35 protein-coding genes are annotated in these 48,647 nt (G+C 72.7%); 18 read left to right on the forward strand and 17 right to left on the reverse strand.

Going from position 1 to position 48,647, the window contains the following annotated elements; translation table 11 throughout:
• Nucleotides 1-72 precede the first annotated feature (72 nt).
• Both ACFW1A_RS06045 and ACFW1A_RS06050 read right to left on the reverse strand, forming a co-directional pair.
• Nucleotides 73-702, reverse strand: coding sequence for a hypothetical protein (locus ACFW1A_RS06045; protein WP_380404891.1), 630 nt, complete (start codon nucleotides 700-702; stop codon nucleotides 73-75).
• 128 nt (nucleotides 703-830) lie between these two features.
• On the reverse strand, nucleotides 831-2,399 hold the full coding sequence (locus ACFW1A_RS06050; protein WP_380404894.1) for an oleate hydratase: 1,569 nt from the start codon (nucleotides 2,397-2,399) through the stop codon (nucleotides 831-833).
• A gap of 370 nt (nucleotides 2,400-2,769) precedes the next feature.
• On the opposite strand from ACFW1A_RS06050, the gene ACFW1A_RS06055 reads away from it, so the two are divergent.
• From ACFW1A_RS06055 to ACFW1A_RS06070, 4 genes are all read left to right on the forward strand, one after another.
• Nucleotides 2,770-3,216, forward strand: a complete 447-nt coding sequence (locus ACFW1A_RS06055; RefSeq protein ID WP_380404897.1) for a universal stress protein — start codon at nucleotides 2,770-2,772, stop codon at nucleotides 3,214-3,216.
• Between the two features lie 125 nt (nucleotides 3,217-3,341).
• On the forward strand, nucleotides 3,342-4,016 hold the full coding sequence (locus ACFW1A_RS06060; RefSeq protein ID WP_380404900.1) for a CBS domain-containing protein: 675 nt from the start codon (nucleotides 3,342-3,344) through the stop codon (nucleotides 4,014-4,016).
• A 591-nt stretch (nucleotides 4,017-4,607) separates the two neighbouring features.
• Nucleotides 4,608-6,956, forward strand: coding sequence for an alpha-L-fucosidase (locus ACFW1A_RS06065; RefSeq protein WP_380404902.1), 2,349 nt, complete (start codon nucleotides 4,608-4,610; stop codon nucleotides 6,954-6,956).
• Nucleotides 6,957-7,283: 327 nt separating this feature from the next.
• Nucleotides 7,284-8,534, forward strand: a complete 1,251-nt coding sequence (locus ACFW1A_RS06070) for an FAD-binding protein (protein ID WP_380404905.1) — start codon at nucleotides 7,284-7,286, stop codon at nucleotides 8,532-8,534.
• Nucleotides 8,535-8,752: 218 nt separating this feature from the next.
• Here the strand turns inward: ACFW1A_RS06070 and ACFW1A_RS06075 are convergent, their stop codons facing one another.
• From ACFW1A_RS06075 to ACFW1A_RS06095, 5 genes are all read right to left on the reverse strand, one after another.
• Entirely contained in the window at nucleotides 8,753-9,889 is a 1,137-nt protein-coding gene (locus ACFW1A_RS06075; RefSeq protein WP_380404908.1) for an FUSC family protein, read from the reverse strand.
• 329 nt (nucleotides 9,890-10,218) lie between these two features.
• Complete coding sequence (locus ACFW1A_RS06080) at nucleotides 10,219-12,612, reverse strand: glycoside hydrolase N-terminal domain-containing protein (protein WP_380404911.1); 2,394 nt, start codon at nucleotides 12,610-12,612, stop codon at nucleotides 10,219-10,221.
• Between the two features lie 22 nt (nucleotides 12,613-12,634).
• A complete protein-coding gene (locus tag ACFW1A_RS06085; protein WP_380404914.1) occupies nucleotides 12,635-13,078 on the reverse strand; it encodes a lactate racemase domain-containing protein in 444 nt (147 codons plus the stop codon).
• Nucleotides 13,075-13,938: an amidohydrolase family protein gene (locus tag ACFW1A_RS06090; RefSeq protein WP_380404917.1), complete on the reverse strand. Its 864-nt coding sequence runs from the start codon at nucleotides 13,936-13,938 to the stop codon at nucleotides 13,075-13,077. The genes ACFW1A_RS06085 and ACFW1A_RS06090 overlap by 4 nt, the downstream gene beginning before the upstream one ends.
• A gap of 6 nt (nucleotides 13,939-13,944) precedes the next feature.
• Nucleotides 13,945-14,715, reverse strand: coding sequence for a FadR/GntR family transcriptional regulator (locus ACFW1A_RS06095; RefSeq protein ID WP_380404919.1), 771 nt, complete (start codon nucleotides 14,713-14,715; stop codon nucleotides 13,945-13,947).
• A gap of 290 nt (nucleotides 14,716-15,005) precedes the next feature.
• Here ACFW1A_RS06095 and ACFW1A_RS06100 point away from each other — a divergent pair, with 290 nt between their 5' ends.
• On the forward strand, nucleotides 15,006-15,677 hold the full coding sequence (locus ACFW1A_RS06100) for an SDR family NAD(P)-dependent oxidoreductase (RefSeq protein WP_380404922.1): 672 nt from the start codon (nucleotides 15,006-15,008) through the stop codon (nucleotides 15,675-15,677).
• Between the two features lie 41 nt (nucleotides 15,678-15,718).
• Nucleotides 15,719-17,716 (forward strand): alpha-L-fucosidase, encoded by a 1,998-nt coding sequence (locus ACFW1A_RS06105; RefSeq protein WP_380404924.1) that lies wholly within the window; start codon nucleotides 15,719-15,721, stop codon nucleotides 17,714-17,716.
• Between the two features lie 11 nt (nucleotides 17,717-17,727).
• Here the strand turns inward: ACFW1A_RS06105 and ACFW1A_RS06110 are convergent, their stop codons facing one another.
• Together ACFW1A_RS06110 and ACFW1A_RS06115 are read right to left on the reverse strand one after the other, a co-directional pair.
• Complete coding sequence (locus ACFW1A_RS06110; protein WP_380404927.1) at nucleotides 17,728-17,997, reverse strand: hypothetical protein; 270 nt, start codon at nucleotides 17,995-17,997, stop codon at nucleotides 17,728-17,730.
• Between the two features lie 16 nt (nucleotides 17,998-18,013).
• On the reverse strand, nucleotides 18,014-18,418 hold the full coding sequence (locus ACFW1A_RS06115; protein WP_380404929.1) for a hypothetical protein: 405 nt from the start codon (nucleotides 18,416-18,418) through the stop codon (nucleotides 18,014-18,016).
• Nucleotides 18,419-18,601: 183 nt separating this feature from the next.
• Between ACFW1A_RS06115 and ACFW1A_RS06120 the strand changes: the two genes are divergently transcribed.
• Nucleotides 18,602-20,536, forward strand: coding sequence for an NACHT domain-containing protein (locus ACFW1A_RS06120; protein WP_380404932.1), 1,935 nt, complete (start codon nucleotides 18,602-18,604; stop codon nucleotides 20,534-20,536).
• A 68-nt stretch (nucleotides 20,537-20,604) separates the two neighbouring features.
• On the opposite strand, the gene ACFW1A_RS06125 is transcribed toward ACFW1A_RS06120, so the two are convergent.
• From ACFW1A_RS06125 to ACFW1A_RS06145, 5 genes are all read right to left on the reverse strand, one after another.
• Nucleotides 20,605-21,105, reverse strand: coding sequence for a Rieske (2Fe-2S) protein (locus ACFW1A_RS06125; protein WP_380404934.1), 501 nt, complete (start codon nucleotides 21,103-21,105; stop codon nucleotides 20,605-20,607).
• Nucleotides 21,106-21,330: 225 nt separating this feature from the next.
• Nucleotides 21,331-23,613, reverse strand: a complete 2,283-nt coding sequence (yicI, locus tag ACFW1A_RS06130) for an alpha-xylosidase (RefSeq protein WP_380404937.1) — start codon at nucleotides 23,611-23,613, stop codon at nucleotides 21,331-21,333.
• Nucleotides 23,610-23,819 carry a hypothetical protein gene (locus tag ACFW1A_RS06135; RefSeq protein WP_380404940.1) on the reverse strand — a complete coding sequence of 70 codons (210 nt, stop codon included), beginning with the start codon at nucleotides 23,817-23,819 and terminating at the stop codon, nucleotides 23,610-23,612. Before ACFW1A_RS06135 ends, yicI begins: the two co-directional genes overlap by 4 nt.
• Before the next feature lie 46 nt (nucleotides 23,820-23,865).
• Nucleotides 23,866-24,849 carry an acetylxylan esterase gene (locus ACFW1A_RS06140; protein ID WP_380404943.1) on the reverse strand — a complete coding sequence of 328 codons (984 nt, stop codon included), beginning with the start codon at nucleotides 24,847-24,849 and terminating at the stop codon, nucleotides 23,866-23,868.
• A gap of 120 nt (nucleotides 24,850-24,969) precedes the next feature.
• On the reverse strand, nucleotides 24,970-27,825 hold the full coding sequence (locus tag ACFW1A_RS06145) for a glycoside hydrolase family 3 C-terminal domain-containing protein (RefSeq protein ID WP_380404946.1): 2,856 nt from the start codon (nucleotides 27,823-27,825) through the stop codon (nucleotides 24,970-24,972).
• 200 nt (nucleotides 27,826-28,025) lie between these two features.
• Between ACFW1A_RS06145 and ACFW1A_RS06150 the strand changes: the two genes are divergently transcribed.
• The 11 genes from ACFW1A_RS06150 to ACFW1A_RS06200 all read left to right on the forward strand — a co-directional run bounded on the left by ACFW1A_RS06150 (nucleotide 28,026) and on the right by ACFW1A_RS06200 (nucleotide 46,492).
• Nucleotides 28,026-29,702 (forward strand): Tat pathway signal sequence domain protein, encoded by a 1,677-nt coding sequence (locus ACFW1A_RS06150; RefSeq protein WP_380404951.1) that lies wholly within the window; start codon nucleotides 28,026-28,028, stop codon nucleotides 29,700-29,702.
• Nucleotides 29,699-30,646 carry an ABC transporter permease gene (locus ACFW1A_RS06155; protein WP_380404954.1) on the forward strand — a complete coding sequence of 316 codons (948 nt, stop codon included), beginning with the start codon at nucleotides 29,699-29,701 and terminating at the stop codon, nucleotides 30,644-30,646. The genes ACFW1A_RS06150 and ACFW1A_RS06155 overlap by 4 nt, the downstream gene beginning before the upstream one ends.
• Complete coding sequence (locus ACFW1A_RS06160; RefSeq protein ID WP_380404957.1) at nucleotides 30,643-31,623, forward strand: carbohydrate ABC transporter permease; 981 nt, start codon at nucleotides 30,643-30,645, stop codon at nucleotides 31,621-31,623. The genes ACFW1A_RS06155 and ACFW1A_RS06160 overlap by 4 nt, the downstream gene beginning before the upstream one ends.
• A 98-nt stretch (nucleotides 31,624-31,721) precedes the next feature.
• Nucleotides 31,722-32,768 (forward strand): LacI family DNA-binding transcriptional regulator, encoded by a 1,047-nt coding sequence (locus ACFW1A_RS06165; protein WP_380404960.1) that lies wholly within the window; start codon nucleotides 31,722-31,724, stop codon nucleotides 32,766-32,768.
• 2 nt (nucleotides 32,769-32,770) lie between these two features.
• Complete coding sequence (locus ACFW1A_RS06170; RefSeq protein ID WP_380404963.1) at nucleotides 32,771-34,756, forward strand: beta-galactosidase; 1,986 nt, start codon at nucleotides 32,771-32,773, stop codon at nucleotides 34,754-34,756.
• 40 nt (nucleotides 34,757-34,796) lie between these two features.
• Nucleotides 34,797-36,935, forward strand: a complete 2,139-nt coding sequence (locus tag ACFW1A_RS06175) for an alpha-galactosidase (RefSeq protein WP_380404966.1) — start codon at nucleotides 34,797-34,799, stop codon at nucleotides 36,933-36,935.
• Between the two features lie 159 nt (nucleotides 36,936-37,094).
• On the forward strand, nucleotides 37,095-38,861 hold the full coding sequence (locus tag ACFW1A_RS06180; protein ID WP_380404969.1) for a cellulose binding domain-containing protein: 1,767 nt from the start codon (nucleotides 37,095-37,097) through the stop codon (nucleotides 38,859-38,861).
• A gap of 84 nt (nucleotides 38,862-38,945) precedes the next feature.
• Nucleotides 38,946-40,457, forward strand: coding sequence for a glycoside hydrolase family 43 protein (locus ACFW1A_RS06185; RefSeq protein ID WP_380404971.1), 1,512 nt, complete (start codon nucleotides 38,946-38,948; stop codon nucleotides 40,455-40,457).
• 53 nt (nucleotides 40,458-40,510) lie between these two features.
• The gene (locus tag ACFW1A_RS06190; RefSeq protein WP_380404974.1) at nucleotides 40,511-42,250 is read left to right on the forward strand and encodes a cellulase family glycosylhydrolase; all 1,740 of its coding nucleotides are present in this window, start codon (nucleotides 40,511-40,513) and stop codon (nucleotides 42,248-42,250) included.
• A 71-nt stretch (nucleotides 42,251-42,321) separates the two neighbouring features.
• Nucleotides 42,322-44,439, forward strand: coding sequence for a beta-galactosidase (locus ACFW1A_RS06195; RefSeq protein ID WP_380404977.1), 2,118 nt, complete (start codon nucleotides 42,322-42,324; stop codon nucleotides 44,437-44,439).
• Nucleotides 44,440-44,695: 256 nt separating this feature from the next.
• The gene (locus ACFW1A_RS06200; RefSeq protein ID WP_380404980.1) at nucleotides 44,696-46,492 is read left to right on the forward strand and encodes an alpha-L-fucosidase; all 1,797 of its coding nucleotides are present in this window, start codon (nucleotides 44,696-44,698) and stop codon (nucleotides 46,490-46,492) included.
• 69 nt (nucleotides 46,493-46,561) lie between these two features.
• On the opposite strand, the gene ACFW1A_RS06205 is transcribed toward ACFW1A_RS06200, so the two are convergent.
• From ACFW1A_RS06205 to ACFW1A_RS06215, 3 genes are all read right to left on the reverse strand, one after another.
• On the reverse strand, nucleotides 46,562-47,338 hold the full coding sequence (locus ACFW1A_RS06205; protein ID WP_380404983.1) for a hypothetical protein: 777 nt from the start codon (nucleotides 47,336-47,338) through the stop codon (nucleotides 46,562-46,564).
• Nucleotides 47,335-47,865 carry a SigE family RNA polymerase sigma factor gene (locus tag ACFW1A_RS06210; RefSeq protein WP_380404986.1) on the reverse strand — a complete coding sequence of 177 codons (531 nt, stop codon included), beginning with the start codon at nucleotides 47,863-47,865 and terminating at the stop codon, nucleotides 47,335-47,337. The genes ACFW1A_RS06205 and ACFW1A_RS06210 overlap by 4 nt, the downstream gene beginning before the upstream one ends.
• Nucleotides 47,866-47,993: 128 nt before the next feature.
• The coding region (locus ACFW1A_RS06215) for an expansin EXLX1 family cellulose-binding protein (protein ID WP_380404989.1) at nucleotides 47,994-48,647 on the reverse strand (654 nt) is incomplete at its 5' end.

Genomic DNA, 48,647 nt, shown 5'->3' on the forward strand with positions numbered 1-48,647 from the left:
GGCCGGCCGCGACTGTCTCGCGGCCGGCCACTGCGCTGCGGTGCGGGTGCTGGTGCGGGTGCGGGTGCGGGGTCAGCGCAGCCAGGGGTGGTCCCGCACGACCGGGAGGGCGGCCCAGCGGCGGCCCAGCCCCCAGCTGTCGCCGGCGGTGGTGACGGCCAGCACGATCAGCAACAGGGCGTACAGAAGGTGGTAGTCGGCAACGGGATTGCTGGAGCCGCTGGCGGCGCCGTTCGCCAGGTGGCGGGCCGGCGGCCACTCCGCGGCCCACATCATGGCCAGCAGCAGGGTCCCGCTCGCCGCGGCGATCCGCAGGCCGATCCCGCCGATGAGCGCGAGGCCGATGCCGAGCAGGCCGAGCATGAACAGCCAGTCGGCCCAGACCTGCCCGGCCCACTGGTGGAAGGCGGACTGCAGCGGGCCGGCCGAGACATGGCTGAGGAAGCCCTTGGTGGGCGAGCCGCCGTTGACCCAGGCGGCGGCGCTCGTGGTGGCGTAGCCGAGGCCGAACGCCTTGTCGAGGAAGGCCCACAGGAACACGAAGCCGAGGCTGACCCGGGCGGCGGCCAAGGCGACGGCCGTGGTGGTGGTGGCGGTGGCCGTGCCGGCGGCTGCTCGGTCGACCGGCTGTGCGGTGCGGCGGTGGATCCTGGCCGCGAGGCGGCGGGGCATCCCGGGGGTGTGGGTGTGGTGGACGGCCATGACGGGCTCCTCTGCTGGTTCTGTTGCGGGAAGGGCGAGTTGGTGAGGTGCGGGGGCGCACCGCGGTGGGCGCGCGCGGTCGCGGGTGACGGCACGGGGGCCGGGCCCGGAGCCCGGCCCTCCCACCGTCACGTGCGGTGCATGGTGTGCAGGGCCTGCACCAGGACGTGCGGGTCGTGGTGGCCCTTGTGGACGGCCGGGGGCTGCTTGTCGAGGCCGAGGAGCTGCGCCACTGCGGTCCAGGCGGTGCGCACGGAGTACTCGACGGTGAAGACGACGTCGTCCGGCACCTCGGCGAACTGGCCGATGAAGGCGAGGTTGGTGGAGCCGTTCGGGACGACCTGCGGGCGGTCGCCGTGGCTACGGACCAGGAACTGGCTGGTGATGTAGGGCATCAGGCAGGGGATGACGGTGGACGCGTCGGCGACGCGCGCTGCGGTGGCGGGGTCCACGGCCAGGTGGTGCAGGACCTCCTGCAGGATCTCTTCCCCGCTGCACTCCCGCATGGGCTTGTGGACGTGGCTGCCGGGCTTGTCGGGGAAGAGGCCGTAGCCCCACCAGACGGACACGTCCTCGGGCTGCTGCTGGTAGACGGGCTGGCGGTTGACCACGACGGTGAGCAGCCAGGGGGAATCGGTGAGGGTGAGCAGGCCGCCGCGGCCGGTGGCCCGGCCGGTGAACGTCTCCATCCAGTCCAGGAAGGCCGGGTCCTTGGCGGTGACGGTGAAGGACTCCCAAGTGGAGTCGGCGACACTGCGGTCGAACACCTCCGGGCGGCCGAAGTCCTTGCGGCCACGGGCGATGCGGCGCCAGAGCAGGAAGGAGGAGGGGCTGCGCGAGGTGTGCGGGCCTTCCGGCGGGGCGGTGTGCGAGCCGAGGGTGGAGTCGGCGGTCATCGAACCGTTGGTGACGAACACCAGGTCGTCCGGGGCGATGGGCAGGTCGGCGTGGGCGCCCGCGAAGTGGATGCGCTCGACGCTCGTGCCCGGCTCCGCCCGGAAGGACAGGTCGGCCACCCGGCGGCCGGTGTGGATCCGCACCCCCTGCTCCAGCAGCCAGGCGGTCAGCGGGCGGACGATCGAGTCGTACTGGTTGTACCGGGTGCGGTAGATCCCGGACATGGTCTCGAACTCGGGGAACAGGTGCACGAAGCGGAGCAGGTAGCGGCGGAACTCGATCGCGCTGTGCCAGGGCTCGAAGGCGAAGGTGGTGCACCACATGTACCAGAAGTCGGTGGTGAAGAAGTCCTCGCGGAAGCAATCGGTGATCCGCTTGCCGTCCAGCATCCGCTCCGGTGTCGCCAGGCACTTGACCAGCTGGAGGCGGTGGCGCTCGGAGAAGCCCATGGCGTGGCCGTCGCGGATCGCTCCTCCCCTGCCCACCAGCCGGGTGGCGTCGTCCCACGGGGACTCCTGGTGGGAGTCGTAGACGTCCTGGGTGGCGGAGATCGACGGGTCGTCCAGCGACGGGATGCCCGACAGCAGGTCGTAGGTGCAGCGGAACTCGGCCTCGAACATCCGCCCGCCGCGCATCGTGTAGCCCGCGACCGGGTTCCCGCCCGCATCCAGGCTGCCACCGACCTCCTCCTGCTCCTCGAAGACGTGGATGTCGCTGCCGGCGAAGCCGCCGTCGCGGATCAGGAACGCCGCGGCGGACAGGGCTGCTATGCCGCTGCCGACCAGGTAGGCCTTTGCCATCGGAGGGCTCCTCAACTCTGCGGTGCGAACAGGGGTGTTCGTGTCCGACCGGCCGGTCCGACCGGGTTGCTCGATCGGGGTGTGGATGCCAGCTTGCCCACAGCCGACCGCCCGGGCCTTGGGCCATTGGTCGCGGACCGGGGAACAACGGTCCCGGCCACATGGCCTCCGGGGCCCGGCGCAGATCCCGGGCGTGCTGGTCGCGGATCCCGGGCGTACTCGGCCCGGCCGGTGATCGCGCGGGTCCCCGGGACGACAGTCGTGCCGCACCGGGGCTGAAGGTCCCGGCCCTGCTGCCCCCTCGACCCTTCGCCCTCAGGTGCCGGCAGGCCGATGGTGGAGACCACCACGGCCGACAAGGAGAAGGACCATGACTGAGCAGGATGAACCCCAGCGGCGGATCGTCGTCGGCGTGGACGGATCGCCGTCCTCGATCGACGCGCTGCGCTGGGCCGTCGACCAGGCCCGCTCCAGCGGCGCCTCGATCGAGGCGATCACCGCCTGGCAGTACCCGGTGTCCACCGGATGGAGCGTGCCGATCGCGGCCGACGAGGACCTCGCCGGCATGGCCCTCAAGGTCCTCGACGACGTCGTCGCACGAGCGACCGACCCGGACCGTCCGGTCGAGATCCACCCCCGGGTGGTGCAGGGCGACACCGTGGCCTGCCTGCTGGAGGCCGCCCGGAGCGCCGATCTCCTGGTCGTCGGCAGCCGGGGCCACGGCGGCTTCGTCGGCGCGCTGCTGGGTTCCGTCAGCGGCCACTGCGTGCAGCACGCGCCGTGCCCCGTCGTCGTGGTCCGCCACTCGACGGGCTGACCACCGCCCGGGACACCGCCCGGGACGCCGCCCGTCCCGGACCTCGGCCGGACGCACCACCACACCCAGCACACCCGACCGCGCGGCCCCGGGGCCGCCGGCACCAGAGAAGGAGTGACCCGACCGTGCGACACCGCATCGTGGGAGAGCTGATGACCCGGTCCGTCGTGCCCGTCCGGCCCGACACCGGCTTCAAGGAGATCGCCCGGCTGCTCGCCGAGCACGACATCACCTCCGTGCCCGTCCTGGACCGCGAGGACCGGCCGATCGGCCTGGTCTCCGAGGCCGACCTACTGCTCAACGAGGCCGCCCAGGAGGACCCCGCCGGGCTGCTGCTCGCCCCGCGGCTGTCACCCCGCGAGCACACGCGCAGTCACGCCGCCACCGCCGAGGGCCTCATGACCAGCCCGGCGGTGTGCGCGCGGCCCGAGTGGACCGTGGTCGAGGCCGCTCGCGTGATGCAGCGCGATCACCTCAAGCGCCTGCCCGTCGTCGACGAGGCCGGACGTCTGGTCGGCATCGTCAGCCGAAGCGACCTGCTGCGCGTGTTCCTCCGCCAGGACCGGGCCATCAACGAGGAGATCACCCACGAGATCCTGGACCGCACCCTGGGAATCGCTCCGGGCTGCGTCGACGTCCGGGTCGACGAGGGCCGGGTCACCCTGACCGGCAGGGTCGAGCACCGTTCCCTGGTGTCGGTGGTGGAACGGCTGTGCCGGAGCGTGGACGGTGTCGTCGACGTGACCAGCCGCCTGGACTACCGCACGGACGAGACCGCCGCCCTGCACCCGGCCCGCTGACCGGTGTCGACGAATGTCGCCTGCCGCCGACGGACCCAGGTCCCCGCGAACGTCGGCGGCAGGCACTCTCCGTTCCGCTGACTCACCCTCAAAGCGCGGAACGGGACCGCCGGGTGGGGCGGACCGAACGGGGGCTGGTCCTGCCCCGGCCGGCGGAGCGGCGGGGATCGCCCGTGCGCGGCTGCGGTTCACCGTCTTGGTGGGAGCCCGCTGCCGTGTGAGCGCTCACCAAATTGTTAACGCTCACAACATTTGCTGTCAAGAGCTTGGCCCGGGCTCCGGAGCACCACCACTCCAGCTCGACTCGACCGGACGTCGCACCCCTGACATTCCTTCGATTCATCCCATGTCAGCCCCCAGGCTCAGCAGCGGGCTTCCAACATCCACGTGGCACTTTGCAAGAAAATGCGTCAGAAGCCTAGACAGAGACCCTGCGGACATCCGTTAATCCATCCGATGTCTCTCGGCGGTACGGGGCCGAGGAACCAGGGACGCTCCTGGCCTCCACCCCTCCCGACCGAGCCGTGCCGCCGCCCACCCAGGAGGAACGACTCCGGGCAGGCTTCCCACGATCGAACAGGAGAGACCACGATGTCGGACTCCCCCTCACGCCGGTCGGTGCTCACCGGCCTCGCAGCCATGACGGTGGCCACCGCACTCGGCCCCGTCCCCCTGGCGGCGCGCGCCTCCGCAGCGGCAACCGCCCCCCTGCCCTTACCGCTTCCCGCGTTGCGGATCCCGAGGTCCGACCTCGGCGTCGACCAGCAGCCGGACGCCAAGCTCCAGTGGCTGCAGGACGCCAAGTTGGGCATGTTCGTCCACTGGGGCGTGTACGCGGGCCCGGCCAAGGGCGAGTGGTGGATGCACGACGCCCCGATCACCCCGGACGACTACCGGAAGTACGTGACCGACGCCACCGCCGAGCAGTTCACCGCGGACGCCTACGACCCGGCGGCCTGGGCCCAGTTGGCCAAGGACTTCGGCGCGCGGTACGTCACGCTGACGACGCGTCACCACGACGGCTTCGCCCTGTGGCCGCTCAACCACCCCAACAGCTGGAACTCCGGCCAGGCGCCGCTCGGCAGGGACTTCGTGAAGGACTACGTCGCGGCGGTTCGGGCAGCCGGGCTGAAGGTCGGCCTCTACTACTCGCCGATCGACTGGCGCTACCCCGGCTACTACGACGCCCACGGCACCGGCTGTGCCCCCAACCCCTGGCACTACACCACCGATCCGGCGCACAGGGAGAACGCGCGGATCATGAAGACCGAGGTGTACCAAGCCGTCAAGGAACTCGTCACCCAGTACGGGGCGATCGACGACCTGTGGTGGGACGGCGGCTGGCTGGCGGAGCAGGGCACGGACGCCGATGCCGCCTTCTTCTGGGAGCCCGGCCAGTACCGGGACACCGCCAACCAGTGGCCGGTGGACGCGACCTACGGCGAGACCGACGCCAGTGGCAGGCCGCTGGGCCTGATGGGCATGGTCCGCAAGCACCAGCCCGACGTCGTCGCCACCTCGCGCGCCGGCTGGGTGGGTGACTACGCCAGCGACGAGGGCGGCTCGGTACCGAGCGGGGCGGTCCGCAGCGGCCAACTCGTCGAGAAGGTCTTCACCGTCGACGGCACCTGGGGCTACAACTCCGGTGCCACCGTGATGGGCTACGGCACCGCGATGGACATCCTGGTCAACTGCTGGGTGCGGAACATGACCGCGATGGTCAACGTCGGCCCGGACCGGCACGGCACCGTCTCCGACGCCCAGGCCGCCCTGCTGCGGCAGATCGGCGCCTTCATGGCGGCCTGCGGGTCGTCGGTCTACGGGACGCGGGGCGGTCCGTGGAACCCGGTCGACGGCCAGTACGGCTTCACCTACCGGGACGACACCTTCTACGTCCACCTGCTGCCCGGCTACAGCGGCACCTCCTTCACCACCCCGCCGATCGGGGACGCCCAGGTCACCCGGGCCTTCGACGTGCGCTCCGGCGCCGCGCTGGCGTTCAGCACCGGCACCGACGGCCGGGTCACCGTCACCGGCATCGACCGCACCACCCACCCCCAGGACAGCGTCGTGGGCGTCGTCCTGGACCGGTCCGTCCAGCCGGCCGACGTCGCCGCGGGGCGGACGGCGACCGCGGACAGCGAGGAGTCGTCCAAGGGCAACACCGCGGCGAACGCGGTGGACGGGTCCACGGCCAGCCGCTGGTGCGCGAACGACGGCAGCACGGGCCACTGGCTCCAGGTCGACCTCGGCTCGACCCGCTCCCTGACCGGCGTCCGGCTCGCCTGGGAGCTGGACAAGGTCAACTACCAGTACCGGATCGACGGTTCCACCGACAGCAGCAGCTGGACCACGCTGGTCGACAACACCGCCACCACCCGCACCGACCAGGTGCAGACGGTCACGTTCCGGGCGCAGGCGCGGTACCTGCGCGTCACCGTTACCGGACTGCCGTCCGGCGTCTGGGCCTCCCTCCGCAGCCTGGAGGCCTACGACCGGCCGATCCCCGGGAGTTCGAACACCTACCGACTGGTCAACCGGAACAGCGGCAAGGTGCTGGACGTCAGCGACTCCTCGACCGCCGACGGCGCCGCGGTCATCCAGTGGCCGTGGAACGGCGGCGCGAACCAGCAGTGGACGCTGGTACCGAACGCCGACGGCTCCTCCTACCGGCTGGTCAACGGCCGCAGCGGCAAGGTGCTGGACAGTCCCGGCGGGTCCGCCCAGGGCGCCGGCCTGGACCAGTGGACCGACACCGCGAGCGACAACCAGTCGTGGCAGCTGGTCCCGTCGCCCACCAGCGGCTACTACCGGCTCGTCAACGTCCGCACCGGCTGGTGCGCCGACGTGGCGAACGCCTCCACGGCCGACGCCGCCAAGGTCGTCCAGTGGCCCACCACCGGCGGTGCCAACCAGGACTGGCAGCTCGTCGCGTTGTGATGGGTGCCGCGCACCGGGTGCCCCCCAGGCCGGTCGTCACCCTGGCGGCCCCGGTGCGCACCGGGCGCGAGGACTCGGCGTACGCCGTCGCCGATGACAACGGGATGCTGGGCGCGCCGCGCTCGGGCGGTTTCTCCGGCCAGCGACCTCGCCGGTGATCAGCGGGCGTACCCTGCAGGGAGGGTACGGCAGCATCGCCTCGGGAGCCTCCGGGTCGACGCCGGCGGCCACCGGGTGACGCCGCAAGGCCGGCACGACGGCCGCGCGGTGCGCTGACGCCCTGCTGACCCGCACCGCCGCGTCACCCGACACCGAGGAGTCACCCCCATGGCCGTGGCCGCGACCAACTGGGCCGGCACCATCGTGTTCCGTGCCGAGCGGTGCCACGAACCCCGCTCCACAGCCGAGTTGCAGCGGATCGTCGCGGGCAGCCGGTCGCTGCGCGTGCTGGGCAGCGGGCACTCGTTCAACGACATCGCCGACACCACCGGCGACCTGGTGTCCGTCGCAAGTCTGCCCCGGGCCGTCGAGCTGGACGCCCGGGCCGGTGCGGTCACGGTGAGCGCCGGGACGCGGTACGGCGAGCTCGCCCAGGTACTGGACCGGGCGGGGTTCGCACTGCACAACCTCGGGTCGCTGCCGCACATCTCGGTGGCGGGCGCGTGCGCCACCGGGACGCACGGCTCGGGGGTCGGCAACGGCTCGCTGGCCACGGCGGTGCGGGCCGTCGAGCTGGTCACGGCGGACGGCGCCCTGGTCACCGTCGACCGGGGCGCGCCGCAGTTCCCCGGTTCGGTGGTGGCGCTGGGCGCCCTCGGCGTGGTGACCCGGCTGACCCTGGACGTGGTGCCGGCCTTCGAGGTCCGGCAGTGGGTCTACGAGGGGCTGCCGACGGCCGTGCTGCGCGATCGGTTCGACGAGGTCATGGCGGCGGCGTACAGCGTCAGTCTCTTCACCACCTGGCGGACCGACCGGATCGACCAGGTCTGGCTGAAGCAGCGCGGCGGGCCCGACGCGCCCGCGGACTGGCACGGCGCGGTGCTCTCCGACGGCCCGCGCCACCCGGTGCCGGGGTGCCCGCCCGAACCGTGCACGCGGCAGCTCGGCGTCCCGGGCCGCTGGCACGACCGGCTCCCGCACTTCCGGCTGGACTTCACGCCGAGCAGCGGCGACGAGTTGCAGTCGGAGTACTTCGTCGCCCGTGCCGACGCCGTGGCCGCCTTCGATGCGCTCGACGCGGTCCGGGAGCGGATCGCACCGGCCCTGCAGATCAGCGAGATCCGCACGGTGGCGGCCGACGCGCTGTGGCTCAGCCCCGCGTACGGACGCGACAGCGTCGCCTTCCACTTCACCTGGCACCCCGACCCGGTGGCCGTGGCGGACGCGGTCGGGGCGGTGGAGCAGGCGCTGTCCGCCTTCGGCGCCCGGCCGCACTGGGGCAAGGTCTTCACCACGGCCCCCGAGACGGTCCGGGCGCGGTACCCGCGCTGGGACGACTTCCGCGCTCTGCTGGCCGAGTCCGATCCGGCGGGCACGTTCCGCAACGCGTTCGTCGCCCGCTTCTTCCCGGCCCCGTAGCGGCCGCCGGTGCGCCGCCGACGGGGTTCAGCCGAGGCCCAGGCACCCTCAGGAGAGGCTCCACAACTGGTGGGACCGGCCGTTGCAGCCCCACAGCTCGACCGGTGCACCAGTGCCCGCCGCACGGGCACCAGCTCACCGACAGCGCCGACCTGGCACTCCGTCCGTCCCCTGCGCAGCTGACGACCAGTATCCAGGTCCGGACGCCGCAGGGGACATCAGGCCGATCGTGGCGTCCGCTCGGCGGTGCGTTTGGCGAGAAGGCCCGCCAGCAGCATGACGAGCAGGCTGATGCCGGCGCCGCACACCGTCCACAGCACTCGGTAGCCCTCGGCGGCGTAGTGGGAGGGCTGCGGGAGGTCGGCCAGGACGAGCGCACCGGCGGCGATGGCGGCGGAGTAGAGGGCGTAGTTCAGGAAGCGGATTCCGACGGCATGCACGAAGAGGACGAGCGCGACGACTTCCAGTCCGCGCGTCATCGCGAACAGTCGGAAGCCGGTCTCACTGGCAGGCAGCAGGAGCAGCAGCGCGGCCGCGACGGCTCCGATGAATGCACCCGCGAGGCGCTGGGTGGAGACGAGGGTGCTCTGCTCCAGGTTCGGCTTCATCGCGATGATTGCCGCGATCGGGATCCAGTAGCCGTACGACAGGTCCAGTCCGAACGCGAGGGCGACGGTGCCGCCGATGACCAGGGCGCGGAGCACAACGAACACGATGACCGGTGGGGTCAGCTTCTTGCGCGAGGTGTCTCCGGGGATCTCGACGAACGGCTGGGGCAGGTCCGGGCGCCCGCGGACCAGCCATTCGACGAACGTCATCAGGATCCACAGCGCTGCCCCGCCCGCCCAGGCGAGCACTTGGGCCCAGGTGTGGGTGGTGAGGCGGGCGGCGTGGTGGAGGTTGAACGCGAGCCCGACGGCGACGATGAACCAGACGTTGAGCAGCATCGCATTGACGAACCTGTGCACCCCGAAGGTGAGGGTCAGGCCGGCCACCAGCGTGACCGCGAAGGCCGTGAGCGCGAGCCATCCCCAGGCCTCTCCGCCGATCCCGAACGCCAGCGCAGTGATCCCCGCGCCGATCAGTGCGAAGACGGCGCTGTGCGCCGTGCGGTGCCCGAACCCGCCGCCCGGGTCGGCCAGCGAGGTGAAGAGCAAGCCGAACAGGGCACTGAGCAGGTACTCCTCATGTCCGATTGCCCAGAAGACGATCAGTGGCACCAGCCCGACATCCAGGAACACCACCGCTCGCCGCCAGTTCACGCCCGCGTGGTTGAGCTCGAACACCTTCGACAGCCAACTCGTCGCCCTCCCCCGGTGAACGGCATGGCCGCTTCGTCCGATCGCGCTGCTCATGGCCGCCCTTGTCTGCCTGCTGCCGAGTATGTCGCCCTGATCCCGCATTGTCCGGTGCGCCGGAGAACGCCACGAGGCGACTCGCCGTGCAAGCCTCGAGGCAGAGCGCAGCCGACGTGGCCGGTTCCGTGTCACCGGTGCGGACGCGGAAGACCGCGGTGCCGGGGCCTCCTGCTGCTCGGGTTGGATTCGACACCCGGCCCGTGCAGCAGGCCCACCGCTCCTACCCGGCCGACCGGAGGACCACCCGGCCGAGGTGACGACCTCGCACGCACGCCCGCGCAGATCGACCGAGCGACAGCTGGTCAGGCCCGACCACCCGCTCGGGGCTACCCGGAGAAGGAGAGCCGGCAACCGCCGCCGGCGGGCAGGTCGAGCCGGAGGCGCCGCGGCTCGCCGGGTGCTCCGGTGGGTGCGACGGGGCGGCCCGCCGGGTCGGTGACCGTGGGGCTGACCGCGCCCGCGGGCAGCAGCAGGTCGACCGTCGAGCGGCGTGTGGCGTGCAACTCTGCCGCCACCGGTCGCCCCTGACGCCAGCTGAGGTCCACTGAGGCCCCGCCCCGGGCCCGCAGGCCCCGCACGTCGCCGTCCGGCCAGGACGGCGGCAGGGCGGGCAGCAGCCGCAGCACGCCGTTGTGGCTCTGCAGCAGCATCTCGGCGATCGCGCCGGTGATCCCGAAGTTGCCGTCGATCTGGAAGAGCCGGGGCGGGTGCAGGTCGAACAGGTTGGGCGCGACGGAGGTGGCGAGCAGGCGCTCGACGGCGTGACCGGCCAGGGCGCCGTCGCCCAGGCGGGCGGCCAGCGCGGCGACCCAGGCCAGGCTCCAGCCGGTGCCGCCGCCCCCGTGCTCCAGGCGCCGGTCCAGCGCCCGGCGGGCCGGGAGCAGCAGGGCGCTGTCGGTGAGCGGGTCGACGGCGCTGCCCGGGTAGAGCCCGTAGAGGTGGGAGAGGTGGCGGTGGCCGGCGTCCTCCTCCGGCAGGTCCTCCCACCACTCCAGCAGGCGGCCGTCGGCGCCGAGGGCCGGGCGCCGCAGCCGGTCCCGGACGCCGGTCAGTTCCGCCGCGAGCTCGTGGTCGGTGTCCAGCTCGCGGGCCGCGGTGACGGTGGTGTCGAGCAGCTCGGCGGCGAGCCAGTAGTCCATGGTGCAGCCGGCCGAGACGGCGGCCGTCGAGCCGTCGGCGAGCCGGAAGTGGTGCTCGGGCGAGGTGGACGGGCAGGTCACCAGCGTGCCGTCGGCGTCCTCGACCAGCAGGTGGGTGAGGAAGCGGGCGGCCTCGCGCATCACCGGGTAGGCGCGCTCGGCGAGGAAGGACCGGTCGCCGTGGAAGAGGTGGTGCTCCCACAGGTGGGCGGCCAGCCAGGGGCCGGCCATCGGCCAGTTGGCCCAGACCGGGTCCCAGCGGGCCGGGTGGGTGGCGCGCCAGAGGTCGACGTTGTGGTGGCAGCACCAGCCCGGGGCGTCGTAGTAGGCCCGGGCCGTGGCCCGCCCGGCCTCGGCGAGGTCGGTGACCAGGTCGAAGAGCGGTTCGTGGCACTCGGCCAGGCCCGTGGTCTCGGCGGGCCAGTAGTTCATCTGGAGGTTGATGTTGGAGGTCCAGTTGGCGTTCCAGGGCGGGGTCACCTCGTTGTTCCAGATGCCCTGGAGGTTCGCGGGCTGGGTGCCGGGCCGTGAGGAGGCGACCAGCAGGTAGCGGCCGTAGGCGAAGAGCAGGGCAGCGAGCGCGGGGTCCTGGCCGCCGGCGTTCGCGGCGGCGAGGCGCTCGTCGGTCGGGACCTCTCCCGCCTTCTCCGGGCCGTGCAGGCGCAGGCCGGCCGCCCCGAAGAGGCGCTGGTGGTCGGTCAGGTGGTCGGCGAGCAGCTCGTCGAAGCCCTTGCCCTCGGCCCGGTCCAGCCACCACCGCGCCTCGGCGAGCGCGGCCCCGGGCCCCTCGGGCCGGTCCTGCCGGCCCCGGAACCCGGTGCCGACGGCGATCAGCAGGACCGCCTCGTCGGCGGCGGTGATCTCGATCGCCTCCGCTGCCGCGGCGACCCGGCCGTTCACGGTGCGCACCCGCAGCGCGGCCGCGAAACCGGTGCCTTCGTCGGCCTGGTAGACGGCGGACTCGTCCGGCTCGTCCGGGAGCCGCACCGGCGCGCGACCGTGGATCGCCAGGCCGTCCGCGTCGGCCGCCGTCGTGCACGCGCCCTGATGGGGTGTCGTGAAGCCCGCCCGGAAGGTGAGCGCTCCGGGGGTGTCGGTGGTCAGGCGCACGACCAGCACGCCCGCCGGGGCGGAGACGAAGCTCTCCCGGAGGTGGCGGACGCCGCCCACGGTGAACGAGACGGTGTGCACGGCGCGGTCGAGGTCCAACGCCCGCCGGTAGTCTCCCGCTTGTTCCTCCTCGGCGCCCCGGAAGGCCAGCAGCAGGGTGCCCAGGGGCTGGTAGGCCTCGGTGCCGGGCCCCTGGAGGTGCTCCGTGGCGAGCGCGTCGGCGCGGGCGTAGTCCCGGTCGTCGAGCACCGCCGCCCGCACGGCGGGCAGGTGGGCGGCGGCACCCTCCCGGTCGCGCGGGCCGGGCCCGCCGGACCAGAGCGTGTCCGCGTTGACCTCGATCCGCTCGGTCTGCACGCCGCCGTAGGTCAGCGCGCCGAGCCGGCCGTTGCCGAGCGGCAGCGCCTCCAGCAGGTCGTCGGCGGGGCGCCGGTACCAGAGCTGCTCGGTGGGGGTCTGGTGGGGCTCCATCAGCACAGTGTCGTTCCGATCGTCAGGGGGTCCGGACGGCCGCGCTCGGGCGTCCGGCGCCCGCCGGTTTCTGGCGGATGCCGCGTTCGCGCCGGGCCCGGATCCCCGCTCGGAACGGGTCACCACCGGGACCAACGCCGACGACGCCGTCGGCCTGCGTCCCGGTGGCGACCAGGATCACCACGTCCTCGTCCCGGACGATCCCGTCCAGTTCGGCGAGGACGGCCGGGATCATCAGGTGGCGCGGCTGCGGCCGGGTGCCGTCGCAGGCCGAGATCGCCACGGTCCGGCCCGGGCGGACCCGGTCGCGCAGCGGCGGCCCGGCGACCGGGTGGCGCAGGGCGGCCCGCAGCACTGCGCTCTGCTCCGCGGCACCGGGGTGGTGGAGCGGCTCCACCACGGTGGTCACGGCGGGGTCGAGGTCGACGTCGAGCCCGGTGTCCCCGTAGGCGAGGCGGATCCTCATGCCGGGCTCTCCCCCGCGGCGCCGAGTCCGTAGACCCGGGCCGCCGTGCCGCCGAACACCTGCGCCCGCTCGTGCGGTTCCAGCTGGTCCGTCAACTCCTCTGCGGAGGAGACCACTTGTTCGTAGGACGCGGCCAGCAGGCAGACCGGCCAGTCGGAGCCGAACATGAGGCGCCCGGGGCCGAAGGCGTCCAGCGCGACCTCCGCGTACGGGCGCAGGTCGGCCACGGTCCAGCGGTCGTGATCGGCCTCGGTGACCAGGCCGGAGAGCTTGCAGGAGACGTTGGGCTCGGCGGCCAGCTCCCGCAGCAGACCGGCCCAGGGCTCCCGCCCGCCGGCGGCGATCGGCGGCTTGGAGAGGTGGTCCAGCACGAAGGACAGCTCCGGCAGGGCCCGCACCGTCTCGATGGCGGCGGGGAGTTGGTGCGGCAGGGTGAGCAGGTCGTAGCACAGGCCCGCGTCGGCGACCGCGCGCAGCCCGCGCCGCACCTCGGGGCGGGAGAGCCAGGCCGGGTCGGCCTCGCCCTGGACCAGGTGCCGCACGCCGACCAGCGACCCGCCGCCGGTGCCCCGCGCCAGCTCGGCGAGGGTGTCGGCGAGCCCTGCATCGGTGAGGTCCACCCAGCCGACGACTCCCGCGACCAGGGCGTCGGCGGCAGCCAGGGCGAGGAACTCCCGGGTCTCCGCCAGATCGGGCAGCACCTGCACCAGCACCGTCCGCCCGATGTCCGCTGCCCGGGCCGCGGGGGCCAGGTCGGCCAGGCCGAAGCTGCGCCTGATGGCGGTCGACTCCGGTCCGTCGAGCCAGGGCTGCGGGCGTCCGGCCAGGTCCCAGACATGGTGGTGCGCGTCGATTCTCACGCGCGATCACTCCTCGGTCGGCGGAAGCGGGTCCGCGGGGTCGGGCAGCGGACGCGGGTCCGCGGGGTCGGGTGGCCCGGCGGGACGGCGGTGCTCCCGCTCGGGCAGGTGCTCGCGCAGCCAGCGCTCGGTGGTGTGGACGTGGATCAGCGCCGCGGCCTGCGCGAGGCCCGGGTCCCGGGCGGCCAGGGCCTCGTGGATCGCCCGGTGCTCGGCGACGGTCCGGTCGGCCACCTCGTCGTCGACCAGACCGCGCCAGATCCGGGCCCGCAGGGTGCGTTCCGAGACGTGCTCCAGCAGCGTGGCCAGGGTCTCGTTGTGGGTGGCGCGGACCACCGCCCGGTGGAAGGCGGCGTCGTGCTGGTTCATCAGCTCCACGTCGTCCCGGGTCTCCTGCATGGCCGACAGGTGCCGCGCGACCTCGGCCAGCTCCTCGTCGGTGATCCGGTGCGCGGCCAGGGCGGTGGCGGCCGGCTCGAAGAGTCGGCGCGCCTCCATCAGCTCCAGGACGGTGTCGCCCTGCAGCAGTTCCACCGCACCGCCGAGGCCCTCCAGCAGGACGGCCGGCTCCAGGCTGGTCACGTAGGTGCCGTCGCCGCGCCGGATCTCCAGCACCCGGGCGACGACCAGTGCCTTGACCGCCTCGCGCATCAGGTTCCGGGAGAGCCCCAGCGAGGCGGCGAGCTGCTGTTCGGGCGGCAGCTTGGAGCCGGGCGCCAACTCACCGTCCCGGATCAGCTGGCGGATGCGGGCGATGGCCCGGTCGGTCAGTGACACGGCGCAAACCTAACAGGTGATCCGATGTCTGAGAAGAGATCGGACGGATCTTGGCGATGCGCCAGTCGAGTGCGTCGTCGAAATAGGCTTCCAAATCGTCTTTTTAGCGACTATTCCCCCGAGTGGCCTAGACGGCGGCCGTGGAGCCCTAGTTAGATCCATCCTATGTATCGAAGGCCGCGCGAAAGGAGCGCCGTGTTCGGAACTGTCCCGGCCGCCATGGCCGCCGGCACCGGCCGCCCCGCCTCGCCCCAGGTCGAACGCTCCGTCAGCGGTGAGGGGACCCGGTCGTGAACGAGCCCGGGTTCGCCGGCCTCGCCGTCGTCGTCACCGGCGGCGCCACGGGCATCGGGCTCGCCACCGCCCGGTTGCTGTCGGCCCGCGGCGCCCGTGTCGCCTGCCTCGACCTGGACCCGCGGGACGTGCCGGACCCGCTGGTCCGGGCCTACGTCGACGTCGCGGACGAGCACTCCGTCCGTGCGGGCCTCGCCTGGGCCGCCGAGTTGCTGGGCGGCATCGACGTCCTGGTGAACAGCCCCGGCATCGGCGCGCAGGGCGGGGTCGAGGACGACCCCGACCACGAGTGGCGCCGGGTCCTGGAGGTCAACGTCCTGGGCGTGGTCCGGGCGACCCGGACGGCGCTGCCGTACCTGCGCCGCTCCGCCACCCCGGCGATCGTCAACACCTGCTCCGTGGCGGCGACCACGGGCCTGCCGGGCCGCGTCCTGCACTCGGCGTCCCACGGTGCCGTGCTGGCGATGACCCGGGCCCTGGCCGCCGACCTGGTCGACGACGGCGTCCGGGTCGGCTGCGTCACCTCCGACGCCCTGGCCGCGCCCGACGACGTGGCCGCCGCCGTCGCCCACCTGGCCGGCCCCCGCTCCGGTGCCGCCACCGGTACCGAACTCACCGTCGGTGTCGACGGCGGCACGGGCGGGCCGGCGCCCCGCCCCCGCACCTGACACCACCCTGCCCTGCACCCACCCCGCTCACGAGGTGACCCATGCCGCAGCACCAGCCACCGCACCCGTCCCGCTTCCCCCGGCGCACCGTGCACCTGGACTTCCACACCGCCCCCCAGATCCCGGGCGTCGGCGCGGACTTCGACCCGGCCGCGTTCGCGCAGACCTTCCGCGACGCCCACGTCGACAGCGTGACCGTCTTCGCCAAGTGCCACCACGGCCGCCTCTACTACGACACCGACCGGCCCGAACGCCACCCCGGCCTGGCGCCCGGCCTCGACCTGCTGGCCGAGCAGGTCGACGCCCTGCACGCCGTGGGGATCCGCGCACCCGTCTACCTGTCCCTGCAGGTCGACGAGTACGCCGCCCGGGAGCACCCCGAGTGGATCGCGGTCGGCGAGGACCTCAAGCTCGCCCGCTGGTCCGCCTCGGCGTTCGACCCGGCCTGGCACGTGCTCGACCTGTCCAGTCCCTACGCGGACTACTTCGCCGACCAGTTGGACGAGGTGCTGCGCCGCTTCTCCCCGGTCGACGGCATCTTCGTCGACATGTGCTGGGACCAGCCGAGCGCGAGCCGGTGGGCGATCGACGGCATGCGCCGCGAGGGCCTGGACCCGGCCGACGCCGACCACCGCAACCGCTACGCCACCCTGGTGGCCCGGCGCGCCATGGCCCGCTACTCCGCGATGGTGGAGAAGGCCCTGCCGCCGGACGCCGCCCAGGGCGTCTGGTTCAACAGCCGCCCCAAGACCTTCCTCTCCGAGGAGCGGCAGTTCGTGCGCCACGTGGAGATCGAGGGGCTGCCCACCGGCGGCTGGGGCTACGCGTTCCTGCCCTACGTGGCCCGGTTCGTCCGCCCGCTGGGGCTGCCGACGCTCAGCCACACCGGCCGGTTCCACGAGAGCTGGGGGGACAACGCCGCGCTGAAGCCGCACGCCGCCCTGCTCTACGAGTGCAGTCTGATGCTGAGCCAGGGGCTGACCCGCGGGGTGGGCGACGTGCTGCACCCGCGCGGGACGCCGTCGGCGGCCGTGTACGAGCTCATCGGGTCGGTGTACGAGCACATCGCGCGGTGCGAGCCGTTCGTCGAGGGCGGGCGGATCGTCAGCGAGGTCGCCCTGATCGCCGACCTCGCGCTCGGCGACAACCCCGGGGCGAGCACCATCGGCGCGGTGCGGGCCCTGCAGCAGGTGCGGATGCAGTTCGACGTGCTCCCGCCGACCGCGGAGCTGGCCGGGTACCGGGTCGTCGTGGTGCCGGAGGCGGTCACGGTCGACGACGCCCTCGCCGAGCACCTGCAGCGCTACCGGGAGGCCGGCGGCACGGTGCTGCTGGTCGGGCCCGCCCTGCTGCGCGAGGGCGGTGAGCCGAGCCTGCCCGACCTCCCGGTCCGGGACCTCGCCCCGGCGCCCGCCGGCGAGTCCTTCCTCGCCTGCACCGGCGTCCCCGGTGTGCGGGAGGACTTCCCCGTGATCAGCTACGGGTCCCGGCTGACCGCCCGGGCCCGCCCCGGCGCGGAGGTGCTGGCCCGGGTGGTGGCGCCGTACTTCCCGCGCAGCTGGGACCACTTCTGCGGGCACTCCTACACCCCGCCCGCCGAGCTGACCGACGAGGTGGCCGTCGCGGTCGGCGGCTCGGTGGCCGCGGTCACCGTGCCGCTGCTGGAGGCGTTCCACGAGCACGGCCTGGAGGCCTACCGTCAGCTGCTCGGCGCCGCACTGGACCGGCTGCTGCCGGACCCGCTGCTGCGCGCCGGCGGGCCGCTGCACCTGGAGACCTCCGTGGTGCGCACCGCCACGGCCACCGTGGTGCACCTGATCAGCTTCGTCCCGGCCCGCGAGACCCAGACCCTGGACCTGGTGCACGACCCGTTCCCGCTGGTCGACGTCCCCCTCTCGCTCCGGCTCGGCACCGCGCCGCGCTCGGTGCGGCTGGAGCCCGCGGGCGAGGAGCTCTCCTGGGAGCACGACGGCCAGTACCTGCACGTACGGGTGACCGTCCTGGACGGGCACGCGATGCTCGTGGTCGAGCACGACTGACCGCGGGCTGATCAGGCCGGCAGCAGCGTGGGGGCGGCGAGGATCCGGCAGACCGTCAGCTGTGCGGCACCGAGCACCGGTCCGCGCCGGCCCAGCGCCGAGGGCCGCAACGCCTGCGCCGCCCAGGGCCGGACCGTGATCCGGTCGGCGCCCCTCCTGCCGGACCTCCGCCGGAGCGCCCTGCACCGGGCCCCGGCCCGGTGCAGGGTATCCGCGATCCGCCCGGTCGCGCCCGCCCGGTGGCCGGGGCCGAGCGCGACGGACTCCGCAGCGACCGTCACGCCTCCCGGCTGCGGGTCAGCCCTGCCCGCCGGGCGGGATCTGGAAGTTGTTGACCCTCCCGGCCTGGATCGTCACACCGCTGAAGTCACCGCCGCTGATGTTGTTGATCACCACGTCGCCGTTGACCCGCACCTGCTTCGCCCCCTCCTCCCAGGCCGACAGCTCACCGGCGAACTCCGGGTCCATCGCCGCCCGCATCCCCAGCGCGATGCTGAGCTGCTGGGCCAGTGCCGGATCACCGGGCGCCTGCTCCAGAGCGACCAGCTCCGCCTCCCCGCTGCTCGCGGTCGGCAGGTGCGCGGGCCGCTGGAACGGCCGTCGCACCACCTTCAGCGCCCCCTGCAACGCCTGCTTGCCCGCCTCGCCGCCGGCCCCGCCCGCGAACGCCGCGAGCAGCGTGGTCACCGTCAACGGATCCACCGTGCACCCCTCCCTGTCGATGTTCCGCCCCAACCCTACGGGCCCGGCGGCCAAGCTGACCCGCCATCAGGCGAACCGGGTCGACAGGTACCTGCCGTAAGGTGTCCCGAGCAGTCGACGGGACGGACGGCCGGGGGGCACACCGTGGAACCGCAAGCGCAACGCCCGACGAAGGTGCACCGGGTGAGGGTGAGGGGCCGGAGCGCTCCGGACGGCACGCCGACCACCACCTGGGTCGAGAACACCTTCAGCGGCACGATCACCCACGGCGACCTGATCCAGGCCGGCAACGTGTTCATCCGTCACCTCCCCGGGCCGCAGGACTGGGCCACCGAGCTCGCCCGGCAGGTGCTCCATCTGGAAGGCACCGAGTGCCGCCGTCTGCTCGGGCACTCGCTGCAGCGCATCGACCTGAGCTACTCGCTCGTCACCGAGCCGGGCCGGGCGGCCAGGAAGGCCGGTCCGGCCGGCCGGCAGCTGACCGAAACCGCGGACGCCCCGGGCATCGCCCAGTACTACCGCGAACTCGACCCGGGCCGACTGGTCATCACCGGAGCGGGCGGCGCCGGGAAGACGGTGCTCGCGATGGAGCTGATGATCGCCCTGCTCCAGGACCGCGGGGCGGGCGACCCCGTCCCGGTGCGGATACCCCTCGCCGACTGGCCGAGCGGAATCGGCCTCGCCGACTTCCTGGCCGACTACCTGCACAAGACCTACCGCTGGCCCAAGCGGAAGGCGCGCCGCCTGGTCCGCGAGCAGCGCGTACTGCCCGTCCTGGACGGTCTGGACGAGATGGATCCGCCGCTGCCGAACGGGAAGCCCGATCCGGCCGCGCCCCGGGCCCGGGCGGCCCTGCGCGCGATCAACGGCCTGCACACCGGGCTGCGGCCCGGCGCGGTCATCCTCACCTGCCGCACGGAGGCCTACGACACGCTCGCGAAGGGGCAGCACGACCCCGAGGCGCGCCGGCTGCTCGACGCCGCCCGGATCGAGGTCGAGCGGATCGAGCCCACCACCGCCCTCGCCTACCTCACCGAGCGGGCTGCCGAACAGGACCGCTGGCAGCCCCTGCTGAAGCGGCTGGCCGCGCAGCCCCGCTCGCCGCTCGCCCGGTTGCTCTCCACCCCTTGGCGGCTCTGCCTGGTCGCGCGCAGCTACGCCACCGACGGCGACCCTGCCGAGCTCACCCGGTTCCGCGACCCCGAACAGCTCGACCGGCACCTGCTGAACCGGTACGTCCCCGCGCTCCTGAAGCCGGACCCGGCGCAGCCGGCGGCCACCGCGCGCCACCACCCGGCGGACGTGCACCGCTGGCTCCACCAGCTCGCGCGGCACCTGGCGACCGCCGGCGGCGGGACCGAGTCCCGCGCCGTGCTGACCCTGCACGAGCTCTGGCGGATGCGCCCCCGGCCCGCACGCCGGGTCCAGACGTGCGCCATCCTGCTGGTCGGCGCGGTCTTCGGGTTCCTCGCCCCGCTCCTGCCGTTGGACCACCCGGCCGACGCGGACCTGGCGTCCACGATCGTGGTGTGGGAGGTGCTCGCGCTCTGCTACTCCCGCACACCGGTCGCCCGGCGCCCGCGCAGTCTGCGGCTCAGCATGACGGGCTGGACCTGGCCCGCGCTGGTCTTCCTGCTGCTGATGGCGGTCGGCGCCGCCGCCTTGTTCCACCACTCCCTCCCCGGCCACCTGCCACTGGTGTCGGCCGTCCTGATGCCGCTGTCCACGCTGGCGGCCGTGTCCTACGTCAACCCCTCCAAACCGGCCCGCTCCCCCCGCACCGTGCTGCGCGAGGACTTGGTGGCCGGTGTGGTCGGCGGTTTGCTGACCGGACTCGGCGCGCCGTTCGGCCTCGGCCACGACGCCCACGACATCGCGGTGCTCGCCGTCGCCGAGGGCGTGTTCATCACCCTGACCTTCACCGGCGGCCTGTACCAGCTCCACCTGGCCTTCCTGCTGGCCTCCCGCCGCCGGCTGCCGCTCCGGCTCGGTCCCTTCCTGGACTGGGCCACCGGGCTCGGCCTGCTCCGGCTGGCCGGCCCGGCCTACCAGTTCCGCCACCGCGAACTGCAGACCTGGCTGGCGGCCAACCCGCAACCCCCGGCGCTCGACGCGTAGTCCTGCGCACGCCCCGCCCGACCCGCCGCCGTGTCCGGCACCGGCGGCGGGTCACGGCAGCCCGGCGGTCAGCCGAGCGTGATCGAGCTCCCGGACACCGTCACCTTGGCCTCCGGCAGCGGCTGGGTGGCCGGGCCGTTGGCCACGCTGCCGTCGCCGATCTTGAACTTGCTCCCGTGGCAGGGGCAGTTGATCGTCCCGTCGGACACGTCCTGGACCGCGCAGCCCCGGTGGGTGCAGATCGCCGAGAAGGCCTTGAACTCGCCGGGGGCGGGCTGGGTCACCACGACCCGCTGCTGCGGGAAGACCTTGCCGCCGCCCACGGGGATCTCCGAGGTGCTGGCCAGCGCAGCCGCTGCGGTGGCGGACGAGGGGCTCGCGGTGGCGGCGGGGTCGCCGGCCGCGGCTCCGGTGGAGGCAGCGGGGGCCGTGGGGGCGGGCGGCTGTGCCGAGGTCGACGTGTCGTTCCCGGAGCAGGCGGCCAGCGCGGCCGCCAGGCCGGTGCCGCCCACCGCCGCCACCACGGTGCGACGGGCCGGGAGTCCTGCGGAGCTGGAGTTCTGTGCCACTGCGAGATCCTGTTCGGTGGAGAGTGCCGGCGGTGGGGCCACCACCGGCCTGGCCGCGGTTGCCCGCGTTCTCCCGCTGATACGTCCGCCGACGGCCGTTCGCTCAATGCGGCGGAGAATTTCCGGAAGTAGCGCCTCCGCCGTGGCCGGGGCCGACCGGCCGCAAGCCGGGGCCGGCAGCCTGCGCGGCGGTGCGGCGCAGGCCCCCGGGCCCGGGGTTCGAGGTCAACCCCCGTAGCGGAACTCGGCCTCCGCCGTGCCGGCGGGGGCGGCGTGCAGGGTGCCGTACGGGCCGCCGAGGCGCAGGTTCCAGGCGTACGGGCTGTCGGTGCTGACCCGGATCAGGTCGCCCTCGCGGCGCAGGTGGAAGCGGGCGCTCTCGCCGGGGCCGTCGCTGCGCGGGATCACCACGGTGCGCTCGGCCCCGTCGGCGAAGGCGTGCACGCGCAGTTCGACGCCGTCCGCCCACGCGGAGACCGGGTGCTGGTCGTCGGCGCCCAGCGGGACCACCGAGTCCGGGCGGGCCAGCAGCGGCAGCGTGTGGAAGCCGTGCTGCTCCTTCGCCCAGCGCGGACCGGTGATCTGACGGCCCGTCAGGAAATTGGTCCAGGTGCCCTCGGGGACGTAGTACTCGACCGTCCCGTCCTCGGTGAAGACCGGCGCCACCAGCAGGTCTTCGCCGAGCAGGTACTGCCGGTCGACGGTGGCCGCGGCAGGGTCGTCGGGGAACTCCAGCAGCATCGCGCGCATCACCGGAACACCGGTGGCGTGCGCCTGCTGGGCCGCGCGCTGCAGGTAGGGCGCCAGCCGGTGCTTGAGCAGCGTGAACTCCCGGGTGACCTCGACGGACTCCTCGCCGTAGTCCCACGGCACCCGGTACGACTTGCTGCCGTGCAGCCGGCTGTGCGAGGAGAGCAGGCCGAACTGGACCCACCGCTTGAAGACGGTCGGGGTCGGGGTGCCCTCGAAGCCGCCGATGTCGTGGCTCCAGAACCCGAAGCCGGACAGGCCCAGCGAGAGCCCGCCGCGCAGCGACTCGGCCATCGCGCCGAAGTGCGACTCGCAGTCCCCGCCCCAGTGCACCGGGTACTGCTGGCCGCCGGCGGTGGCGGACCGCGCGAAGAGCAGCGCCTCGCCCTCGCCGCGCTCCTCGCGCAGCAGCTCGAAGACGGCCCGGTTGTACAGGTGGGTGTAGTAGTTGTGCATCCGCTCCGGGTCCGAGCCGTCGTGCCAGGCCACGTCGGTGGGGATCCGCTCGCCGAAGTCGGTCTTGAAGCAGTCCACGCCCTGGTCCAGCAGTCTGCGCAGCTTGCCGCGGTACCAGTCGCAGGCCGCCGGGTTGGTGAAGTCCACCAGGGCCATGCCGGGCTGCCACAGGTCCCACTGCCAGACGCTGCCGTCCGGGCGTCGCACCAGGTACCCCTCGCGCCGGCCCTCCTCGAACAGCGCGGACTTCTGCGCGATGTAGGGGTTGATCCAGGCGCAGATCTTCAGCCCCTGCTCCTTGAGCCGGGCCAGCATGCCCGCCGGGTCGGGGAAGGTCTCGGCGTCCCACTCGAAGTCGCTCCACTGGTACTCGCGCATCCAGAAGCAGTCGAAGTGGAAGACGCTCAGCGGGATGCCGCGCTCGGCCATGCCGCCGACGAACCGGTTGACCGTCGCCTCGTCGTAGTCGGTGGTGAAGGAGGTGGTCAGCCACAGGCCCAGCGCCCAGGCGGGCGGCAGTGCCGGTCGGCCGGTGAGTGCGGTGTAACGCTCCAGCACCTGCTTCGGCGTGGGGCCGTGGACGACGAAGTACTCCAGCGACTGGTCCTCGACGCTGAACTGCACCTGGCCGACCGCCTCGGAGCCGACCTCGTAGCTGACCTTGCCGGGGTGGTTGACGAAGACGCCGTAGCCCCGGTTGGTCAGGTGGAACGGGACGTTCTTGTAGGCCAGCTCGCTGCTGGTGCCGCCGTCGGCCTGCCAGATGTCGACCGTCTGCCCGTTGCGGACGAACGGGGTGAACCGCTCCCCCAGCCCGTAGACCGACTCGCCCACCCCGAGGGCGAGTTGGCCGATCATGTGGTGGCGGCCGTCGGCGTCGGTGACGAAGCCGGTGCCGCGCTCGCCGACCGAGGTCAGCACCCGGCCCGCCGCGACGAACTCCAGCCGCCACGGCTGGGCGGTGTCCACCCGCAGCTCCAGCTCGCCGGAGCCGAGCCGCACCACCGTGCCGTCGCGGTGCACCTTCCCGGCGCCCCGCTCGGCGCCGGGCAGCGCGAACTCCGGCCCGCGGCGCACCGATCCGGCGTGGTGGGTGGTGCGCACCCCGATCACGCCCTCGGCCGGCGACCAGCACTCGACGGTCAGCAGCGGGCTGTTGAGCGTGTCGCCGCGGCCCCGCACGTGCTTCACCGGTGCGTAGAGGGTCATCCGGTGCTCGTCGGCGCGCACGTCCGCGACCTCGGCGGCGTAGCGTGCGGTGCAGCCCGGCCTCATCAGCCAGTAGCCGTCGGTGAACTTCATCGGGCGGGTTCCTCCGTCCGCGCGCGGTGCGCGGTGATCAGGCCCCGGTACCAGCCGGAGCTGTCCTCGGGCGTGCGGGTCGGGGTGTCGTGGTCGACGGGCGCCGGGCCGAACTGCGCCCCGGCCGCGCCTTCGGTCCGGTGGGCGGCGGTGGCGGCGCCGGAGCGGAAGCCGGCGGGCAGCCGCGGGACCGTCGGGTCGCTCATCCGCCGGCCCCTCGTCGACGGGTTCCGGGGTGCTGGGGGCCGGCGGTCACCACTGCGGGGCCAGCCCGCGCTCGCGCAGCCAGGCCAGTTGGGCGGGGGGATTGGAGCCGCAGCCGCCGCCGTGGTCGGCGAACGGCCAGACGGTCATGGTGCGGTCCTCGCCGGCGTAGTGGTGGAAGGCGGCGTAGACGGTGGAGGGCGGGCAGACCGGGTCCATCAGGCCGACGCTGAACAGGGCCGGGGCGGTGGCCCGCTGGGCGAAGTGGACGCCGTCGAAGTGGTCGAGGGTGGCGAAGGTCTCGGACACGCGGTGGCGGCTGTGCCAGCGCAGGTACTTGACGATCTCGGGGTAGGGGCCCTCCCCGGCGATCTCCACCGCGTGGCGGAAGTGGCACAGGAACGGGACGTCGGGCAGCACCGCCGCCACCTGGTCCCCGGCCAGTCCGGCGACGGCCAGGGCGAGGCCGCCGCCCTGGCTGGCGCCGGTCACGATCACCCGGCCGGTGTCGAGCCCGGGCAGCTGCGCCACGGCGTCCACGGCCCGCACGCAGTCGGTCATCAGCCGCCGGTAGTAGTAGGTGTCCGGGGACTCGATGCCGCGGGTCATGAAACCCTCGACCCACTGCGTGCCGTCGCCCACGAGGCGGTCGGGGGTGTCGTGGCCCTGGCCGCGGCTGTCCACGACCAGCTGGGCGTAGCCGGCGGCGGACCAGAACAGGTGCTCGGTGGGCAGGCCGCGGCCGCCGCTGTAGCCGAGGCAGGTGACGACCACGGGCAGCGGACCGGCCGCGCCGCGCGGGCGCAGCAGCCAGGCGGCCACCGGTTCGCCGTTCCAACCGGGGAAGCGCACGTCGTCGACCTCGACGGTGCGCAGCAGATACTGGTCGGTGACCCGCTCGGCCTTGACCGCCCCGTCGTGGGACCGGGCCTCGGCGAGGGTCCGCCGCCAGAAGGCGTCGAAGCCCTCGGGTGCGGTCAGCTCGGGTCGGTAGTCGACGAGTTCGTCGGGGCCGGAGTCGGTCAGCGGCATGGCGGTCTTCCTCTGGACGAATGGACACGGACGTGCCGCGTGCGTGGCGCGGCGGAGCGGGAGAAAGGGGGGCGGCCCGGGTACCCCACGTCACGGGCCGCCGGTCCGAGCGGTGCTGCCTCAGTCCGAGGCACCGGCGAAGCGGAAGGCGGCGAGCCGGAAGTCGCCGTGCAGGGTCAGCTGCAGGTCGTGGACGCCGACGGCCTGGGCCGCGAGCTCCGCGGTCACCGTCGTCCAGCTGTACCGGTCGCCGGTGACGGGCACCTCGACCTCGGCCAACAGCTGCTCGCCGAGCCGAAGTTCGAGCCGGGCGCCGCCGCTGCCGGGGGTCTCCCGGGCGACCTCGACGGCGACCCGGGCCGCGCCCGACAGCTCCACCCGGCGGAACAGCAGCGTCGCCGGGCGCGCCGGATCGGCCGGCGTGACGGCGTCGCCGCTGATCCGGGTGGCGTCGGTGATGGTGACGTCGGTGTAGTCGTCGAAGTCGACCGCCCGAATCCGGCGGTCCACCACCGCCCGCGGCCCGGCTGCCGGCCCAGTCACCTCCAACGGTGCGGTCAGGACCGGGTGTTCGGCGGAGCGGGCGACGAGGACCTGGTAGCTGCCGGGCCCGACGGTGAACGCGCCGGTCGCGACGTCCCAGTGGGCCAGCTCCTCGGCCGCCAGCCGGAACGTCAACTCCTGCTCCGCGCCGACCTCCAGGCGGACCTTGCGGAAGTCCGCCAGCCGCAGCCGGGGTGCCTGGTAGTCGGCATCGAGCGCCCGGACGTAGAGCTGGACCACCTCGCTGCCCGCCCGCGCGCCGGTGTTGGCCAGCGTCACCGCGACCTCCACCGAGCCGTCCCGGTCGATCCGCGACCGAGACAGGCGCAGGTCGCGGTAGTCGAACGTGGTGTAGGACAGCCCGTGGCCGAACGGGTAGCGCGGCGCGGGCACGTGGTACTGGTAGGTCCAGCCGGCCTTGATGATGTCGTAGTCGAGCGGGTGCGGCAGTTCGTCGTCCCCCCGGTACCAGGTCTGCGGCAGCCGGCCGGCCGGCTCGGCCGCGCCGAGCAGCACGTCGGCCAGCCCGTTCCCGGACTCCTGCCCGCCGTGGGAGGTCCACACCACGGCGGGCAGGTGCTCGTCGGCCCAGTCCACGGCGAACGGGTAACTGCTGGTCAGCACGAGCACCGTGCGCGGCTGGGCCTCGGCGACCGCGCGCAGCAGCTGGTCCTGCCCCGCGGGCAGGGCGATGCCGGCCCGGTCCTCGGTCTCCCGCCCGTTGATCATCGGGTGGTTGCCGAGCGCGACCACGACCAGGTCGGCCGCAGCGGCAGCCGCGACCGCCTCGGCCCGGCCGTCGTGCAGCAGTTCGCGCGCCCAGCGCTCGGCGTCCCGCGGGTCCTCGCCGGTCATCGCCACCCGGCCGTCGGCCGGGTCGACGACGGCGTACCGGCCGGTGACGACCCCGCGCAGCAGCACCGAGCCGCCGTCCCCGGCGGGCTCCAGGCGGAAGGTCTCGTGCACCTCCCAGCTCTTGATCCGCTCCTGGTCGGCGACGAGCGAGCCGTCGTTCTTGACCGAGAGGAAGCGCCCGGTCCCGGCGCAGCGCAGGGTCAGGGCGTCGCCCCAGTCCACCACGTCGAACGCGGTCTTGCCGAGCGCCTCGCCGGTGGTGCGCGAGCGCAGCGCGATCCGGTCGGCCCCCTCGACGGTGACCACCTCGCCGTCCCGCTCCCCCAGCGCCTGCGCGAGCCCGGCCGCGAGGCCGACCTGGTACGGCAGGGTGCCGCTGTACCAGTCCTCCTGGACCGCATCGGCGAGCGGGCCGACCACGGCGACCCGCGGGCTGCGGGCGGGATCGAGCGGCAGCACGCCGTCGTTCTTGAGCAGCACCGCCGATTCGGCCACGGCCCGGCGCGCCAGGGCGCGGTGCTCCGGGCAGTCGACCACCTCGGGGCCGATGCCGGCGTACGGGTCCAGCTCCGGGTCGAACTCGCCCAGTCGGAAGCGCAGTTCCAGCTGCCGCCGGACGGCCGGGTCGATCTCGGCGGTGGAGATCAGGCCGCGCTCCAGCGCCTCGCGCAGTCGGCCGACCGGTGTGGCGCTGTCCTCGCCGTGGTCGGTGAAGCTGTCGATGCCGGCCTTGAGCGCGGCCGCGTGGGACTCGGCGTGGTCGTCGAAGTAGTGCTCGGGATCCACCAGGTTGGACGGCGCCTCGGCGTCGCTGACCACGAACAGCTCGTGGCCGGTCGGCCGGGCCCAGCGGCGCAGCTCCTCCTCGATCAGCGGACTGACGTGGCAGGGGCGGCCGTTGACCAGGTTGTAGGCGGCCATGGCGCCGGTCGCGGCGCCGGACTCGACCACGGGGCGGAAGGCGGCCAGGTCGTACTCGTGCAGGACCCGCGGGCGCAGTCCGGAGGAGGTGGTGCAGCGGTCGTCCTCGTTGTTGTAGGCGAGGAAGTGCTTGAGCACCGGTGCGGCCCGCAGGTAGGTCGGGTCGTCGCCGGCCAGGCCGCGGCAGAAGGCCTCGCCGATCCGGGCGGTGTGCACCGGGTCCTCGGAGTAGCCCTCCTCGTTGCGCCCCCAGCGGGGGTCGCGCAGCAGGTTCAGCACGGGCGCCCAGGCCTGCAGGCTGTTGGCGCCCCGGTCCGGGGCCAGGACGGCCGGGCGGTGGCGGTGGAACGCACGCAGTTCGACCGAGACCGCCTCGGCGACCCGGCGCACCAGCCCCTCGTCCCAGCTCGCGCCGAGGCCGACGGCCTGCGGGAAGACGGTTGCCTCGCCCAGCCAGGAGACCCCGTGCAGGGCCTCGCTGCCGGTGCGGAACCGGGCGACCCCCAGGCGCGGGACGGCCGGCGCGTATTGGTGCAGCATCGCGATCCGCTCGTCGAGCGTGAGGCGTTCGAGCAGGTCATCGACGCGCTTGCCCAACGGCAGCGCGGGGTCGCGGAACGGAGGCGGGTCGACGGCGGACACGGACGGGGAACTCACGTGGCAAACCCCTCGGAGGCTGAACGCGGTGATCGAATGTCGAAGCGCATCGACGCTGACATGAACCAAGTGCGCTGTCAACACCCGCTGCACAAGGCGAATTTGTATTTGTTCAGGCTCTTGCCGAACCCGTAACGCGTCGTTAGTCTCGCCGCAACATCCAAGCGCTTCGACAATTCGCTGGAGAGGGAACCCCTGTCATGGGCACCGAGTTGAACCGCAGATCCTTCGTCCGCGGCGCCGCCGCCATCGCCGCGGCCGCCGGCATGGCCCCGCTGCTCTCCGCCTGCGGCGGCGGCACGCACCAGAAGACCGGCGCGAACACCGCGGCCGGCCTCAAGTCGGCGCTGCCGGCCTACGTGCCGAGCACGACCGTCGCGCCGGACATCGCCCCGGTCGCGGGCGGGCCCGACGCCGCGACCGACCCCGGGTACCTCGCCTACCCCGCGTCCCCGGTGGTCAGCGTCTCCGGCGTCCCGGGCAAGGGCGGCAGCTACACCACGGTCACACCGCTCTGGGGCACCGTGCCGCCGGTCGGCAACTCCTTCTACCAGGCGATGAACAAGGCCCTCGGCGTCAGCCTCACGATGAAGCCGGCCGACGGCAACAACTACAACACCATCGTCCCGACCATGACCGCCGCCAAGAAGCTGCCGGACTGGATCCAGCTGCCGTCCTGGTGGGACTCCAACTTCAACCTCGGCGAGCTCGCCGGCACCCAGCTCGCCGATCTGACCCCGTACCTGTCCGGCGACAACATCAAGAAGTACCCCAACCTCGCCGCCATCCCGACCGGCGCCTGGCAGAGCGGCGTCTGGGGCGACAAGCTCTACGGCATCCCCTCCTTCTCCACCCGCTTCGCCATCGCGGGCACCACGTTCTACCGGCGCGACGTCCTCGAATCACGCGGCATCACCGGCGACCAGGTGAAGTCCGCCGACGACTTGATGAACCTGGGCAAGGAACTCACCGACGCCAAGCGGGGCGTCTGGGCCTTCGACGACCTGTTCACATACATCTACACGTCCTTCGGCGCGCCGCTGACCTGGAAGGTCGACAACGGCAAGCTGGTCCACGCCTTCGAGACCCAGGAGTACCTGGAGGCCGTCGACTGGCACAACCGCCTGGCCACCGCCGGCTACCTGCACCCGGACGCGGTCACGAAGTCCACCACCCCCGCCCACTTCTTCAGCGGGAAGCTGCTCGTCTCCGGCGGCGGAACCGGGGCCTGGACCCTCGCCGACTACCAGTCCGGCATCGCCGCCGACCCGAACTACCGGCGCGGCGCCTTCAACGTGTTCGCCGCCGACGGCAAGAGCGCGCCCGTGGTCTACATGGGCGCGTCCGCCAGCATGTTCAGCTACCTCAACGCCGCCCTGAAGCCCGATCAGATCGAGGAACTGCTCGCGGTCGCGAACTACCTGGCCGCCCCCTACGGCACCGCCGAGTACACGATGGTCAACTTCGGCGTCGAGGGCGTCCACCACCACCGGGAGAACGGGGTCCCGACCTTCACGGACGAGGGAAAGAAGGACGTCCAGGCGCAGACCTACCCGTTCCTGGCCTCGCCGTCGGCCGTGACCAGCAACCCGGGCGGCGACATCGTCACCAAGGACCTCACCGCGTGGCAGGCCGCCAACGTCAAGACCCTGACCAAGCCGCCCTTCTGGGGCATGAACATCAGCATGCCGCAGTCAGTGGCCACCGCCTCGGCCGCACAGGCCCTCAACGACACGGTCATCGACTGCATCCACGGCAAGAAGAAGGTCTCCGACGTGCAGGACGCGATCGCCACCTGGAAGTCCAGCGGCGGCGGCGACCGGCTCAAGCAGTGGATGACCGACAACGTCCTCGACAAGTACGGCACGGGGCAGTGAGCGCCGCGCGACCGGAGGTCGCGGGAGGACCGGTGCGGCTCAACTGGCGGATCCGACTCCGCCGGGACAAGTCGCTCCTGCTGATGACGGTGCCCGCGGTCGTCCTGCTCCTGCTGTTCAACTACCTCCCGCTGTTCGGCCTGGTCACCGCGTTCCAGGAGTACGACCCGCTGCTCGGGGTCTCGCACAGCGACTGGGTCGGGTTCCAGCAGTTCCAACAGCTCTTCGCCGACCCGCTGTTCTGGGAGTCGATGAAGACCACGCTGTACCTGAGCTTCGTCCAGTTGGTCCTCTTCTTCCCGATCCCGATCGCGCTGGCCATCCTCCTCAACTCCGTCCTGAGTCCAAGGGTCCGCAACTTCATCCAGTCCGTCGTCTACCTGCCGCACTTCTTCTCCTGGGTCCTCGCCATCACGGTCTTCCAGCAGATGCTGGGTGGCGCGGGCATCCTCAACCAGTTCCTGCGGCAGCACGGGATGGGGACCTGGGACATCATGACCGACCCGCACACCTTCGCCCTGCTGGTCACCTCGCAGGCGGTCTGGAAGGAGGCGGGCTGGGGCATCATCGTCTTCCTCGCCGCGCTCAGCGCGATCAACAGCGAGCTGTACGAGGCGGCGGCCGCCGACGGCGCGGGGCGGTTCCGGCGGATGTGGCACATCACCCTGCCCGGTCTGCGCGGGGTCATCGTCCTGATGCTGGTGCTGCGCCTGGGGAACGCGCTCTCGGTGGGCTTCGAGCAGTTCCTGATCCAGCGGTACGCGGTCGGCCACGACGCCGCCGACGTGCTGGACACCTTCTCCTTCTACTACGGCATCTCCACCGGCAACTACTCCTACGGCGCCGCGGCCGGGCTCTTCAAGAGCGTGATCTCGCTGCTGCTGATCTGGGGTGCCAACAAGCTGGCGCACGCCTTCGGCGAGGACGGGTTGTACCGACAATGACCAACGCACTCACCATCGAGCGGAGCGGCACCGACACCGAAGGCGCCGCCGCGGTGCCGGCCTCCCGGCGGCGGACCCGCAGCGCCCGCCCGCCCTGGCAGGAGCCGCCGACCGCGATCGGCCAGACGGCCAAGGGCCTGACCCTGGGCGGGGTCGTCGCCGTCGTCCTGGTACCGATCTGGGTCGTCGTGCTGACCAGCTTCTCCACCCCGGGCGCCATCAACCGGGCGGGCGGGCTGGTGATCTGGCCGGACGGACTGACCACCGAGGCCTACCGCGAGATGCTGGGCGACCGGACCGTGGTCACCGCGCTGCTGGTGAGCCTCGGGGTCACCGTCGTCGGCACGGCGGTCTCCATGGTCGTCTCGGTCCTGTGCGCCTACGGGCTGTCCAGGTCCGGATCGCTCGGACACCGCTTCGTCCTGCTGCTGCTGGTCGTGACGATGTTCGTCGGCGGCGGCCTGATCCCGACCTTCCTGGTGGTCACCGGCCTCGGCGGCTACGACCAGTGGTGGGCACTGATCCTGCCCGGCGCGGTCTCGGTCTTCAACATCCTGGTGCTGCGCGCCTTCTACTCCGGGACCTCCGGCGAACTGATCGAGGCGGCCCGGCTGGACGGCGCCGGCGACTGGCGGATCCTGTGGTCCGTCGTGCTGCCCACCTCGCGCGCGGTGACCGCGGTGATCGCGCTCTTCTACGCGGTCGGCTACTGGAACTCCTTCTTCAACGTCATGCTCTACATGCCGACGGACAGCCAGAAGTGGCCGCTGCAGTACGTCCTGCTCACCTACGTCAACCGCGGCAACGGCATGCCGGGCTCGATCAACACCGGCTTCGGCAGCACCCATGCGCAGACCGCGCCGCTGTCGCTGCAGATGGCGGTGGTGGTGCTCACCCTGGTGCCGCTGGTGATCGTCTACCCGTTCGTGACCAAGCACCTGCGCACCGGTGTGCTCACCGGCGCCATCAAGGGGTGAGTCGACGGCCCGACAGACCGGGAGCGTTCCTGCCCGCACCTCCCCGACCGCGCGGCAGGAACCGCTCCCCCAGCACCCGGACGAAGGAAGCAGCACAGATGGTGACACTCGCCGACGTGGCCAGGCACGCGGGCGTCTCGTCGAGCACGGTGAGCTACGCGCTCAGCGGCAAGCGCTCGATCTCCACCCAGACCCGACGGCGCATCGAACAGGCCATCACCGACCTCGGCTACCACCCCAACGCCGGCGCGCGGGCGCTGGCCGGCAAGCGGTCGCACATCATCGCCCTGGTGGTCCCGCTGCACACCGAGGTCTACGTGCCGACCATGATGGAGATCGCCATCGCGGTCACCGTGACGGCCCGCCAGTACGGGTACGACGTCCTGCTCATCACCAACGACGAAGGCCCGGACGGGGTGCGCCGGGTCGCCGCCAGCGGGCTCGCGGACGGCGTGATCCTGATGGACGTCCGGCTGGACGACGACCGCGTCCCCGTGCTACGCGACCAGGGCACCCCCGCCGCGCTCATCGGACTGCCCGACGACCCGTCCGGACTGGCCTGCGTCGACCACGACTTCGCGGCCGCGGGGGCGCTGTGCGCCGACCACCTGGCCGACCTCGGCCACCGCGACGTGGCGTTCATCGGCTACGGCAGCGCCGTCTACCGGCGCCACGCCGGCTACGCCGCCCGCACCCTGCACGGCTTCGGCGAACGCGCCGAGCAGCGCGGCGTGCGGTTCCTCCACCGGCCCTGCGAAGGCAGTTACGAGAGCACGGCCGGCACGCTGGCCCGGATCATCGCCGACCGGCCGGCGACCACCGGCTTCGTGGTGCAGAACGAGGCCGCGATCGGCCCGCTGCTGAGCCTGCTGCGGGCCAGCGGGCGGACCGTGCCGGAGGACGCCTCGGTGGTGGCGATCTGCCCCGATCAGCTGGCCGAGCAGTACGCACCCCGGCTCACCGCCGTCACCGGGCCGAGGAAGGAGCTCGGCCCGGTCGCCGTCGACCAGGTCATGGCCCGGATCGACGCGGCGGCCGACGGCAGCGCCCCGCAGGACGACCTGCTCCTGCTGTCACCGGAACTGGTGATCCGCGAGAGCACCGCACCGGCCCCGCGCCGGGCCACCACCACGAAGGAGCATTAGACATGACGGCACGTCAGTTGACGGACCGACTGGGCGGCCTCGCCTTCGGCGGGGACTACAACCCGGAGCAGTGGGGCCCGGAGGTCTGGAAGGAGGACGACGAGCTGATGCGCCTGGCCCGGGTCAACCTGGCCACCGTCGGCGTCTTCTCCTGGGCCCTGCTCGAACCCGAGGAGGGGCGGTACGACTTCGACTGGCTCGACGGGCACCTGGACCGGCTGCACGCGGCCGGCGTCGCCGTCGACCTGGCCACCCCGACCGCCTCCCCGCCGCCCTGGTTCACCCTGGCCCACCCCGACGCCATGCCGGTCACCCCCGAGGGGACCCGGCTCACCCACGGCAGCCGCGACACCTACTGCGTCGCCGCGCCCGCCTACCGCCGGGCGGCCCGCCGGATCGCCGGGGCGCTGGCCGAACGCTACGGCGACCACCCGGCGCTGGCCCTGTGGCACGTGCACAACGAGTACGTGACCCTGTGCCACTGCGACCACGCCGCGGCCGCCTTCCGGGTCTGGCTGCGCGCCCGCCACGGTTCGCTCGACGCCCTCAACGAGGCCTGGGGCACCGCCTTCTGGAGCCAGCACTACACCTCCTGGGAGCAGGTCCTGCCGCCCCGGGCCACCCAGTGGCACCAGAACCCGGGCCTGCTGGTGGACTTCCGCCGGTTCTGGTCCGACGAGACGCTGGCCGCCTACCGCGAGCAGCGCGACGCGATCCGCGCGCACAGCGACCGGCCGGTGACCACCAACCTGATGCTGCCGGGCTACCAGAACCTGGACCTGTGGGCCTTCGGGCGCGAGGTCGACCTGGTGACCGTCAACCACTACCCCAGCGAGCCCGGCGTGGCCGCCGCCGCCGACACCGCCTTCGCCGCCGACCGGGCCCGCTCCTTCGCCGGCGGCGCGCCCTGGCTGCTGATGGAGCAGGGCACCAACACGGTCTACGCGAAGGGCCGGGTGCTCGCCAAGGAGCCGGGCGACATCCTGCGCCACTCCCTGGGCCACGTCGCCCGCGGCTCCGAGGGCGCCCTGTTCTTCCAGTGGCGCCAGTCCCGGGCCGGGGCCGAGCAGTGGCACTCGGCGATGGTCCCGCACGCCGGGCCGGACAGTCGGACCTTCCGCGAGGTGACGGCCCTCGGCGAGGCGGTGGCCGGCCTGGCCGAGCTCGCGGGCTCCACCGTGCTGGCCCGGGCCGCGGTGCTGCACGACTCCGACGCCTGGTGGGCCACCGATGTCCAGGGCCTGCCGTCGAGCGAGCTCGACTACCTGGGCCCCCTGCAGCGCGCCCACCGGGTGCTGTGGGACGCCGGGGTCACGGCCGACTTCGCCCACCCCGAGCACGACCTGAGCCGCTACCGCCTGGTCCTCGCCCCGGCCTTGGTCCTGCTCTCGGACGCCGGCGCCGCCAACCTGCGCCGCTACGTCGAGGGCGGCGGCACGCTGCTCGTCCAGCACGCGGCCGGCGCGGTCGACGAACGGATGCACTCGCACCTCGGCGGCTACCCGGCCGCGCCGCTGCGCGAGGCACTGGGCATCCGGGTCGAGGAGTACCGCCCGCTCCGCGAGCACGAGCAGATCGTGCTGTCCGACGGCACGAGGGCCACCGTGTGGAGCGAATCGCTGCGCACCGAGGGCGCCGAGACCCTCGCCACCTACCTGCACGGCATGCTCGCCGGCAGCCCCGCGCTGACCCGCCACCGGTTCGGCGCCGGGCAGGCCTGGTACCTCTCCACCCGGTTGGACGACACCGGCTACGCCGACCTGGCCGCCCGGCTGCTCGCGGAGAGCGGTGTGGGCCCGGAGCTGCCGGGCCTGCCGGACGGCGTCGAGGCGGTCACCCGGCACGCCGCGGACGGCCGCCGCTGGCACGTGCTGATCAACCACCGGGCCGAGGCGGTCCCGCTGCCGGAGCCGGCCAACGACCTGCTGACCGGTGCGCGGGCGAGCGAACTGGCGCCCGGCGGCTGCGCGGTGCTGCGCGCGCACTGATCCCTCCCACCACTGCCACCACCCTCCTGCGAGGATCGTTGTGAACGCTCACACCGTCGGCTGGGGCCACCAAGCCCTTGAGCTGGAGATCTCCCTGGGCGAGGACGGCGCCGCCCGCCTGGTCCGCCTCGGCGCACCGGGCGGGGCGGTCGGCGGCCCGCGCCCCGGCGCCGCGCTGCCGCTGGTGGAACTGACGACGGCCGGCCACGGCCGCCACTGGTCGGGCCGCCACCTCGTCGACACCGCCACCGGCGCCCGGCTGCGCCACCGCGCCCACCGCGCGAGCCGCGAGGGCGACTGGCACGTGCTCACCGTCGACCTGCACGACCCGCAGACCGGGCTGGCCGTGCAGGCCCGGTACCGCACGCCCGACGGCCTGCCGGTGCTGCGCAGCGAGGTGCTGGTGCGCAACGAGGGGGCGGACACGGTGCACCTGGAGTCGGTGAGCTCCCTGGTGGCCGGCTGCCTCACCGGCGGCGACCCCACCGAGCTGGGCGCCGCGGACCTGCTGTGGGCCGAGAACGACTGGTTCGCCGAGTGCCGCTGGCAGCGCAGCCCGCTGCGCACCACCTCACCCGCCTTCCGCGGCCCCCTCGACTTCCGTGCCGGCCGCGGCACCCACGTGCTGGCCGGGCACGGCGTCTGGTCCAGCTGCGGCCGGCTGCCGATGGGCGGGCTGACGGACCGTCGGACCGGGCGCAGCTGGGTCTGGCAGATCGAGCACAACGGCGGCGGCTGGCGCTGGGAGTGCGGGGAGCGCGCCGACACGGCCTACGCGGCGCTGTACGGACCCGAGGACACCGACCACGGCTGGCGCCACGCCCTGGCACCGGGCGAGGGGTTCCGTACGGTGCCGGTGGCCCTGGCCTTCGGACGGCACGGCCCCGACGACGCGTTCGCCGCGCTGACCCGCTACCGGCGGCTGGTGCGCCGGCCGCACCCGGACCACCAGCGGCTGCCGGTGATCTTCAACGATTACATGAACTGCCTGATGGGCGATCCCACCACGGCCAAGCTGCTGCCACTGGTCGACGCGGCCGCCGACGCGGGTGCGGAGTACTTCGTCATCGACGCCGGCTGGTACGACAACGACGAGGACGGCGGCTGGTGGACCACGGTCGGCGCCTGGGAGCCGTCGGTCACCCGGTTCCCCGGGCCCGGCGGGATCCACCAGGTCCTGGACCGCATCCGCGAGCGCGGCATGGTCCCCGGGCTCTGGCTGGAGCCCGAGGCGGTCGGGGTCGCCAGCCCGATGGCCGGGGCGCTGCCGCCGGAGGCCTTCTTCCGCCGCGACGGGCAGCGCGTCCAGGAGGGCGGCGGCCGCTACCACCTCGACCTGCGCCACCCGGCCGCCCGCAAGCACCTGGACACCGTGGTGGACCGCCTGGTCGACGAGTGGGGCATCGGCTATCTGAAGCTCGACCACAACACCGACCCCGGGTCGGGCACCAGCGCCCACTCCGGGGAGGTCCCGGCGGCCGGCCTGCTCGGCCACAACCGGGCCCAACTCGATTGGCTCGACGGCATCCTGGACCGGCACCCGGGCCTGGTACTGGAGAACTGCGCCTCCGGCGGCATGCGGATGGACCAGGCGCTGCTCTCCCGACTGCAGCTGCAGTCCACCAGCGATCAGCAGGACCTGCTGCTGTACGCGCCGATCGCGGCCGCCGCGCCCACGGCCGTCACCCCCGAGCAGGGCGCCGTGTGGGCCTACCCGCAGCCCGCGGACTCGCTCGACGAGGTCGCCTTCACCATGGCCAACGCACTGCTCGGCCGGATCCACCTCTCCGGGCGGCTCGCCGAACTCTCCCCGGCAGCAAGCGCACTGGTGCACGAGGCGGTCGCCGTGCACAAGTCGCTGCGGGCCGACCTGCCGCAGGCCGTGCCGTCCTGGCCGCTGGGCCTGCCGGCCTGGGACGACCCGTGGATCGCGCTGGCCCTGCACACCCCCGACCACACCTACGTCACGGTGTGGCGCCGCCCGGGCGCCGGGACCACCACCACGCTGCACCTGCCGGGCCTGCTCGGCACCGAGGTCCGCACCGAGCGGCTCTACCCGGCCGCCTCGGCGGCCGTCAGCAGCTGGCGCCCGGACCGCGCCGACCTGACCGTGACGCTGCCCGCCGCACCGTCCGCCGTCCTACTGAAACTCTCTCACCCTCACACGCAAAGGAACTGACGATGCATCAACACCTGCGGGCCCGGGCTCCCCCTGCCCGTGGTGGAGCCGACGCGCACGCACAGTCCGCGCCCGAGGGGCGAGCCGCCCCGGGCCCACCGTTCACCACCACGGGAGTCCATCACCACCCGGACGACGCCATCCCCATGGAGGGACAACATGAGATGGTCGTTCCACCCAGGCCCTAGCCGCACGGTCGCACTCGCCGCGACCCTGACCCTGGCGTTCGCCGGCGCCACCACCGCCGTCGCGCCGCCCGCGCTGGCCACCACCACCGTGTCCGTGTCGGTCGACGCGGCCCAGCAGGTGGCCGTCCTCCCGACCACCGGCGTCGGCACCAACGTCGCCGTGTTCGACGCCACCATGAACGCCTCCGACACCTCCGGCCTGGTCAGCACCGCCGGCATCGGCGCGCTCCGCTACCCCGGCGGCAGCCACTCCGACGTCTACCACTGGCAGACCGGTACCGCCTCGGGCGGCGCCTACGTCGCTCCGAACACCGGCTTCGACGCCTTCATGGGCACCGCGCGCGCGGCCGGCGCGCAGCCGATCATCACCGTCAACTACGGCTCCGGCACGGCCCAGGAGGCCGCTGCCTGGGTCCAGTACGCCAACGTCACCAAGGGCTACGGCATCAAGTACTGGGAGGTCGGCAACGAGGTCTACGGCAACGGCGAGTACAGCAACGGCAGCGGCTGGGAGTACGACACCCACAGCAGCCACAGCGCCACCACCTACGCCGACAACCTCGTCCAGTACGTCTCGGCGATGAAGGCGGTCGACCCGAGCATCAAGGTCGGCGCCGTGCTGACCACCCCTGGTGGCTGGCCGGACGGCATCACCGGCCCGGGCGACTCGATGGACTGGAACCACACGGTCCTGTCCATCGCCGGGACGAAGATCGACTTCGTGGTCGTGCACACCTACCCGGGCAGCACCAGCGAGGCCGACCTGCTCACCAAGCCGCAGGCGCTGATCCCGAACATCGCCGGCACCGTGCGCTCGCTGATCAACCAGTACGCCGGCAGCAACGCCGCCAACGTCGGCCTCGCGGTGACCGAGGCCAACGCCACCAGCTACCGCGACACCGCACCGAACGGGCTCTTCGCCCCCGACACCTACCTCACCTGGATGGAGAACGGCGCCTTCACCGTGGACTGGTGGGCGCTGCGCAACGGCACCGACTGCTCCGGGAACAGCACGGTGGACGGCGCCACCGACTACGCCGACTACGGCCTGGTGGCCAGCTCCCCCTGCGAGGGGAGCCTGGACCGGCCCTTCCCGGCCTACTACGGCACTCAGATGATCAGCAGGCTGGGTGCGCCCGGCGACACGCTGGTCAAGGCCGCCGCCTCCACCTCGCTGCTCTCCGCGCACGCCGTGCGGCGGGCCGACGGCGACGTGGACGTGATGCTGATCAACAAGGACCCCCACAACGCCGCCACCGTCAGCCTCTCCTACGCCGGCTTCACCCCGTCGTCGGCCACCCCCACCGTCTACTCCTACCTCGAGAACGCGACCTCGATCGGCTCCACCACCACCGGCAGCGCCACCGCGCAGACCGTCCCGGCCTACGGGATCACGGTCGTGCAGGTGCACCCCACCAACGCGCCCTGCCGGGTCGTCTACAACAAGAACGAGTGGCCGGGCGGCATGGTCGCCACGGTCACCGTCACCAACAACAGCCTCGGCCAGGTCAACGGCTGGGACCTCGGCTTCAACTTCGCCGGGGACAACAAGGTCACCAACGCCTGGGGCACCACGATCTCCCAGAGCGGCCCCGGCGTGAACGCCGTGAACCTGCCCTCCAACGCTGCCCTCCCCCAAGGCGGCAGCGTCACGTTCGTCTTCCAGACGACCTGGTCCAGCAGTGATGCGGACCCGCCCACCTTCTGGTTCAACGGCGCCACCTGCGCGACCGGCTGAGCCCGAACGATCCGTGGTGCCCCGGCCGCCCCCAAAGGTCGGGGCACCACCCCGAGCACCGACCCCGCGAGAGGAACCGACCCCGTGTCAGGCCAGCACCAGGCGCAGCAGACCGTCAGCAACCCGGTGATCCCCGGCTTCCACCCCGACCCCAGCATCTGCCGGGTGGGCGACGACTACTACCTCGTCTGCTCCAGCTTCGAGTACTTCCCCGGCATCCCCGTCTTCCACAGCCGGGACCTGGTCAACTGGACCCAGATCGGCAACGCCCTGGACCGGCCGAGCCAGCTGCGCCTGCCGCGCGAGATGCCCTCCTCCGCCGGCATCTACGCCCCCACCCTGCGCCACCACGACGGCCGCTTCTGGCTGATCGTCACCAACGTGGGCGACGGTGGCAACCTGCTCTTCACCGCCACCGACCCGGCCGGGCCCTGGTCCGACCCGCTGCGGCTGCCCGGCGTGCCCGGCATCGACCCCGACCTCGCCTGGGACGAGGACGGCACCTGCTGGTGCACCGTCGCCGGGATCAGCCAGGTCCGCCTCGACCCGGTGACCGGCGAGACCCTCGGCGAGCCGGAGCGGACCTGGTCCGGAGCGCCCGGCGCGCAGGCCCCCGAGGCGCCGCACCTGTACCGGATCGGCGCGTACTGGTACCTGCTGATCGCCGAGGGCGGCACCGAGCGCGGCCACTGCGTCTCGATCGCCCGCGGCGACTCGCCGACCGGCCCGTTCGAACCGTGCCCGGCCAACCCGATCCTGACCCACCGCAGCACCCACCACCCGATCCAGAACACCGGCCACGCCGACCTGGTCCAGGGCCCCGACGGCTCGTGGTGGATGGTGCTGCTGGGCGTGCGCCCCGGCGGCGGCACCCCCGGCTGGCACGTGCTCGGCCGGGAGACCTTCCTCGCCCCGGTGAGCTGGGTGGACGGCTGGCCCGTGGTGGGCGAGGTGTCGCCCGAACTGCCCGCCCCCGCCTGGCCGCTGCACCCCGGCCCGGCGCTCCCGGCCCGCGACGACTTCGACCAGGCCGAGCTGGCACACCGGTGGATCTCGGTGCGCGAGCGGCCCGCCGAGCTGTGCTCCACCAAGGAGCGGGCCGGCTGGCTGACCCTGCACGCCGCCGGTGCCTCGCCGGACGAGCCCGACCTGGTGTTCGTCGGCCGGCGCCAGCAGCACCTGTCCTGCCGGGTGCGTGCCCTGCTCGACCCGGCGGCCGGTCGCGGCGGCCTGGTCGTGCGGCTGGACGAGCAGCACCACTACGAGATCGAGGCGGACGCCGAGCAGGTGACGGTGTTCGCCCGGATCGGACCGCTGCGCACGGAGGTGGCCACCCGGCCGCTCCCCTCCGGACCGGTGGTCCTGGGCATCGACATCACCCAGGACCCGCCGCGGGAGGCGCGCTCCGGCCCCGATCTCCTCTCCTTCGGCGTCGAGGAGCCGGACGGCACCTTCACCGTGCTCGGCACCCTCGAAGGCCGCTACCTGTCCACCGAGGTGGCAGGCGGCTTCACCGGCCGGGTCGTCGGCATGTACGCCGCCGCCGGCACCGTCCACTTCGACTGGTTCGACTACGAGTCGCAGCACGCGTCGTGACCGGTCGTCAGCACCGCCGCATCCCCCACCACGCCCACGAGAAGGACCACACGATGAACGCCGCTCCCCGCACCGCCCGCCGCCGGCTCGGCCGGTCGGCCGCCCTGCTGGTGGCCGTGGCCACCGCCGCCGGCCTGACCGGCGGCACCGCCTTCGCCGACCAGGACCACCAGGGCGACCGGTCGGGTGCCGCCTTCGGACCGGCCCCGCGCGACCCGATGGCCGCCGTCGCCGCCATGCAGCCCAGCTGGAACCTGGGCAACACCCTGGACGCCATCCCCGACGAGACCTCCTGGGGCAACCCGCTCACCACCAAGCCGCTCTTCGACTACCTGCGCTCCCAGGGCTTCCACAGCGTCCGGATCCCCGCCACCTGGTACCCGCACCAGTCCACCACCGCCCCCTACACGATCGACGCGGCCTACCTGGCCCGGGTCAAGCAGGTGGTCGACCTCGCACTGTCCGACGGTCTGTACGTCGAGCTGAACGTCCACCACGACTCGTGGCAGTGGATCGCCAACATCGCCACCGACCACGACTCCGTGATGGCGCGGTTCGACTCGACCTGGCAGCAGATCGCCGCCGAGTTCAAGGACGAGCCGCGCAAGCTGCTCCTGGAGAGCGTCAACGAGCCGCAGTTCAACAACGCGACCGACGCCCAGAAGACCCAGTACATGAACGAGCTCAACACCTCGTTCTTCACCGTCGTGCGCAACTCCGGCGGGGGCAACAAGGACCGCCTGCTGGTCCTGCCCACCCAGGGCTGCACCCCGTCCCAGCCCCTGATGGACGACCTGAACGCCGAGATCGCCTCCCTGCACGACAGGAACCTGGTGGCGACCGTGCACTACTACGGCTACTACCCGTTCAGCGTCAACATCGCCGGCGGCACCACGTACGACGCGCAGAACCAGAAGATGACCAGCGACACCTTCGCCCTGTTGCACAGTGAATTCGTCAGCAAGGGCATACCGGTCTACCTGGGCGAGTACGGCCTGCTCAGCGAGCCCAACTCCGGCACCGTCGAGCAGGGCGAGCTGCTGAAGTACTACGAGGACATCAACTACCAGGCCCGGCTCAACGGCGTCACCAGCGCCCTGTGGGACGACGCGAACTACTTGGACCGCACCAACCTGGCCTGGCGCGAGCCCGACCTGATGGCGCTGATCAAGACCTCCTGGACCACCCGCTCGGGCACCGCCTCCACCGACAACCTCTTCGTGCCGCACACCGGCACGATCCCGGCGCAGACCATCACCCTCAACGGCAACGGCCAGTGGTTCACCGGCCTGTGGCAGGGCGACCGACCGCTGATCCCCTACCTCGACTACACCCTGAGCGGCGACCGGCTGACCCTGACCTCGCGGGCGCTGACCCGGCTGGCCGGCGACCGCGCCTACGGGGTCGACGCGACCCTCCAGGTCCGCTACTCGCAGGGGCAGCCGTGGCAGCTGCACGTGGTCTCCTTCGACACTCCGGTGGCGGCCGACGCCACCGGGACCACCACCGGGCTGACCATCCCCACCCAGTTCCACGGTGACCAACTGGCCACCATCGAGTCCAAGTACGCCGACGGCAGCAACGCCGGCTCGGCGAGCTGGACGGCCTTCCAGGCGTTCAACTCGGCGTTCGCGCCGGACTACGCGAACAACGCACTGGTCCTCAAGCCGGACTTCCTCAACTCGCTCAAGGACGGCGTGCCGGCGACCTTGACCGTCCACTTCTGGAGCGGCGCCACCGTCAGCTACCAGGTGGTCCGCTCCGGCAGCACGGTGACCGGTACCGCTTCCTGACCCGTCCTCGCTCCGCCCGGCCCGGCTGCCGATTCCGGCCGCCGGGCCCCGTCACGCCCCGAGGTGAATCCATGGTCCCGCTGCCCCCGCGCGTGCTGTTCGGCGCCGCCTACTACCCCGAGTACCAGCCGTACGACCGACTAGAGGAAGACCTCGACCTGATGGCGGAGGCGAGGTTCACCGTGATCCGGGTCGGCGAGTCCGTCTGGTCCACCTGGGAGCCGGAGGACGGCCGATTCGACCTGGACTGGCTGCAGCCCGCCCTGGACGCCGCCCACGAGCGCGGCATCTCGGTGGTGCTCGGCACCCCCACCTACGCCGTGCCGCCGTGGCTGGCCCGGCACTACCCGGAGATCGCCACCGAGCGGTCCACCGGGCAGCGGATGGGCTGGGGCGGGCGCCAGGAGGCCGACTTCACCCACGCCGCCTTCCGGTTCCACGCCGAGCGCGTTGTCCGCGCCGTCCTCGCCCGCTACGCCTACCACCCGGCGGTCATCGGCTACCAGGTGGACAACGAGCCCGGTCTGCACCTGCCGCACAACCACGGCGTCTTCCAGCGCTTCGTCGACCACCTGCGGCACGCGTACGGGGACGTGGCCACCCTCAACCGCGAGTGGGGCCTGGTCCACTGGTCGCACCGGCTGACCGACTGGGCCGACCTGTGGACCCCGGACCGCAACCAGCAGCCGCAGTACGACGTCGCCTGGCGGGCCTTCCAGGCGCGCCAGGTGACCGAGTTCATCGCCTGGCAGGCCACGATCGTGCGGGAGTACGCCCGCCCGGACCAGTTCGTCACCACCTGCCTCGCCTACGGGCACCCGGCGGTCGAGGACGACGAACTGACGGACGCCCTGGACGTCACCGCGGGCAATCCGTACTACGACATGCAGGACGCCCTCGCACTGCCCGATCCGACGCCCGACGGGCACGAGCAGCAGTGGAAGACCACCGGCGTCTGGGCCCTGTACCAGAGCGCCGACCGGATCTACTCCTCGCGGCAGGAGCCGTTCCTGCTCACCGAGACCAACGCCCAGGCGATCAGCGGCACTTCGGACAACCGACCGGCCTTCGACGGCCAGTGGCGGCAGGCCGCCTGGGCCTTCGTGGCGCGCGGGGCACGGATGATCGAGTACTGGCACTGGCACACCCTGCACTTCGGCGCCGAGACGTACTGGGGCGGCGTGCTGCCGCACAGCGGCAGGCCCGGCCGGGTCTACGCCGAACTCGCCGGGCTGGGAGGCGAGTTCGAGACGGCCGGCGCCCTGGTCGCCGGGCTTGAACCCGACGCCGACCTGGCGGTGCTCTACTCGATGCCCAGCAAGTGGCTGATGCAGACGTACCCGCCGCTGGCCAGGCCGGACGGCAGTCCTGACCCGGCCTCCTACCACCGCCTCCTCGACCCGTTCTACCGCGGCGCGTTCGAGGCCGGCCGCCAGGTGCGGATCCTGCACACCCGCCAGTTGCACGACGCCCGGGTCGGCCGGCAGGGGGTGGCGCCCGACCTGGCCGCGCAGCGCCACCCGGTGCTGGTCGTCCCCGCCCTCTACCTGGCCGAGGACTCGATGCTCGACTGGCTCGCGGCCTACGCCCGGTCCGGCGGCCACCTGGTGCTGGGCCCGCGCACCGGCTACGCCGACCACGAGGCCCGGGCCCGGCACGAGACCGCCCCGCCACGGCTGAGCGCGGCGGCCGGCGTCCGGTACGACGAGTTCAGCAACCTGTCGGCGCCGCTGCCGGTCCGCCCCGCTCCGGGAAGCGAGCTGACGCTGCCCCGGGACGCGACCGCGACCCACTGGGTGGAGGGACTGACCACCACCGATGCCACGGTGCTCGCCGCGTACGAGCACCCGCACTTCGGCCGCTGGCCGGCCGTGACCACCCGCCGCCACGGTGCGGGCCGGATCACCTACGTGGGCACCGCGCCCGGGCGCAGCTTCGCCCGGGCGCTGGCCGAGTGGCTGGCCCCGGCTCCGGTCAGCGGCTGGCGGGACCTGCCGGTCTCCGTCACCGCGACCACCGGCACCGCTGCGGACGGGCGCCGGGTGCACGTGGTGCACAACTGGAGCCGGCAGCCCGCCGAACTGCGCACCCCGGTCGACCTGGCCGATGTGCTGGACGGCAGTGCGCTGCCCGCGGGTACCACGGTGCACCTGGGCGCCTGGGACGTGCGGGTCTTCGTGGCGGACTGAGCCACCCTCGGGCCGCCATACATCCCATCACTGAGCATGAGTTAGCGTCCGCCTCACGCTAAAAGGCCGCAAATACCCCACTTGTCTCAGTGATTCATCGGACCTCCCTCTTGTCGACCAGGTTGCAGGCTCGTAAGGTCCTCGATACAGCGAGCCGCCCGGTCGACGAGGGGAGCCCGTCCACCGTCAGGTCGGCTCCCGGTGCGCCGGCGCTCCGCCCCCACCGGTCAGCAGCACGCCCTCCCTGGAGCCGCACATGCCCCCCACCGACCTGAGTCGCCGCCAGCTGCTCCGGACCGCCGCCATCGCCGGGGGTGCGATGGCCATCGGTCTGCCCCAGCTCTCGCTGGCCACCAACGCCCAGGCGTACCCGGTGCCGTCGAAGATGGCCTGGTGGTCCCAGGCCCGGTTCGGCCTGTTCATCCACTTCGGGTCCTACAGCTTCCACGCCAACGGCGAGTGGGCGTTCTCCAACGAGAACTGGACCAAACCCACCTACCAGACCCAGGTCTCGGCCCCGTTCAACCCGACCGGCTTCAACGCGAACACCATCGCCGACCTCGCCCTGAACGCCGGCATGAAGTACGTGGTCCTCACCGTGAAGCACCACGAGGGCTTCGCGATGTACAACTCCGGCGTCGCGGGCTTCACCGACACCACCGGCACCAAGCGCTACACGCTGCCGGGCTACACCGCCTACCAGGACGACCTGGTGGGCGCGCTCAAGACCGCCTGCGACGCCCGCGGCATCAAGTTCGGCATCTACTACTCGATCATGGACTGGAACCACTGGTCCCAGACCATCGACCACAACACCACCTACACCGACATGGCCTCGATGAGCGCCCGGGCCTCCTACATCAGCGACATGAAGGCCCAGCTGCAGGAGCTGATCACCACGTACGACCCCGCGATCCTCTGGTTCGACGGCGACTGGTGCGCCGACCCCGCCACCCCCACCCTCACCGACTGGTGGACCAAGGCCGACGGGATCGACCTCTACAACTACCTGATCGGCCTCAAGCCCAGCCTGGTCGTCAACGAGCGGGTCAAGCGCGACCAGGGCCTGGGCGACTTCGCCTGCCCGGAGCAGACCGTGCCCGCCCAGCCGCTGAACCGCCCCTGGGAGACCTGCGCCACCATGAACGGCCAGTGGGGGTACACCTCCTGGGCCGAGAACTCCTACCGGTCCGTGGGGGCCGTCCTCCAGGAGTTCGTCACGGTGGCTTCCCGGGACGGCAACTACCTGCTCAACATCGGCCCCAAGGGCGACGGCACGCCCACCCCTGGCTCGGTCACCATCCTGCAGGGACTGGGCAGCTGGATGGCCGTCAACAGCGACAGCATCTACGGGACCACCGGCAGCCCGTTCACCGCAGGGCCGTCCTGGGGGAGGTTCACCAAGAAGAGCGGCAAGCTCTTCGCGCACGTGTTCACCTGGCCGGGCAACGGCACCCTGCAGCTCCCGCTGATCTCCAACGCCATCACCAAGGTCTACCTGCTGAGCAACCCCGCCACCTCGCTCCCCTACTCGGTCAGCGGCGGGACCATCAACGTCTCGGTGCCCGCCAACGCCCCCGACGCCAATGACTCGGTGGTCGTCGTCGAGGTCACCGGGACGCCCGCGGTGGTCGCCGACGGCGTGTACGAGCTGATCTGCGCCCGCAGCGGCAAGGCGCTGGACAACGGCAACACCAGCACCGCCGGCAGCCAGGTGATGCAGTGGACCACCAACGGCGGCACGACGCAGCAGTGGACCCTGACCGGCCTGGAGGGGGGCCGGTTCAAGCTGGTGAGCAGGCGCAGCGGGCTGGCCCTGGACAACGGCAACAGCACCATCGCCGGCAGCGCGGTGGTCCAGCAGCCCGACAACGGGAGCGACCAGCAGCAGTGGACCGTGGTCGCGCTCGGCGGCGGCCTCTACCAGCTGACCAACCAGGTGAGCGGGCAGGCGATCGACAACGGCAACGGCGGCGCGGACGGCCAGGGCGTGCTCCAGTGGACCGTCAACTGGGGCAGCCCGCAGCAGTGGCAACTGGTCAAGGTGGGCTGACCGCGGCGGAGAACCGACTGCGCGGCCGGGGAGCACGTCCCCTGCCGCGCAGTGCAGTTGCCGTGCAGTTCAGTGGCCCGCGCCGAACCCGCCCCAGACCGAGGCGGCGCCGCCCGGCCCCTGGGTGTCCACCCGGTAGCTGTCCCCCGCCGCGCCGCGCACGCCGGTGGCGTGGTTGAACTGGGCGGCGAACTCGTGCTGCCCGGCCGGCACCGTGAGGCCCGGCCTGAGCACCCAGCGGTAGACCAGCACACCACCGGACTCCTGGACGGTGACGGTGAAGTCCTCGTTCGGCAGGGTCCGCCAGCTGCCGGTGCTCTGCACGTTCCCGGTCTGGGCGACCCGGATCTCGATCGTGAGGGCGGTCAGCTGCTGACCCGTCCTCAGCGTGAGGTTGTTCTGCTCCCAGTACACCGTGCTGTGCGCGTCCACCGAACCGGCCGACCACAGCGGTCCGTTCTGCGCCTGGGCCGTCGCCGACGCGCTCGGGCGGGGGCTGCCCGGCGGCGCGACCGGCACCGCGCCCGTGGTGGGGGTGGCGGGCGACGGCGTCGCCGGATCCGTCGACGGGCTCGGCGACGGCGTGGCGGGCGCCGTCGTGACCGTGGTCGTGGTGGGCAGCGACTGGACGATGCCGGCCACGGCCAGGCCGCCGGTCGCCAGCAGGCCGGCGGTGACCACGGACCCGAGGACGAACCGGGGGCCGGACCGCCTCAGTGGCCGCACCCGGTGCCGGACGGCGGGACCGGCCGTGCCGCGCTCGACCCGGGCGAGCATCCGCGCGCGGTCCGGCTGGTGCGCCCGGGCGGCCTCCCGCAGCCGCTGGGCCGTCTCCTCCTCGTTCACCGCATCCTCCTTCCTGCCACCAAGTCGCCGACCGCTCGTGCGCCAAGTATCCCTACCAGCTCCGCCATGCCCTTCGAGGTCTGGCTCTTCACCGTTCCGACGGATATCCCCAGGGCCGCGGCGGTCTCCTTCTCCGACAGGTCGAAGGCGTGCCGCAGCACCACGCAGGCCCGCTTGCGGAACGGCAGCCGGGCGAGCGCCGCCCGGACGTCCAGGACGGCGGCCGTGTCCGGCGCCTCCACCGGCCCCGGCCCCCGCGACCAGAACAGCGCGATCCGGCGGCGCTCACGGACCGCACTGCGGATCCGCTCGCGCGCCATGTTGGCCACCACGCCGCGGGCGTAGGCGAGCGGGTGGTCGGCGCCCCGCAACCGGTCCCAGCGCTGCCACAGGGCGACCAGGGCGTCGGCGGCGAGGTCGTCGGCCGCGTCCGCCTCACCGGTCAACAGAGCTGCAAACCGGGCGAGTTCGGCGTAATGGCGTTCGAAGAAGTCGTGGAACTCCGCGGACGTGTCATCGAGGAGCATCTCCCCCGGTCGTCCTCTCCCTACTGTGTGCGCGTTAACAAGAGGGCGCAGCATAACAAGCCCCGATGGCGGCTCCGCACCGCGCTCGTCACCGGTGGCGGGCCGGTGGCCGCAGTCGGACGGGCTGCTCAATGCCGGGCGAACTGGACGCCGGTCGACTGCACGACATCGGGTTGGACGCCGAGGTGGTCGACGGTCAGTTGCTCCCCGTAGATGTCGGTGATCCGGATCGACCCGCCGCACCCCGTGCCGTCGGCGGAGAGGAAGTAGTTGTAGTCCGTGCGCGGCAGCTGCCGCCAGCTCCCGCCGGCCCGGACCTCCAGCGTCGCGATCGGGTTCCGGTGCCCGATCGCCTGGATCGCGCACCACCACTGGCTGGAGCCGGGCTTGTACCGGATCGAGAGATCCCCCACCGAGCCAGGGCTCAGCAGCGTCCAGGTGATCGCCAGCCGGCCCACCTTCAGGTCGGCGAGCTTGGCGAACGCCTGCTGGCTCAGGTCGAGTTGGCCGACCGCGCAGGGCAGCGGGCAGACGTTGACGATGCGTACCGTGAGCGAGGCCCCGTGGTCGGCACGGATCTGCACGTACGCACCGCAGGCCCGGGACACCTCGTAGTCGGTGACGTTCATCGCCGCCACCATCATGTCCCCGCCGGTCGGGCCGAACGAGCAGGCGCCGTTGCCGTCGGCGGCGTCGTAGGCCGTCGCGACGCCCGGGTAGCTGACGCCGGGCTCGATCCGGCCGGCCGCGGGCGCCACGGCGGCCGACGCCGGGTGGGTGGC

Source organism: Kitasatospora sp. NPDC058965 (assembly GCF_042741245.1).
Taxonomy (GTDB): Bacteria; Actinomycetota; Actinomycetes; order Streptomycetales; family Streptomycetaceae; genus Kitasatospora.

What these genes read in the sequence shown, in the direction of transcription:
- ACFW1A_RS06050 (WP_380404894.1), bottom strand. Translation starts at nt 2,399, where the DNA reads ATGGCAAAGGCCTACCTGGTCGGCAGCGGCATAGCAGCCCTGTCCGCC.
- ACFW1A_RS06105 (WP_380404924.1), top strand. Translation starts at nt 15,719, where the DNA reads ATGCCGCAGCACCAGCCACCGCACCCGTCCCGCTTCCCCCGGCGCACC.
- ACFW1A_RS06180 (WP_380404969.1), top strand. Translation starts at nt 37,095, where the DNA reads ATGAGATGGTCGTTCCACCCAGGCCCTAGCCGCACGGTCGCACTCGCC.
- ACFW1A_RS06210 (WP_380404986.1), bottom strand. Translation starts at nt 47,865, where the DNA reads ATGCTCCTCGATGACACGTCCGCGGAGTTCCACGACTTCTTCGAACGC.
- ACFW1A_RS06150 (WP_380404951.1), top strand. Translation starts at nt 28,026, where the DNA reads ATGGGCACCGAGTTGAACCGCAGATCCTTCGTCCGCGGCGCCGCCGCC.
- ACFW1A_RS06085 (WP_380404914.1), bottom strand. Translation starts at nt 13,078, where the DNA reads ATGAGGATCCGCCTCGCCTACGGGGACACCGGGCTCGACGTCGACCTC.
- ACFW1A_RS06160 (WP_380404957.1), top strand. Translation starts at nt 30,643, where the DNA reads ATGACCAACGCACTCACCATCGAGCGGAGCGGCACCGACACCGAAGGC.
- ACFW1A_RS06080 (WP_380404911.1), bottom strand. Translation starts at nt 12,612, where the DNA reads ATGGAGCCCCACCAGACCCCCACCGAGCAGCTCTGGTACCGGCGCCCC.
- ACFW1A_RS06055 (WP_380404897.1), top strand. Translation starts at nt 2,770, where the DNA reads ATGACTGAGCAGGATGAACCCCAGCGGCGGATCGTCGTCGGCGTGGAC.
- ACFW1A_RS06170 (WP_380404963.1), top strand. Translation starts at nt 32,771, where the DNA reads ATGACGGCACGTCAGTTGACGGACCGACTGGGCGGCCTCGCCTTCGGC.
- ACFW1A_RS06075 (WP_380404908.1), bottom strand. Translation starts at nt 9,889, where the DNA reads ATGAGCAGCGCGATCGGACGAAGCGGCCATGCCGTTCACCGGGGGAGG.
- ACFW1A_RS06195 (WP_380404977.1), top strand. Translation starts at nt 42,322, where the DNA reads ATGGTCCCGCTGCCCCCGCGCGTGCTGTTCGGCGCCGCCTACTACCCC.
- ACFW1A_RS06065 (WP_380404902.1), top strand. Translation starts at nt 4,608, where the DNA reads ATGTCGGACTCCCCCTCACGCCGGTCGGTGCTCACCGGCCTCGCAGCC.
- ACFW1A_RS06200 (WP_380404980.1), top strand. Translation starts at nt 44,696, where the DNA reads ATGCCCCCCACCGACCTGAGTCGCCGCCAGCTGCTCCGGACCGCCGCC.
- ACFW1A_RS06070 (WP_380404905.1), top strand. Translation starts at nt 7,284, where the DNA reads ATGGCCGTGGCCGCGACCAACTGGGCCGGCACCATCGTGTTCCGTGCC.
- ACFW1A_RS06190 (WP_380404974.1), top strand. Translation starts at nt 40,511, where the DNA reads ATGAACGCCGCTCCCCGCACCGCCCGCCGCCGGCTCGGCCGGTCGGCC.
- yicI (WP_380404937.1), bottom strand. Translation starts at nt 23,613, where the DNA reads ATGAAGTTCACCGACGGCTACTGGCTGATGAGGCCGGGCTGCACCGCA.
- ACFW1A_RS06165 (WP_380404960.1), top strand. Translation starts at nt 31,722, where the DNA reads ATGGTGACACTCGCCGACGTGGCCAGGCACGCGGGCGTCTCGTCGAGC.
- ACFW1A_RS06045 (WP_380404891.1), bottom strand. Translation starts at nt 702, where the DNA reads ATGGCCGTCCACCACACCCACACCCCCGGGATGCCCCGCCGCCTCGCG.
- ACFW1A_RS06135 (WP_380404940.1), bottom strand. Translation starts at nt 23,819, where the DNA reads ATGAGCGACCCGACGGTCCCGCGGCTGCCCGCCGGCTTCCGCTCCGGC.
- ACFW1A_RS06140 (WP_380404943.1), bottom strand. Translation starts at nt 24,849, where the DNA reads ATGCCGCTGACCGACTCCGGCCCCGACGAACTCGTCGACTACCGACCC.